Source organism: Ruthenibacterium lactatiformans (assembly GCF_000949455.1).
In the GTDB taxonomy this organism is placed as follows: Bacteria; Bacillota; Clostridia; order Oscillospirales; family Ruminococcaceae; genus Ruthenibacterium; species Ruthenibacterium lactatiformans.
This window is the reverse complement of sequence record NZ_JXXK01000026.1, coordinates 1-54,362: the sequence shown is the minus strand read 5'-3', so window position 1 is coordinate 54,362 and position 54,362 is coordinate 1. Positions and strand designations below refer to the sequence as shown.

Genomic DNA, 54,362 nt, shown 5'->3' with positions numbered 1-54,362 from the left:
GCGTGTGTGGAAAGCTTGGCAAATACAGAGGTGCAGGTTGCCAAAACTGATGGCAACGCCATAGATATAGCGGATTGTCAAGACGCTGCGCTCCATCAAGCGAGTTCTAAAAAGACACCCACGCTGAATATGATGGTCTCTCTGGCGGATCAGACCGAAGCAGCTGCGGCACAGCAGGACACACGGACGCTGATGGAACTTCCCCCTGTGTTCAAGTACGGTTCGTGCGAAGAAGATATCTTCGATGGGGACATGACCTTTGAGCAGCTGCGCGCGGAAAAGGAGCCTGACTTTCTAGAGCTTGAAGACAGCAAACGCGTGTCCTGGACTGTGCAATACGGCCGGGTGACAAAGCCTATTTCGTCTCCGGCAAAGCAGAAAATTGCGCAGGTCAAAGAGGAAATCGAGCTGTCCAAAGAGTTTCTGGAAGGGCTTAAAAAGGCAAAGGACAAGCGTCCGCGCTGTTTTGTCAAACCCACAGTAGCGGGAAAGTCAAAAGGTATCGCTGCCTACAAGGCGATTCTCTTATCCCCGGAAGATGCGGCGCAATCACCGAAACCCATCTGTCTGTTTCCCGCCCGCGACGGCCAAATGTATGAGATGCGAAAAAACAAGCTTGGGGTTTTCGTAACCCCCACGAATCACATTCACGAACTGAGCGAGGTAAGGGCCGGCTTTCAGCCGGCCCTGCCGCGCATCCCCCATGAGCTTTTCAAGCGGATCCTTGCTTTTTTCCGATACTACACGGAACAGGAGCATCCGCTGGAAGTTATGGTACAGATCTATTGGGATTCACTCAAAAAGCGTTTTTTAGTCGTTGTCCCCTATCAGCACGTTTCCGGTGTAGAAATCCGCGTGCCCGAAGAACAGCCGGGACAATTAGACGAGGAACGCTTCTATTACTACGCGGACGTTCACTCCCACAACATCATGCCGGCGTTTTTCAGTGAGCAGGATAACCGCGATGAATTGGCGACCAGGCTCTACATCGTAGTCGGCCGTTTGCAAAGACCATCCCCGGAGATCCGCGCGCGGATTTCTAACGGCGGAAAATTTATGGAAATCCCACTGAAAGATGTGGTCGAGGTGAGTCTGGCAGAGTTTCCAGAATACTGGACAGCTTCGGTCGCTCCTTCATTCACCGCCAACAGGAAAGGAAATGCATTATGAACTTCAGTTTGTGCCGTCCGGTCAAAATCCTTCTCCTCGGAGCAGGAGGAACCGGAGGCTATGTGGCGCCGCATCTTTACCGTCTGATGCATACGTTGAACAGACCGGTAAGAATCAATATTGTAGACGGTGATCTTGTAGAGGCCAAAAATCTCGTGCGCCAGAATTTCTGCGCTGCCGATCTTGGCGAAAACAAAGCTAAAGTCCTGCGACACGCTACTCCGAGGCGTTTGGGATGGAGACTCTCTACCACCCCGCATTCCTCGAAAAAGATGAAGATCTGTATCGGATGGTCCAACCCGGCGACATTTGGCTGGATGGAAAACGGGTGCCGGAATTGAGCATTCTGATCGGGTGCGTGGACAACAACAAATCCAGGCAGATGTGCCACAGGGTATTCGAAAGGTCTTCACATCTGGTCTACATCGACAGTGGGAACGATGAATTTTCCGGGCAGGTCGTATGCGGTATCCGCTGCAACAGACGCACGATTTACAAGCCAGTCTGCAAGCTGTACCCGGATATGCTTGAGGAAACCGACAAATTTCCCAGCGAACTGTCTTGCGCGGAGGCTGCGGTTTCCGCGCCTCAGAGTATTACCGCAAACATCATGGCGGCGACCGTGGTGACAGACTTTGTATACAACATCGTTGCACGGGGCAAATTAACGACCCGCTACGCCGTATTTTCAGCCGCCAGCATCAATGTGCGGGCGGAGAGCAATAAAAAAAGACAAAGGAGAACTGCATAACATGGAAAAAGGGATCTGCCTGATCGAGCGGTTGTATGTGCCTTATGGCCAGACCGTACGCTTTGAAACACTGCGCGTCGACAAACTCATTGTGGACGGAAACCTCATTGTCGAGGGAAAGATATCTGCCGTAATCTGCCGCGGCAAAGGCAGCGTGCAGGTCGGCGACATGGAAGTGGACAAGCTCCGCCTGTCGTCCGTTACATGCGAAGGGCGTTTAAAAGCACGAGAAGTGATTTCACGCCGCGTCTATGCAGAAAGCGTTCATATTTCCAAACGCATTTGGTGCCTTATTTCGCTTGTTGCAAAGTATCTGGTCGCGCCTTGTGTGGCCACACCACTGCTGGGATGCGAAAATGGGGACCTTCAGGACTGCGTGATCGTTCCTCAGCGGGATTACTCGCTGCGCAGGTTTCGCAGGACGGTCTGTTGGCATCGTTTCCTGTCTCACATCCGCGCCAGAGGAAAGCGTCTGGAAAAACAGAGGCATACCAAGAAAGCGGCCATCCAGGAGACGGATGCCCGGGCCATTGAAAAACAGACAGAACAGACAGACGAAGTGCTGGATCAGTTGATCCACAAAATGGAGCATCACTTGGACCAACTGGATACAATGATTCGGGAACGGGAGGCGCATGGAGTATATGTACCCTGTGCGGACGGCTCTGAAATGCCGGCAGTGAAATGTGTTTCCAGTTCGGTCTTACCGGGCAGCGAAGAAAAATCCCAGCCGAAAGCGGCGTGAGGTGCCGCCAATGGAGTTGGAAACCCATTATTCCCTGCGCTGTTTGCTCAATGCACAATCAGGGCTGCGATCCACGGCTGCCGAGCTTGCAAAGCTTCGCCGCAGACTGGATAAAATGCTTCGGGAAAAAGGGATGGAAACAGCCCGCCCCGTTCATGATTCCATCGTGCGCGGAAAAGAAAAGCTCTGCAGCCTTTTGAATGGCAGCAGACTTTCTCTTCTGGAAATCGGCCAGGAAGAGTTGGCGTCAGCATCGCAAAAACTGGTCTGCTCCGTCCGCCATTTTCCAATTATGGCGCCGGATTATACGCCAATGCTGACCAGCGTTTTAAAGTTTGCCGACCTGCTTCCAATCAAAGATGACAGCCTTTCCGCCGCGTTGGGCCATCTGGCGAATCTTGCCAAGATTGGGTATTATCCCACAGATCCGGCACATGTGGCATATTTATCGCAAGCACTGGTATTTCCCGAGAATTCTAAGATAAATCTGCTTGATCCCTGCTGCGGTGAAGGCCTTGCGCTGGAACGGATTGCCCAAGGGCGGAACTGCCATACGTTTGGCGTGGAATTGGATGATTCCAGAGCACGCCAAGCCTGTGAGCATCTGGAACGCGTGGCGATGGGCAGCTATTTTTATTCCCGTATCAGTCATAATGCGTTCCAACTGCTTTACCTGAATCCGCCATATCTTTCAACGATAGGCGCCAATGGTACGCGGACCCGGGAGGAACGCCGTTTTCTCATTGAGACGATACCGCATTTAGCGGAACATGGAGTTTTGATTTACATCATTCCATATTACCGCCTGACTCCGGATATCGCTCGTGTACTGTGTGATAACTTCGAAAAACTGTCCGTGTACCGCTTTTGTGGCAAAGAGTTCACAAAGTTTCATCAGATTGCCGTGCTGGGATGCCGGATTCCCAGGAAAGCTGGTTCCAGGCTGGCTCCTGCCTTTTTGAGCCGTGTGGAAATATTGGAGCAAATCCCTACACTTGATGAACTCCCCCCTGAAAGCTATGCACTGCCTCCGGCCACGGCGAAAGTCCAGATATTTTATGGTTCTGTTTTCAACGAAGTGGAATTGGCCAGACAGCTGGAGTCCTCTGCGCTGTGCAAAAAACTGTACCGGGAAGAGAATGTGTTAGACCGGATGGACAAGCAGCCTCTTCTGCCGCTCAAGGTAGGGCAGGTCGGTCTGATCGCCGGTTCCGGCATGGTCAATGGCTATGCCGGAGGCGAGGCGCCGCATGTGATCAAGGGTTATATGCAGCCGGAGGAAACGATCACAGTAACTTCAGCGCCGCAGCAGGATCCGAATGCTTCACAAATGATGTATCAGCACAACAAAAAAAGCAATCATCTTAGAATCAACATCTTAACACCGCACGGGATTAAAAGCCTGTCTTGAATGCCGTGTCTTTTGGAGCGTGATTGTATGAAGTCAGAACTTGATTATTCTATCTTACAAAAAAACGTCAATGCGCTTGCATCCTGCGAGGCAGAAGACTTTTTTACCGAGATCAGCCCGCATCTGCGTGACCATTTTATCATTCCGCTTTTACGGGGAAAGTCCGTTTCCATCGGCGATCTGGATTTCTCTCAATTTGATGAAAGCGATATTGACGATCTTCAAGACGGTGCGGAGCAGCTGGCTGATATGCTTCAGCGGATACAACGTACCGCTGAGAAAGCCATATCGGTTCCCAGCGCTGCGAAAACTCTTGTGCCGTTTTTGTGAACAGGGGGAAACAATGTTTGAAATTGAAGAAAATACGTTAGATGAGTTGCCGTACAGCATCACGTGCCTGCAGTTTGCATGCCTGGCATATGAAGTCGCCCCGGAAAATGTGAACTCTATGCGCCATCTGGAGTGCAGCATGGACGATTCCTATGAAGCAGCCGAAAGCGCACTGGCGTGTTACTGTGATCTTATAAGTCCACATGACTATAGCGACAACAGTGAATGCTTTATCTATGGCTGCTATTATTCCAGCAAGCACATGATGGAGTTTTACAGGCTTTGCCGTGTTCATGCAAAGCTGCTTCGTGTGAAATTGCACGAAGAACCATTTTTCGCGCGGGCAAAGCGGTTTGTCTATTCGCAACTGTACAATTCTTATACATTTGATTATACGCTGCAGACGAAAGTAAACCGCGAATATGCCAGCGGTATCGCCGCCCGCTTTACGGAAGATTTTTACGAATTCGAAAATTTTAATATGGCAATGATCAACGTCATGCGTTTCTATCGGGACGAGGCGGCCCGGTTGAAAAACGTCCTTGCCATGACGCGGCGAACGGATTCGGATGTGACAATACGGGAGGAAGCTGCATGAGTGGCAATCGAGTTACCTTTACGCTGTCCCCAAAAAGTCCTTATGTGGATTGCTCGTGGATGGATGGGCCGCAGGTTGGAAGAAAGACAATAGAGTTTTCCGCTTTTGTCAAGGCGATTCAGGAATCCGCTCCGGCGCCGACAGCATGCTCCGGTCTGCTGCCGCCGGGGACGCTCAGCTATTTCGAAAGCTCAAATCACCAAATCACGATGACCGTGGAATCCTCAGATGAATATGCCGATATTACTTATTTCAATACGCGTTATGAACATTTCCCACTGCCCCATCTGATTTTCCAGTTTTCATTTTTTGAGGGACAGCGGGTGCAGTCGGTACGGATCGGCGTCATCGAACGCGGAAGGCTTCGCCCGGAGTCACGGATGTTTTATTATCCGTTCTCAAATGTTTGCGCTGCGAATGGGCAGCTTTGCGTTGGCAGCAACATACTGCCCAAGGTTTCATCTCTGCACGGTCTGAACAACCTGCCGCGCTTCCTGCTGGAGCTGCCCAACAACGACGATTGGTTTGATTCCACACATAACAAGCCAGGCTGTTCCATGCGTCAGCTTCTGGAGCACCTGAAAGACAAAATACCGGGCTATTATGAATCCGATATCCTGATTCCAGACGGCAGGACGCTTGCCGACTTTATAACTCCCCAACACAGGTAAGGAGGCGAATGTTTTATGAAAAAATCCTGGGAACAAATTCACCAGGAGCTTTCGGCGCCTTTCTCTCACGAAGATGTAGAGTGGAAGATCCAGACAGTGAGCAAAGACAAGTCCCGCGGCCTTGCGGTCGCATACGTTACCGCCCGTGCGATTCAAAACCGGCTGGATGCCGTTGTTGGAGCACAGAACTGGAAACCCGTCTTCCGTCAGTGGCATACCGTCACGGACCGCGATGGCAACCCGCTCCCCTCCCAACTTTGCACCATCCAAATTTTTGATGACGACCGGCACGAGTGGCTGGAAAAAACGGACGGTGCAGAAAATACGGATTATGAACCGGTCAAGGGCGGCCTTTCGGACGCCATGAAGCGGGCCGCTTCACAGTGGGGCATCGGCCGCTATCTATACAAGCTGGGAACACCGTGGGTCGATGTGGAGTTCTTTGGAAAAACAGCCGTCATTGCCAAAAAGGAGATGCCGGGGCTGAATCAGTTCCACGACGATTTCGTTGCAAAACTTAAAGAGCCTATGCCGGGAAGTCGTTCCAAGCCTTCGCAGCAGGAGCGGCAAAGGTCCGAGACCTCTTCACAATGCAATGCCGCATCCGGTAATGGGACGACGGCCAACGGTTCCGCAAAGCCCAAAATCAGCATTGCCGATACGCCGCGCTACACGATTCGAAAAGCTGTCCCGCACCGCTTTAAGAGCGGCGTCATGACAATCATGGACATCGAGTGTGAAAACGGAGACGTATTTACGGTCTTCTGTGACAAACCGGATGAGGCACTGCGCGCCGGCACCGTACTGACCAATCTCAGAGTCATCCAGCGTCCGGGCAAAGATGATCCAAACCGGCGGTTCAACACACTGGAAAGCTACCGCGTGGCATCCGCTGCGTAAACTGATACAAGGGAGGCAGCCAAGTGGATAAGGTCGCTTATTTCAAGATCACACGCTTAAAAATTTCGCGCTTCAAATCACATGTGGAAGAAACCGAGTATCACTTTGGCGATCTGACGATGATCAGCGGCGGGAACCATACCGGCAAAACGACCATCGCGGACGCGATCGCCTGGGTCATGATTGGGCAGGGCTTTTTCGGCGGACATCTGCTCGACCGCTTTTACAACGATAAGGAGCGGAAAAAGCGCGTTGCTGTAGAACTCGAATATGTGGATGCCTCGGGAATCCGTCATGTCCTTTCCCGGCAGCGCATCAATGACAAAGTGGATGCGGCGCTGGATGGCAGCGCCATACGTCAAAAGGACCTCAATGCTATGTTTGGCGATGCGGATGAATTTCTTTCGCTCGTCAATCCGCTTTATTTTGTTGAGATTTTAGCGGAAAAAGGCCGGGGACTCCTGGAGCGAAACCTTCCTCCTGTTTCACAGGAGGAAGTCCTTCAAAGGCTGAACGGGGGCTCACAGAAAGCGCTGGAGGGCTACTCTTTCCTGTCTCCAGAGACGGCTCTGTCCAATCTGCGCGCAGAACAGCGTGAAATTGCGGACGCCATGCTGGCGCTGGATGGCCAATCTGACCTGCTGGCACAGCAAAATCAGGAGTGTCAAGACCGTATCCAGGCGCTTCAGATGGAAATCAAAGCTCTTTCAGAGCAGATTGCCGGGCTGGAAGCCAAACAGAAAACCGGTATTGACGAAGGCGCACTGCGCCTGGAACTCGCTTCCTTGACCATGCGGTACGATGAGATGCTCAATGAAAAGCCTTTGGCATTTGATCCAGCCGCCTATCGAATCCGGGAAATGGAGCTTCGCACAAGGCTATCGGAAGCCGAGAGAAGAACTTTCGAGAGCAAATTCGCACAAGAGATTGCAGTACAAGAGAAAGCGCTGGCCTCTATGAGGAGCCGATATCACCAGATGGCGGTTTTTCTGACCGCGCTCAAGCCCGGCATCATCTGCCCGCAGTGCCGTAGACCGGTGAAAGAGGACGAAATTCTCGATTGTGAAGTAGGCTTGAAAAGCGCTCTCGCAGAGTGCAAGGAACAGGGCGGCGGAATAAAACTCAAGCAGCAGGAGCTTCTTGCGCTGGAAACACAAAGCCGCAGGACCTTTGAGGATTGGAAAAACAGCGATATGGCCGAGATTCAAAAAGAGGTTGAGCAGCTTTACAGAGAAGAAGAAAAAGCAGCACAGAAGGTCGCACAGGAGCAGGCGGACTATACGGCGGAGCTGGAAAAGATCAGTTCACGCCGCCAGACGATTGACGTATTGCTCTCCTGCGGAAATCTGACGTCGGCAGAAGAAGAAAGGCTTTCCGAGCTGAGAAAGGAGGTCACAGCCAAAGCCGCCGTACAGGAGCAGCTCTCCCAAGAAAGCAATACGCCCAATCAAAATGTCGCTTCACAGCGCGACATCCTCCAAAGCCAGCTCAACGATGTGAATGCGCGGATTTCCGCTGTAGTGGATTATGCGTCTGTACGAAATGGACTGCTTTTCAAAGCGCTTCACACGCCGAACGTGGAATTCCAGCTCTATGATGTGGTGAAAAAAACAGGTGAGCTTGTGCCGGCTTGGAAATTCCGTTACCGGGGAACGAGCTATCAGTGTCTTTCCCGCTCGGAAAAGATTCTGGCAGGTTTGGAAGTTGTGGAGCTGCTGAAGCGTCTGACAGGGCGCTGCTATCCGGTATTCATTGATGACTCGGAGAGTGTCGACCATATTCCACGTCCCTCCGGTCAGGCACTGATTTCCAAAAAAGTGGCGGATCAGCCGCTCAAAGTGCAAGTGAAAAATACACCAATGAACCTGCCCAAGGCCGGGTGAGCGGATGACTCCGGAATACAAAACCGTCCCGATTCTTGATGCTGCGCGCCGTGCGGGGGTCCGCATCGCCGGTGGACAGGCAGGACGGTATGAAGTCAAGGCGTTCTGCCCTTTCTGCCTGGGACGGACGAAGAACCCGCACCTTTATCTGAACACCGAAAAAAACAGGTTTTTCTGCCAGCGGTGCGGAGAACACGGAAACAGCGTATCGCTGTATGCCAAAATTCGCGGGATTTCCAATAAAGAAGCATTTGAAGAACTGGAAAAGAGCAATCTCCAGATGTTCCCGCAGGCAGCGCCCAAGGAGCCAAGGCAGGAATATATGGCCCCTCTGGAACAGCGGCACGATGTCTACTACGACCTGCTGGCGCTGCTGTCATTGTCAGAGCATGACTTTCTGGACTTGCTCGGCCGCGGCCTTACGCTGGACGCCATCGAGCAGAATATGTACCGCTCCATGCCGGCCAGGGTGGAAACCCGCAGCGAACTTGCACAGACGCTGTCGCGCACCCATGATCTCCATGGTGTTCCCGGATTCTACCGCAGTGAAAACGGTGATTGGCGCCTGTCCGGAAACAGCGGACTGCTTATCCCGTATTGTACTGCCAAAGGGTATATCCAAGGACTGCAGCGCCGTGCGGAGATTGGTGGAAAACGCTGCTATGTATGGGTGTCCAGTAACCCGGACAAATGCCGGAAAGACGGCAGTCCGCTCTATCCATGTGGAACGAGAGCGCATGGGTGGATCCATATCAAGGGCAATGTCCACAGCACAACCGCTTCCATCACAGAGGGGGCGCTCAAGGGCGATACCGCGAGCTGTCTGTCCAATGGAGCGCTTTACTTATGCGCACCTGGGGTCAATGCAATCAAGTACCTTCCCTCGGCCATCCGTTCACTGTCTGTGGAACGTCTTTTAGGAGAATATGACATGGATCAGATCCGGCAGGAACAGTATTCCGCAGCACTGCGGCGGATGCAGGATACGCTCAAACCTCTGGGCATCCCCTATATCCAGCAAATGTGGAACCCCGCTTATAACGGGATCGACGATTACAAACTGCACAGTCGCCGGCTTTCGCTTGCGGCTTAACAAAGAAGGAGAATTTTATGAGTATTGCGAACAACACGGTCAATCTCAGCGAAATCATGACCACTGCCAGCGATGGCGAAGGTGTTCTTGGAAAAATCGTTTTTTACGGTCTCGGCGGTATCATGATCGACCGGGAAGAATTTGAGCGGCTGCGGGCGGCCTGCCAGTTTTCTGCGCCGACCAATTTCCGCAGTACCCCTGCCGATGCATTCCGAAGCGCAACTGGCGATCTTCACGACAGGCTAGTGCGCGGCACGCAAATCTATAAGGTGTACTGCCGTGACAACCGGCAGCGCCGTCATACCATCAGCCGTGAACTGGTGCTGGAGGAAGTGGACTCCACCACCAATATGTACACCAAACTCGCCAACATTGTTTTGGATAAGGAAAGCGAAATCATCACTCTGGAGGACGTAGCTTACAATCCGATTGTGGATTCCCAGCCGTACTTTGACCAGGTTCAGGAAAGCTTTCAGTTGTACCGCCGCTGCGTCAACCGCAGGCAGATGGATACCGTGCTCGGCAAAATGCTGGACGACATGGAGGCCGTCAAGATACAGTCACGCGGCGGTATGTATTTTGTCCCGCGGCAGCATATGGCGAGAATCGATGTTTTTGAGGACTTTCTGGAAACGATGAACGAACATGCTTTGAGCGAAAATCAGGTGGATGTGAACAGTATGTATGTCGTGGACAATGAGCACCAACGTGAAAAAATGTCGCACGAATTTTATGTTGCGCTCAAAAAGGAGATCGAGACATATCAGGAACGGGCCAGCCATCTGATCAATACCGGATGCGAAAGTCCGGCTATCATGTCACGCTGGGTATCCAAAATTCGTGAGCTTGGTGAAAAACGCAGACGCTATGAAGACCTTTTCCAGCGTCAAATTTCCGAAGTGGATGGAGAATTCAATACATTGCAGGGATTTGCACGTGAGCTGCAGGTGCGTATTGATCACGCACATTTGAAGCCTTTGCGTCCCTGTGCCTGAAAGGGTGGCTGCGATTGAAGAAATCATTTCCGCTGAACTTAAACGGAATGTACATCCCCCAATGCTGCTTTAAAACAGGATATTACAAAAACAGCGGCGCACTGGCAATCACAATCTGCCGGCGAACGACCCTCGGAGTCCTGCCGATTATCCCTCTTACCATAAATCTTGGGCCGATGAAAAACCACTGCGCCGCAGTCAGGGATATTACAGGCCCCGACTATAAACTGACAAAACAGATGCAGCGCATCGGACTCGTCAAGAAAAAGCTCACCACCATTACATTGGGATACACGTCATACCCAATTTGCGAGATTGATGAACAAACATTGACAAAATATGCCGCATAACAGCGGCGCAAGGAGGAAATAATATGGAACGGAACATCAATCATATGAATCATACAAACAGCATAACCGGTACAAAGGCAGATCAGGTAGTGCTTTCCTTTGAGAAACTCAAAGCTCTGCGTGAACGGAAACTCACAACGGAGGAAGCCGATTTTTCAGAGGAACATCTCTCAATTGTCTGGTGGTTCCTCAACGAGAAAAAATTACCGGCCGACGACTGGTTTGATGTTGTTGTCTTACGCTATCTTTTGACGGTCAAGCGTTGGTTCACTCTTCCGGAACTGCAGCGATACAGTTTTACCACATTGGCTGTGTCCGCCATGAAATCTGCCGTCAACACCGAGAGACGCAAGCAGAACCGACGTCCACAAACAATAAGCTTGGATGCGCCGTACAAAGGTACATATGGCGATCCGCTGGTTGAGTGCCTGGCAGGCTGATTTATTGAAACATTGCAGATATTACACTTTGGGAGGGCCCTTGCGGCCCTCCCTCTTTTTTTGAAAAACCACCGGCCGGGGGATATTTATTGAAATGAAGAAATCATTCTGGCTGGTGGCAAGGCGTTTTCGCTGCCTACGATGATTCACGGCTTTTCAATGTTCGCGCTGTGACGAAATGCAAGCAATCGAATTCTAAACTTCCTCCAGTGGAACTAACCTTACCCACCTGCGTCATAAGTCTATTCGCTCGCTTAGATTCACAAAGACTATACTCTCTGAAATCCAAAGTTGTAGTGGGGCTGTCGTACAGCATATTTCACTTTGTATCCGTATGGTGGCCCCGTCAAGCTTTTTCCTTCGTGCGGGACTCCCTTTTCGCCCGGGACAAAGAAAAAAGCCCCACGCTGGCCGCTGCCGTGCAGCGCCAGTTGAACAGGGCTTTGAAGCATGTGTATCCGCTTCCTCTGTTTTCTCTTTTGAATATTGACAGGGATACATACGGGACGATGCTGGAGGAGCTGTGCCGGAATTCGCCGAAAGAGTTCCAGAAAGCTGTAACACCGGGACGCTGGAAAGATAGAACCCGGCAGGATCGGTGCTCGCTGTAGCGCGCCCGCTTTATGAAAAATACAGCCGCACACTTGTCCGAATTTGGCCAGACACCGAGCCATAATATCGGAAACCGCTGGAGAAGTTGTAGGCATCGTACCCGCTACCCGGCAGAATGCGGCACGCGATACAGCTGCGCAGACCGGCTCGGCACATCACATAGACAAGTTTGTCCGTCTCGGTTTCCCTCAGCCGCTCGAGCAGTTCATCGACGGGGAGATTCCGAAGACCCTCGGTGCGGCCTCGAGCAAATCCTCCCCGGAGTGCGCGTGCTCACCGCTTGATTCACGATTTTTCCGTTTTTCATTACAGTGAGCATGGGAATGCTCATCATGCCGAAACACCCGGCCAGCTCGGCCCCCTCGTCGATGTTGATTTTGCTAACCTTGAGGTCGGGCCGCTCAGCGACGATTTCCTCTAGAACTGGCCTCGCCATCCGGCACGTTCCATACCAAGGTGCTCAGAAATCCAGCAGTACGGTTTGCTCGGAGCGCGCGGCTTCCTGTTCAAAATCATTTTGATCGATCTGTTTCACAAATGTTTCGCAGTCCTCTCTTTGTTCCAGCGGCCGGAAGAATGCTCGTTTGCTCCCATTCCCGTTGCCCCGGTTTGCAGGCGCCGGAACCGGAAGCCCACCGCGCCTTGTCTATGTGAACACGGGCCCCACTGGCTCTCCGCTTCCTGATTCCGCCGCGCCGATTTTATTCGGTGATGTTATTCTCCCCCATAATCACACGTTCTTCCGTGATAAAATCACCAAATGGGAAGCGCGATTACACGGACGCCTGGTAAGCGGAAAGCGCCGCGCCGATTAGCCCAATTTTCTGCGGGTCCAACTGGGAAACCGTGATGTTGTCCAGCAACGCGAGGTTGTTCGGCGGCAACCAGCCGGTCAGTCCGTCGATGATGCCTTGGAGCAGCCATGAATCGCGGAAGACACCGCCGCCGCAGATGATCGCCTGCGGGTCCATGAAATTGATGATGTCCTGCACCATAGACAGTTGCGCCTTCATCATCAGGTCTGCAACGCGGATAGCCAGCACGTCGCCCTCGTGTGCCGCCTGAACGATTGTCGAGGAAACCATGCGGCCTTCCCGATCCAACCGCGCCAGAACGGAATCGGGGTACTGTTCCATCAGCGCGCGTGCGTGGCGGATCATCCCGCCGCCGGAAGCATAGGTTTCGATGCAGCCCGTGCGCCCGCATTTGCACGGCACGTCAATGTTGGCGACGATATGCCCGACTTCCCCGGCGTTGTTTTGATGCCCGCGGATCAGCCGCCCGTCACTGACAAGCCCGGCGGCAATGCCAGTACCGACGTTCAAATAAACGAAATCCCGGAACCTGCGCCCCGCGCCGAACTGGATTTCCGCCAGAGTGGCGCAGTGTACGTCATTGTCCGCGATTACGGGGATTTGGTACTGCTGCATAAGTTCCTGCCCCAGCGGACACGGTTCCAGAATCGGCGTGGCGATGGAAAAAAGCCAAACTGCGCGGCGGTGATCCACCTGCCCCACCAGCCCAAGGCCAATCGCGTCCGGTTTGGGAACGACTTTGGTTTCCACCATTTCCGCCCAGTAAGCCGCGACAGCCCTCTTTACGGCGGCAATCGCGGCATCCTGCGCACCGCGCTGGGACGGATACCGGCGCTCATGAGTGATCGTCCCGTCCGGCCGGACGATGCCGATCAATATTTTCGTTCCCCCGACATCCACGCCCATTACGGTATTCATAAAGACGATCCCTCCATTTTTTGAATAATTATAGTTATAACGCAGAAAAAGTATAGCGCAGAAAAAGGAATGCGGGCAAGCGCTTCTAATAATAATTGCGAAAGATACAACGAAATGCAAAACGCGCCGCGCGCTGCGGGGCATCATCCAAAAATGGTTGTGGATGGGCGCGGCGGGGATATGCTATACTGAACGTAAAATCAAACCCACAGAGAAAGGATGGAGAGAAATGGCGGCAAAAGAACGCGCAATTCACTTGGATTATTTCGACCCGGCCGTGGGCAAGGTGCCCAACCCCGGGATGGGCGTACAGGGCTATGTTTATAGCGACCATATGCGGTTTGGATACACATGGGCGGAGATCCAGCCCAGCGTGCCGCATGAGATGACGCCGCTGGACCGGAAGAGCTTGGAGCGCATGGCAGCTTCCCCTCACTGCGACAACCTCTACTATCGCTGCGAATGGCGCGATATCCAGCAGGGAAAAGGCAAGCTTTCTCTGCCCAAGGAATTTGAGTGGATGCTGGAAGCGTGCGAAAAGTACAATAAAACATGGTCGTTCCGGATTATGTCCAGTTCGGTGACGTCTGTTTACAAAGACAGCGTCCCGGAATTCATCAAAGACCATGTGAAAATGATTCCCTACTGGCGCACGATTGGCGTGCAGGAGTGGTACCCGAAATATTTCCCGGAATACTCCTCGGAATTTCTCCAATACTGGAACGAACTGAATTGCCTGCTGGGCGAACGGTTTGACAAGGATCCGCGCCTTGAATTCGCGGACGTGTCCGGCTACGGCTTTTGGGGGGAAGCGCATCATTACAGCCTGCAGCGCCCCGATCAAAAGGAAGAAATCAACTGGGAACCGGACAACGTTGAAGAGGTTACTGAGTTTTTGATGGAGAGCCATCTGAAAGCTTTCCCCACCACACCCGCGTGCATGAACCTGCACTATACTGAGTACGGCTTTGCCGACCGAGTTCTGGAACAGAACGGCGTCTGGTTGCGGCGCGACAGTTTCCAAGCCCATATGAATACCGAGGAGTACCGGTGGATTCACCGGGGCGCGAAAAAGGGCGCAATGATCTGGGAGCCGATCCGCGCGCACATCCCGCGCACCGCGCCTTTGTTGTTTACGTCGTCCCAAATGGTACAGCATTGTCTGGATTACGGCGCAAATTACTTCGGGGTGGCATTCACGCCGTGGGATTTTGTCATGAGCACACACAATTATCAGGATCTGATGGATCAGATGGATGCGCAGGTTGGCTATCGTCTGCGCCCGGCAATGGCGTGGCGCCGGGAAAACGCGGATCGGACGCAGGACCTTGTGCTGCAGCTTTTGAACGATGGCTGCGGCGCGATTCCCGGCGCGCTGCGGCTGAAAGCATACTTCCCGGACGGCTCTACTGCGGAAAAAGAGCTCCCTGTGGGCGCGCCCTTCAAGGGAGACGAAAATCTCTTCGCTCTTCCGATCCCCGAACGTTTCTGGGGTGCGTCGGAGCGTGAGGTGATTCGCGTTTCGGCGAGCCTGAAGATGCGCGGAAAAGAAAAGCTTGTTCGCTGGGCCGTCCGTCAGGAGCTGGAGAATCCCTTTGAAATCGTCCTTCCGCTGCGGGCGTTTGTGGATTGATCCACCGAAAAACGTAAGCACAATAAAGCTGCCGTGCAGGTTTTTCCTGCGCGGCGGCTTTTTTATGATTTGGTTTCAAACTGTTTTCCGATGATGCAAAAGCGGAGCAGCTTCCAAAAGTGTGCACCCGGGGAGAGGTGCATGCTTTTGTGAATCGCGGCGGAGTCGTTGCCGGGCTTCTGACGAAAAGGCTTTCCGGCAGTTCGTTGTTTGAGGTGCGCCGCGCTGTGCCCGCGGGGAGCGCATTAGGCCCGCCCGGCGCAGCCGCAGACACGGATGCGATGGAGCACTCGTTCTTTTACCGCATCGCGTCCTGCACGGCCATAAATTTTCGGATCGATTATGTCCGGGTTTTCTGCCAACATCCGGCGCACCGCAAGGGTGTACGCGGCGCGGAGCTCGGTGGCAAAATTCACCTTGCAGATCCCCTGACGGACGCATTCCCGGATGACTTTCTCCTCCAGACCGGATGCTCCATGCAGCACCAACGGGATGCGCAACCGCTGCCGGATGCGATCGATCAGCTCAATGTTGAGCACCGGCGGGACGGCATAAACGCCATGTGCCGTGCCTACGCCCACGGCAAGGCTGGAAACCCCCGTTTCCACCTCAAAACGCTCGGCCTCATCCGGGTCGGTGTAGCCAGTTTCCGAGCACTCGAGGTCGTCCTCCTTGCCACCGACACGGCCCAGCTCACCCTCCACGGGAACGCCGTTCGCGGCGCACATCCGCACCACCTCGCGCGTCAATGCGATATTCTGCACCAGAGGCAGCGTACTTCCGTCGATCATCACGCTGGTATACCCCGCGCGCAGCGCCTGTGCGCATAATTCAAAGCTGTTCCCATGATCCAGATGCAGCGCCACCGGCACACTGGCGCGCTGCGCAAGCGCCTGAACATTACTCCAATATAGCTGTGGGTCTGCGTACCGGAGCGTCGAGGGCGTTGTCTGCAGGATTACCGGCGCGCGCGCCTCCTGAGCAGCCAGCACGATGGCCTGTGCCATCTCCATGTTTTCCGCATTGAACGCGCCGACGGCATAGCCGCCCGCCTGTGCGGCGTGGAGCATTTGAGTGGTGTCGGCAAAAGGCATGGGGGTTCCTCCTTCGATCCTTCTATTTTCAGCTTGTTTTGCGCGTCCCGCGTCTCAGGCGTGGTCCACGACGTTTTGGATCCAGCGGCCCTTTTTGATGAGCAGTATGCCCAAAAAGGTTTTCAGGATTTCCGTGGCCTGACAGAACCCATAAATCCACAGAATACCCAGCCCCGTGAAATGGACGAGACAACTAGCGGGTGCAACGCATGCCAGCCAGATGAACACGGTGTCGAAAATCAAATTCAGATTGGCGTTGCCGCCTGTATGGAGCACGCCAGAAACGACCGTCAGGTAAGAGGTGAACGGCAGGATCAGTGCACTGATGAGGATAAAGGAAGAAGCCAGTTGCCGCACTTCGTCGGTCGTGTTGTAGATTAGAGGGAAATATCGTCCCGCCAGCGCATAAAGCAGTGCGACCGCAAAGCTCGACACAAAGCCAAGACCGATGAATTTCTGGTAAACGGAACGGATTTTGTCCGGCGCTTCCGACCGGCCCATCATATGTCCGATGACGATTCGTGCCGTGTTGCCGACGGCGTTCGCCACAACAATAATCAGGCTGGAAAGCGCGCTTACAATGTTGTTTGCGCTGACAACATACAGCCCGCGGACAGAGTAGCACTGCGTCTGCGCGGCAACGCCCATGGACCAGAGTAGCTGGTTGAGCGCGAACGGCGCGCTTTTTTTCGCAATTCGCAGGGCGAGCCAGCCGGGGATATGCAGTGAGCGATACGCGCCCTGTATGAAGGGGAGCCTGTGTGCGTTGAGATGCGTCCAGCCCGCCACGCCGGCCAGCTCGATGAATCGCGCGACCAGCGTCGCGGCGGCGGCCCCGTAACAGCCCATGGCAGGGATCCCCACAAAGCCGAAGATCAGCACATAATTCAGGACAAGGCTCACCACCATGGAAAAGACACAGAAAAACATGGGCATCTTTGTCTGCCCAAGCTCCCGCAATGTGGAGGAATAGACGTTGATGAGCGCATACGGCGGCACGCCGACTAACATAATCCACAGATACCCCATACCATAGGCGAGCGACGCTTCGGCGTCTGCCGCAAGACCCTCGCCGCTCAGGTAGCTTTGGATCAGCGGCTTGCCCCAGATGCCCAGCAGTAGGATGGTCGCCGCACTCAGCAGGAAACTTGTCACTAGCTTGAAACGGAAAGTATAGCGGATACCCTCCTCGTCGCCTTTTCCGCTGAACTGAGCAGTAAACACGCCGATCCCGCCAAAAATCCCCGAAATGCAGGAATAGAACACAAACATCAGCTGGTTGACAACCGCTACGCCGTTCATCTGGACGGTACTGACGCGACCGACCATAATGTTGTTCAGCAGCCCGATTAGGTTATAAATGCTGCCCTGCATCATGATCGGCAGCGCGATTCGGGCCGCTTTCGCGTAAAATGCCTTTTCTCCGATGTATTCCCGCACCCTGATCATAAACACTCCTGCCTTCTCCAATCGGCAGCCTGAGGGTCAGCGCCGATCCTTTTTCTGCTTCTTACGGTATTCGCTGGGACTCGTTTCCGTCAGCTGGCGGAACGCGCGGTTGAAATTGGCTGCGTTGTTAAAGCCGGAACGCAGCGCCACTTCCAAAATGGAAAGGTTTTCATCTTTCAAAAGCTCAATGGCCAGCCGGATGCGCTTGCGTGTGATGTACTGAACCGGGGATTCGGACATCTGCTTTTTGAAGAACGTGGAAAAATAATAGCGGTTCATCGCCGCAACCTGAGAAAGCTGGTCGATCGTGATGTCCTGCGTCAGGTTTTCCTCAATGTAATCCAGCACCTTGGTGAATGAATCCTGCAGGACGGGAACGTCCCGCCGCGACGGGTTCAGGCTGGGGACGTCTTTTTGATAGTGACACGCAATTTCGGAAAGCATCAGGAAAAGATAGGCTTTCACCGCGAGCGGGTAGCCGTCTTTTTTTTCATACAGAGCCGTCTGGATTTTCCCGAACAGCGTTCCCACCTCTTTGGCGCAGGGCTCCGGATACGGAATCCGGCAAGAGCGGTTTGTGAAATAAAAGGGCTCGAGATACCGCAGGTTGAAATCTTCCATTTCCAGAGATGAAATAAACGAAGGGACAAAATTGAGCGATAAATATTTCAAGCTGGCCGACGCGTTTTCGGAAAAAATATTGTGCGGCTCCATGCTGTTGAAGATGAAGCAGTCGCCCTTTCCAAAGGGATGCCCCGCGCCGCTGCTTTTGAAAAATCCCTCTCCGTCCACGATCACTGTAATTTCCATGGTGGAGTGGAAATGGGCCTGTGTTTCCGCGTAATCGCCCGAAGCGGCAAACTCCATAAATTCCAAACACGTGTCGTGTCCATGCTTGATGAGCTCGACCTGATAAAACAGCATACGGCTTTCCCTCCGGTCAAATTAGTTTGATTATATCGTGCTCTGTTTTCAAAAATCAAGGAAATGCAACAATCGTTGTAGGAATAACAACAATTCATGAAAGCGCAAAAAAAGAGGGGGAAAAGATGAAAATTTTCCTTGTAGAAAAATCTCGCACGGACAAGGTATACTGAAAATAAACGGAATGGGGCATCCCATTTCCGAAACGTGCGTCTGTTCTGCACACGTCCAGACGAGCGCTTTTTGTAAAACAGGGAGGGACGGCCATGGGCGGCACTGCGGGATGCGGGGTACAGGCGGCGATGGCGATTGATATCCGTGAAGATCGGGTTAAAATGGGAATCGTTTCCCGGGAAGGAAACGTGCTGTTCAGCCGACGCTATCCATGGGAAACCTCCTCCGTCGCTGGTTTCCTTGACGCGCTGGTGCTCGACATTGCGGATTTTCAGAGACAGGCAGAAGGCCGTTGGGAGTATGACCGCGTGGGCGTGAGCATGGGCGGCTGGATTGACCGCGAGGCGGGCATGTGGCTCTACACTGCGAAGGTGCACGGCTTTGCTGACCCCGTTCCGCTGCGGTACCTAATCGAGCGCGCCACGGGCCACCCGACTTTCATCGACAATGACATCCACGTCAGCACGCTTGCGGAAAACCGTTTCGGGATTGGCCAGATCTATCCGAACTTTACATATTACCACATCGGAAGGGGCATCGCGGTCGGCGTTGTGAGCGAGGGGAACCTGATCCGTGGCGCGGCGAATTACGCGGGAGAATACGGGGGATATTTGTACGATTTAGGCGGACAGGACGGTGTCTGCCGGCTGGAGGAATTCGCCTCTGGCCGCGGGATGGTACGTTGGGCGCGTAGCCTGTTTGAGCAGTACCCGCATTCCGTACTGCGGCAGGCCGACCGGGTGGGTGCACTTTCCCCAACGAAAATTTTTGAATGCGCCGCGGAAAACGATTCGCTAGCTACATATATCGTCCACCATGTGCAACGCGGAATCGGCCTGTCGGTGGTAAATCTGCTGAGCTTTACAAACAGCGAGGCAATCGCGTTTGGCGGGGAGCTAGCCGGGCTGCACGGGCTACTGCCCGTGCTGACGGATTTCATTGAGGAACACTGCGCGGCCCCAACCCGGCGCTCTTTGAACTACATCGGCAGCGGGCGGCTGGATGTCCACGAGGAGGGCATGATCGGCGCAGCCTGGCTGACTTGGGAGGGGGGAGGCGTCCCGCCGTGCCCCGGGCGGACGCTGTGAAGGGAGCCGCGCAAAACGAGAGACTTTGGGAAATATCCGTCAAAAGGAGAACATCATGGAAGAAAAAGATCGTCTGCTGCAGCGGATTCTGTCGTTGACCACAAGCGCCCCTTGGACGGAAAACCTCCGCCTGAATCGGGAGAGCATCCGGACACTCTGCGAAGAGGGGATGCTGGGCAGGATCCGGCGGATGTATCTGACCGGCGGCGGCACCTCGCTATACGCCGCGGAGGTGGGCAGAAGCTATATGGAGCGGATCGCCGGGATTCCCGCCCAAGCAGTTCCCTGCTATAGTTTCAGCCATTATATCCCGGAGAACCTGCTCGGGCCGGATGTCTGCCTGCTCGCCATTTCACAGACAGGGACGGCCCGCTCCGTGGAAAACTGTGTCCGGACGGCGCAGCGAGCGGGGGCACTTGACATCGTCGTCTCCGGCTCCATCGACGCGCGGGTGCCCGCAGCGGCGCGCCGCCTGATCCTGACAGACGCAAAGACGGAGGGCCCTTCTGCTAAGAGCACGTCGTATATTCAGGCGATCACCGCAGTTTACCTGCTGGCGATTGCCATTGGGCTGGCGAACGGGCACCTGACCGCGCGGCAAGCCGCATGGTGGGACACGCAGCTGGAGAAAACCGTTCAAAAATCGGCGCAGCTGGGCGGAATCACAGAGCAGATGTACCAGTTGGCCGCGCAATATAAAAACGCGCCGATCCACCACTGCCTGGCCGCAGGGCCCAATGTTGGGACAGTGGAGGAGGGCGCGCTGAAAATCATTGAAATGGCGTGGGTTCCCGCAGAAGGACGTGAGATGGAGGATTTTCTGCACGGAAGATACCGCGAAGTGGACGAAACAACCCCCCTTCTGCTGGTCGCCCCGCTGGGGCCGTCCAAGGAGAAGCTGATGGATACGCTCGGTTCGGCTAAACGGATCTACGCGCCGACGATTGTCCTGACGGATGACCCGGACCCTGCCATCGCACGGCTGGCTGCCCATGTGGTGAAAATGCCGGGCGGCGTGGATGAATTCCTCACGCCGTTGCTATACATCACGCCGCTCTGGCTCTATGCGCACCGAATGGGGCTCCTGCGCGGCGGGGACCCCGCAGGTAACCGGCACGGCTTTATCCCCACAGGATATGATTACCGCGCGCATTATGATGAAACCGGGATGCCTCTCGAGCAGCCTGTCCCGTAAGCTCGCTTCGGCTCAGACGGACGCGCGCACGACCTTTGTGATCGGCAGATAAAGCTTTCGCGGCGGCAGGGCGCAGCCGCGCAGCCGCTCATCCAGAAAATCTGCCGCTACTTGGCCGATTGCTTCCGTCGGCACGGCGTACGTTGTCAGGGGCGGGCTGGAAAACTGGGAGAGTTGGATGTTGCTCAGGCCGATTACCGCCACCTGCTCCGGTACGCGGATACCGATGGAATACAGCGCGCTGAGCGCGGCCATCGCCATCAGGTCGCTGGCTGCGCAGATTGCGGTGGGGGGGGCTGGCTGCGCCATCAGCTTTTTAACCAGATCAATGCAGAGAATTTCGTCCCACTGGCAGTCCAGCACCCACTCCGGGCGAACGGGCAGACTGGCGATGTGCATGGCCGCAGCAAATCCGAGGTAGCGGCGGCTCACCGCCCCCTTCGGCCCGAAGATGCTGCCGCCCAAAAAGGCGATTTTTTGATGGCCTTTTTTGATAAGATGGTTGGCAAGGTGCATGCCCGCGTCAAAATGATCGTAGCCGACAATATCAATATCGGGGGTCCGCGTGTCGATCCCCACGCAAGCGGGAATGCGCGCACGCAGGCTGCGGTAAAGAGAGGGGGAAAGCTGTTCCATCAAAATGATTCCGGCGGGCGGCGCTTCCAAAATCGCGCGGAGAGTTTCCGGCTCCTGCACTTCATAATAAGTCTTTAAAAATGCGATGGAATACCCTTTTTCCATCAGGCGCGCTTCCACCCCGGCATAGATGCTCATGAAATAAGGGTCGCGGTATTTATCTTTCGTCACGCTCAGGATGCAGCCAATGCGCTTGTCCAACGGCGCGGCGGCTGCCTTGTTTGAGTGGGGAGCGGCTTTCTGCTTATATCCGGTGCGCGCGGTGGCGTCCCACACCTTGCTGCGTGTTTCTTCCCGTATTTTATAGGTGGTGTCGTTGTTGAGCACACGCGAAACGGTAGCGGCAGATACTCCTGCCAAAGCGGCAACGTCCCGGATAGATGCCATAGAAATCCCTCCAGTGTCTTTTTATGGTAATTTTAACGTAACATATCACGAAACAAATGTAAACAGTTTTTTTCAAAAAAATTCAATTTTCCTTTGTTGCGTATAGGTTTTCGCGAAACAACCGAAAAAAGCATCGGAAACGCTTTAACGAATCTTCTAAATATCGAGAAAAAACTTGTGCAAATTCCTGATTGTATTCTGTCTGCGTTATCTTTTATAATGAATTTGAGCTTAAATGCAACGCAAAATTTGCGTAATGTTTACGAAACAAAACATGGGCCCCAATCACAAGTGAGGAGGAATGTGCTGTGAAAATCGTTTTGATCGGCGCAGGACAGCGCGGACGGGTGTACGCGGATTATATGATGGAAAAGGGTTGCGCGCAGATCGTGGCCATCGTAGAGCCGAATGACGTGCGCCGCAAAGAAGCTGCGGCCCAGCTGGGCGTGGCTGCGGATTGGTGCTTCACTGCGGCGGAAGAGTTGTGGGCGCAGGGAAAAATCGCCGACGCGGCGATCGTTGCCTCGATGGATCGGGATCATTACACGCAGGTGATGAAAGCACTGGAACTGGGCTACCACGTCCTGCTGGAAAAGCCCATTTCCCCGAATCCCGCCGAGTGCATGGACATCCTGCACCGCGCCGAAGAGAAGAAACTGCATGTGGTGGTCTGCCATGTCCTGCGCTACACGCCGTTCTTCTCCCGGATCAAGGAAATCATTGATTCCGGACGCATCGGACGCCTTGTGTCGATTCGACTGGACGAAAACATCGGAAACTTTCATTTCGCACACAGCTTTGTGCGCGGCAACTGGCGCAGGGCAGATATTGCCAGCCCCAGCATCATGCAGAAATCCTGCCATGACATGGACCTGCTGAACTGGCTGATGGGTGCACAGGCAAAGCGCATCTCCTCCTGCGGTTCGCTGCATTATTTCAAGGAGAGCAATGCGCCGGCCGGCAGCACAGCCCGCTGCGCGGACTGCCCGGTTGAGGGCAGGTGCCGCTTCAGTGCCTATAAAAGCTACTTGCCCGCGGCGGGGGATTGGCCCGCGGCGGTGATTACATCCTCGTCGGACCCCAACGTCCTGCGCAAAGAGCTGGATCACAGCCCCTATGGACGCTGTGTATACCGTTGCGACAATGACGTGTGCGACCAACAGGTTGTCGCTGTGGAATACGAAGGCGGGCAGACGGCAAGCTTTAATATGTCCGCCTTCACCAACCGGATGACCCGCACCATCCACGTCATGTGCGAGGACGGGGAAATCTTCGGCGATGATGGACTGCATGAGATCGAAGTGCTCTCCTTCTCCTCCAACCAAGTGGAGGGCTATCAGTCGGAGATGATTCATGTGTCCGAGCCGCGCAGCGGCCATGGTGGCGGCGATTCCGGCATTGTGGATGATTTCATCAGCCTTTTGCAGAACGGCGGACGCCCCGCCCGCTCCGAAATCGGCATGTCTGTGGACAGCCATGTGATGGCCGGCGCGGCGGAGATGAGCCGGTTGACGGGACAGACAATTGACTTGGATTCTTACCGCCGTCAGTTGGGGAAAGAAAAATGAAGCAGCTTGCCTGTGCGGCCTGTGGGGCCCCAATGACAAATGACGAAATTGCCTTTTGCCTACACCTGCACGGGGGGACGGCGGCCCGTTTCCTCTGCGTGGGCTGCATGGCGACGGACTTTGAGTGTCCGCCGGAACATCTGAAGAAAAAAATCGGGCTTTTGAAAAACAGTGGATGCAGATATTTCGATGAAACATATGTTTGATGGCACCGCATGGGTTGCGGCGCAGCAGGATTCCTTATTGGAGGAGGAACGACATGCAGACGGTAATCCCAAAAATTATTTCGGATCTTTTGAGCAACCCCGGCATTGGCTTTATTGCGGCACCTCACCTGATGGGAGATCCCGCCGAGCTGCGGGATAACAGGGGCACCCCTGTGGAAAAATACCGCTTCCCGCAAAGCACAAAAACATGGAACCACCCGGATTCCGGCCTGTATTACTGCGGAGGGCGGTGGAAGGAACTGGAGCCCGAACCGGGTGAATACCGTTGGGACATCCTGGATAACGGCCTCGAAAAAGCCCGTCAGATGGGTTGTACTTCCATTGTGCGCATCGCGCCCTATGCGCTACGCCCGGAAGAGGATGTGCCCTTATGGATGCGGGAAAGATGGCCCGAAGAACCGGATTATCCATTCTGGCGCGTGGACCCCAACACGACGGATTACGCGGAACGCTGGTCTGAATTTATTCGCGCGTTCGCGGCACGTTTTGACGGGGATGAACGTATTTCCTCTGTGGACCTCGCCATTACAGGCGCGTGGGGCGAGGGCGGCGGCTCGGAGTTTGTGGTCCCGGAAAAGCTAGAGCAGGTTGTCAGCGCGTACCTCGATGGATTTACCAAAACGCCGATTCAAGCGTTGCTGCATGATCCGGTTAGCGTAGCGTGCATTCGCCGGCATCGGGCCAAAGTGGGCTTCCGTGTAGACTGTCTCGGCGATATGGGTGGTTTCCATCCCGGGCAGTGGAGCCATATGGAGGATTATTATCCGCAGAATGTCGTCAATTTCCATATGCAGGACGCGTGGAAGGAAGCCCCGGTCGTTTTTGAAGCGTGCTGGCACACCAACGATTGGTATCTGCAGGGCTGGGACATTGATTACATCATCGACGAAAGCCTGAAATGGCATATTTCCTCCTACAACGCAAAGGGTACGACCATTCCTCAGGCGTGGGAAAAAAGTATCGAGCGCTGGGTGCGGAAGATGGGTTACCGGTACGAGATCCACTCCTGCACGCTTCCCGAACAGACTCAGGCAGGCGGGACGATCGACTTTGAAATGCTCGTCAGCAATACCGGCGTCGCCCCGTGCTATCACAATTATTCCCCCATGCTCCGCTTTGCCGGAGAAAACGCCTCGTTCGATCTGCCGATTCAGGCAGATATCCGCCAATGGATGCCGGACGCAGATGTGCGTGTTGCGCAGCGGATGGCGGTTCCGGAGAATGCACCAAAGGGAACGTATCAGGTGAAGCTAGGTTTCCCGGTGCCCGGATATCTTGACAAGACGCTTCGCCTGGCCATTGGGGGACGCGACGCGGATGGCTTCTACCCGCTGTGCGCTGTGCGGGTTGTGTAAAGGAAGGAGAGATGCAGAATGACGGAGTTCGCGCGCCTTACGGCACAATTTGAGCTCTCCGGTTTCCCGGAGGGGTTGGATGCCCTGTATGACCAGTATGCGGTCGACTATCAGCCGCACGCGCTGATGCGCCGTGGGCTGATCGGCGAGCTGTGCGCCCGCTTTGACGCGGGCACGCAGAACGAGCGACGGCTGTTCGAAGCGTTGGACGAGATCGAGGGCAATCCAGAACTGCTGAAGCTGTCGAACTTTCTGGTGAACGATATGTGCGCGGCCAGGCACCGGCTGGACCTTGACGATTATCAGGCGATGGAGCCCAAAAAGGGCGTGGCGCACGCGGACCTCTTCTCCTGCCTGTTGCTGTTCGCCTGTATCGAGCCATCCATGCAACGCATGGAAAAGCTGGGGATGCCGTTGGAATGTTATGAGAAAACGCCGTTTTCCCCCGCGAGGCGCCAGCTAGAAAAAATGCGGGAGACCGGAGACGGGCGTGTGGCCGATTTCCCGTGGGATATGAATTTTTACACCTGCAGCCTGTTCCCGATGGGGCGCTTCAATTTCATCCCGTTCCGTTTGGATGACCCGATCCAGGTGTTCCGCAAGGGAAAAGAAACCGTGGCGTTCTTCACCGAACCGCGCAGAATCCGCCGCGACGGGATGCTGGACGGCGTAAATGGCCAGTATGACCCAGAAGCGTTTGATATCCGGTATGAGGAAAAGGACGGCGTCGTGACCGGCTGGCCAATCTGCCCGGCGGGAACTGTGGAGCCGCAGCCGCGCAGCATTGCTTTATCGGAATGGGAAATGGTGCTTCAGAAAGGCGATATTCTGATGGGCTTTCATATCCCGGGCGGAGCCGGATACGACCCGCAGCATCTGCGTGATGACTGTCTGGCGTGCTATGAATTCTTCCGGAAATGGTTCCCGGAGATTGAGATCAAAGGCTTTGGCAGCGAAAGCTGGTTGTATGATCCCCACCTCGCAATGCTTCTGGAAGGACGCGGCAACATTGCGATGATGCAGAGGCAGATGTACATTTACCCGATTGAAAGCGGCGATGGACAGGTGTGGCGCGAGCTATACCACGGCAAGCGCTCCCCGGATGAGATTGAGTTGAAAAGCCGTTTGCAGAAAGCGGCGGCGGCGTATATGGAAACAGGCGGGCGCTTCACACCATGTAGCATGTTTGTGCTGGCGCAGGACCTATCCCGCATAGAGCAGGAACCGCTTTACGCAGAAGAAAACGTTTATAAGGCCGTTTGGGAGCAGATGCGTCAGCCTCTATGTGTGCAGGAAGGAAATAAAACATGAATATCTATTCTTTAGAATATTTTGAACAGACGCTTCCTGTGGAAAAAATCCGCCCGCCTTATCGCAAGCCGTCCGCGGACGGTCCACGGCTGTCGGTGTGTGATGTGGAACAGTCAGCGTGGGACGGTGCTTCCGTTTCCGCGTCGGATGGAATGGTGCTGCTATCGCCGCGCCCCACGCGTAGCGAGGGATTGCGCGGCACGGAGATTTTCCTGCAACGGCTCGGGATGCAGACACAGGGCGGATGCCGCTGCGCGGGCGTTTTGCTGGACACGGATGCGGTGGATCCCGCTGAATTCTCCGTTTGGCGGCGCGCGTTTGACGGAGCGGTGCTGATCGCCCGAGCTGACCAGACGGAACAGATTGCAGCGTTGCGCATCGCGGGCCTGCCGTTTGGCCTGCTTCTGGATGCTCGCGCAGGCATCCTGCCTGTCCGCCGCCAGCTTGCGGAACAGGGATTGCAGTTTGTGTGGCAGTCCGCTCCGGTTTTCCTTTTGGCAAAAGGATGCCCCGACGGGGGCGCGGCGCTGAAACAGGCAATGGATGGCTGGCATGTGCTGGCCGCGGACGTTCCCGGCGCGGTTCCAGGCACACTTTTGGTGCGCAGGGTCACCTACCCGAAAGCGCTGTCCTCCGGCGGGGCGCTCCCTCTGCGCCTTTGGCTGCAGAATGTGGGCAATACGCCCGTTTACACGGCTTCGCAAATGCAGCTGCGCCTAAAAACACCGGAGGGATGTCTCCCGATATTGGTGCGGCTTGCGCCGCGCGTCTGGCCGGTGGGCGATACGGTGCACAACGAAATCACGCAGCTTCCGGGCGTTGCCCCGGGCTGCTATGAGTTGCAGTGCCGTGTGTGGAAGGAAAACGGCTGCGGCATTATTCCGCTCGGCAGTGAGAACGACGGAGACGGCTGGCTTTCCCTCGGTACGGCTGTGCTGGATGACACACCACGGCCAGAATTATATATCGTTTGGGATACTTATTATCCGGATGGATACTATCCGCTGGAGGATCCGAAGCTCCCGGGATGATGCGGAAGGCACGTTCTTTGCACTGAGACAGGAAAGGAGAGAATAGAACGATGGCAAAAGCAAGACAAAAACGGGCCAAATCAGGAAGAAAAGAGGGAGTGTTGCGCGAGCTGAATACAAACAAAACGTTGTATTTGATGTGCCTGCCGGCGCTGTTGCTACTCTTCCTTCTGTGCTATTTGCCGTTTGGCGGAATTTGGATGGCTTTTACCGATTTTAACGCGCTGGACGGCGTATTCGGTAGTCCCTTCGTCGGCCTGCGGAACTTCAGCATCTTCTTCAAACAGCTCACCGCGTGGAACGTGGTAAAAAATACGCTCATCATCAATTTCTTCGGGATCATCCTCGGCCTGATCGTTCCGATTTCGCTCGCCATCTTCCTCAATGAAATGCGGCTTGGCATTTACAAGCGCGTGGTGCAGAGCGTCATGTTTTTTCCGTACTTCCTTTCGTGGGTTGTTGTGGGCGCGATTGTCTACGGTCTGCTCGCTACGGATGTCGGCGTGGTAAACAACGTGCTGAAATCAATGGACATGGAGCCGGTCCGCTGGTTTGCCGAGCCGAAATACTGGAAGACGATCCTCATCGCCGCAAACGTGTGGAAATGGAGCGGCTACAACAGCATTGTCTACCTTGCGGCGATTACGAATTTCGACCCAAACCTGTTTGAAGCGGCGCAGGTCGACGGGGCTTCCCGCTTCCAACAAATCCTGCACCTCACCATCCCCATGCTGAAGCCCACAGCAGTGGTGCTTACTCTTCTGAGCGTGGGCCGCATCTTCTACGGCGACTTCGGTATGGTATACGGCATTGTAGGGGAAAACCCGATCCTCGTGGACGCGGTAAACGTCATTGATACCTATGTGTACCGAAGCATGCGCAGCCTGGGCTTCTCCTATGGTACTGCGGTGGGCCTGATGCAGTCGGTTCTGGGCCTGATCCTTGTGACTCTGGCCAACCATGCGGCCAAAAAGATCAACGACGGAGAGGGGCTGTTCTGATGCGTATTAAGAAACGTACCGGGGACCGTATTTTCAAAATTGTAGCGGTTTTGTTCGTCACACTGTTTGCGCTTATCTGCCTGTATCCCCTTATGATGGTAGTTTCGGTTTCCTTCTCCAATGAAACCGAAGTACTTCTCAACGGATATTCCGTGTTCCCACAGGCGCCCACGCTGGACACCTACCGGTATATTTTTGTAAACAGCGGCGCGAAGATTGCCCGCAGCTACGCGGTGACGATTTTCATCACGGCGGTCGGCACAATCGGCTCGTTGCTTGTCACCAGTATGTGCGCGTTTGCGCTCTCTATCAAAAAGCTGCGCTACCGGAATGTCATTGCCTATCTGTGCAATTTCACGATCGTATTTTCCGCCGGGCTTGTCCCGTGGTACTTCATCTGCACCAATGTCCTGCACCTGAAAAACAGCGTGTGGTCGCTGATTATACCCAGCCTGTTCAGTGTTTGGAATATGTTCCTGATGCGGACCTATCTTTCCCAGGTTCCATATGCACTATATGAATCAGCGCTGATTGAGGGCGCGGGCTGGATGCGCATTTTCTGGCGCATCGCGGTGCCACTCTCCAAAACAGCGTTCCTGACCGTGGGCCTGATGTACGCGCTCACCTATTGGAACGACTGGTGGAACGCGCTGATGTTCATCGAAAAGAAAGAACTGTTTCCGCTACAGTATTTCCTATATGGCATTCTTTCCAATGTCAACGCCATCAGCTCCGGACGCGTTCCGGCTGGTGTCACAGGCACGCTCCAGCTTCCCGCGGAGACGGTGAAAATGGCTGTCACCATCATCACCATCGGCCCGATTATCTTCCTGTATCCCTTCATCCAGAAATATTTTGTAAGCGGCGTGATGAGCGGCGCGGTGAAGGAATGACCGCATGCGTCTGCCCCGTGCGGGGTGCATGACTTCGGTTGGGGGATCTTTTGGGGCAGAGCCCCCAAAGGTCTGTAAACATATACTAAAGAAAATGGAGGATGAACATGAAAAGAACAATCAGTCTGCTGCTTTGCTTCGTGATGGCATTGCTCCTTCTGGCTTCCTGCGGCCAGGACGGCGGCGCGGGAAGCAGTGCTCCGGCGACATCGGGCAACGGTGGAAACACGAGTTCCGGCAAGCCAGAGGAAATTACCATCTTGTACCCCGGCGAGGAGTCCGACCGCATGACGAGTTTCCTGAACGGCGAATTTGCCGAGCGGATGCTCGAGGATCTAAACATGAAAGTGAACGTCATTTTCGTGCCGTGGGATCAATACTGGGATAAGAAGGGCATTATGCTGGGTTCGCAGGAACCAATCGACCTGTACTGGGACGGCCTTGTGGATTTGGGCGAATTTGTGAATAAGAAAGAAGCCCAGCCGCTGGATGATCTGATTGAGCAGTATGGACAGGACATGCTAAAAGTCCTGCCCATGGAGCACATTCAGGGTGGCGCGATCGACGGCACAATCTACGGCATCCCCTCCGCGTACGCTTCCAGCTCCGCAATGTTCCAGCAGGTCTGCCTGCGGCAGGATCTGCTGACGGCTGTCGGCATGACGGAAATCTCCACGCCGGAAGATCTAAAAGAATTTGCGACACGCGCGATGGAGCAATTTCCCAACATTAAGGGCGCAGGTGACCCGATTCTGATGCCGCTCACCCGTTACTTCTCCGACCAGCCGGCGCATAACATCGCCAAGGGTTTCCTCGCGTTCTTCAATGAAGAGACCAAGGAAGTGTTCAGCTATTACGAAAGCGAAGCGTTCCAGAAAGTGGCGAAATTCAACCGTGAGATGACGCTGGCCGGGTTGTATCCGGACGAGATGACCACTAACTACAACGAGCGTGATTCCCGTGTTCAAAGCGGCAACTACCTGTGGGTAGAAGGCAGCTTAGGCAAGGAAACCGAGATTATTGACGCCGTGCGCGCCAATGCGCCCGACGCGGTGATGAAGAACTACCTCCTCGCCCCTGAAAAGCCGAAGTATATCACCGCAGCTGGCGGCGAGGTCATCTGCATCCCCTATTCCGCGCCCAACCCCTCCGGCGCAATGAAATGGCTGAACTGGTTGTATTCCAGCCAGGAGAACTATCTGTTCGCGCTCTATGGCGTGGAAGGCAAGGACTACGAGATTGTGAACGGCCGCATCAACCGCCTTATCACGGATGAGCTGTTCTACGAGTGGATGTTCCGCAACAAGAATTATCAGATGTTCCCCGTTGAAACAGATGAAGCCTATATCGAAGCCACCAAGACGTGGGATGACGATGCAATCCGCAGCCCGATTTTCGGCTTTGTTTATAGCGACGAAAACCTGAAAGAGATCGAACTCAACCTTGTGGAAGTGGAAAAGCAGTTTGAAGCGATCCGTTCCGGCTTTGTGGATTTCGACACCGAATATCCTAAAGCGGTGGAAGCACTGAAAAATGCGGGAATTGACGAGTATATCGCCGACCTGCAGAGACAGGTAGATGAATTCCTTGCGGCATAATTGCCGCGGCAGCCGAGCTGCTAAAAGCTGATTCCGATTGGGGGATCGCCGTTTGAGTATTTGGCGGCGATCCCCCCGTTTGTTCAAACAGGAAGAAAAGCACGCCAAATGTCAGGGCGGCGGCCAAATCATGTGAGAGGAATGCGGAAAATGCGGTTGTATGAAAAGTTTTTCCCCCATACGCCTCCGGTAGAACAGCAGCTGGCGCAGAGCCGCCGCATCATTCTGGCGGAAGAGGCAATTGCCGGCACAATTTTTTCTCTTGGCATTGGGAACTTTTTGGTGGGGTATCTCACGTGGATGGGCGCAAGCCCGGCCTTCAGCGCACTTGTGGGTGCGCTTCCTATGCTGGGGTGCATCCTGCAGGCGGTTTCTCCGTTCTTGTTTGAACGGCTGCGCTACCGTAAGCTGTGCATCGTGCTGGTATGTTTGGGGTTCCGATTCAGCATGGGCCTTGCCGCTTTCGTCCCGCTGCTTTTTTCCCATTCGGCGTCGCGGCAGACGGCGGTATTCTTGCTTTATTTTTTCGCCTGCATGTGCGCGGGCTTTGTTACGCCGGGACTGAATCAATGGATCCTTTCCATCGCACCGCAGGAGAGTCGGGGCAATTTCTTCGCGAAAAAGAATATCCTGAACTCCATCGTCAACGCGTCGGTAATGTTTTTGATGGGGCGCCAGCTGGACTATTTCATCGGTCAGGGACAGCCGCAGACGGGCTACTTTATTGTATATGGGACAATCCTGCTGCTCACATTTCTGGACATCGCACTGCTTTCCCATGTGTGGGAAACCCCGTCGCAGAAAGTCTTGAACATCAGGCCCCAGGATTTCCTGCGTCCGTTTCGTGACCGCAAATTTCGTTCAGTCATCTTGTTCGATACGCTGTGGTTTATCGCGGGGAATTTTTCCTCGGTGTTCCTACCGGTGTATCTCCTGCGCGGGCTGGGGCTTTCCCACAGCTACATCAGCGTCATGACGATTCTTGCCTCCGTGACGGGGATCTTCTGCAACTGGGTTTGGGGGCGCATGGCGGATCGCAGGGGCTGGCGCTCTGTACTCACCGCGGCCAGCGCGCTTTCCTGCTGTGGTTACATGGGCTGGTTTCTCATCACACCGACAGCGGCGCTGTTCGCCGCGCCGGTTTTGCAGTGCATCGCCACCGCAGGTTCGTCGGCTTCCAGCCTTGCCACGCTGAACATGGAATATGCGTCCTGCCCAGAAGAGGGGAAAACCGTATACCTCGGCGCGGTGGCTGTCGTTTCCAATTTGATGGGCTATATGGCCACGCTGGCTGCTTCGGGAATCCAGTCTACGTTAGAGCATAGCCTTGGCACAGAGCGCAGCATTTCCGTGCTGTTTGCCATCAGCGCCGCCGGGATGCTGGCGTGCCTGTGGCACGCACGGAAAAATCTGCCCAAAATCTAAGTCTAACCCGACCCAATGCTTCACTGCGTTTGAGCAATGGGTTTGACAAAACAGGAAAGGAAATCGCTATGCAGAAAACCATCGTACCCTGTGCGGCGTTTGATCGCGCGGCCGCACAGAAAGTGCTGCGGCAGGTGCTGCAAAAACCAGACAGCACGCTCTGCCTTGCCACGGGCGACACGACCGCCGGTATTTTTACCCGGATGGTTGAATTAAAACAGGCGCTGGATTTGGACTGCGCCCGCGTAAAATGTATTAACATGGATGAATATGTCGGTGTGCGCAGAGAAGAACCAGCCAGCTGTTATTTCCGCATTGTGCGGGATCTGTATGCCCCGCTGGGCCTGCGGGAAGATCAGTTTTATGTTCCGGTCGCCCCGACGTCGCAGGCGCAACAGGAACGGGAACGCTTCGCGCGGAAGCTGCGAGGTTTCGGCGGAATTGATTTCATGTTGCTCAGCGTCGGCGGAAACGGGCATATCGCGTTCAACGAGCCGGGCGCGGATTTCGGCGCGCACATTCATGTGGCGAATCTTACGCAGAGCACGCTGCAGGCCAAGGCCGAATTGTTTGGCGGTGCAGACAAGGTTCCGGCGCAGGGTCTTACGCTGGGTATTGCTGATGTGATGGCGGCGCGCCATATCCTTCTGGTGGCAAACGGCGTGCATAAAGCGGAGATCATCCGCCGCGCGCTGGAAGGGCCGATTACGCCGGAGGTTCCGGCTTCCGTACTTCAGCTGCATCCGAATCTGGACATCCTGCTGGATGAAGCGGCGGCGCAGTAAAGGGGGCTACGGAATGAAAGATGAAAAACACCTGCAGATTGGGCCGCGCGAAGCATGGTACGGCCTGTGCGTGGAGGACGGCGTGGATCTGCCGATCACCCGAGAAAGCAGATATAGCCGGTCCCTCACGCCGAACGAAACTGTAAACGGCGCGGCGGCGATTTTGGTTTCCAGCGACGGACGCTACTTGTACTGTGAGCGCGGTGCCCGTGTCTCCGCTGAAAACGGGGTTTTGAATATGTACTCTCCCGACGCTGAAATCCAATTCCGTGATGGCTGCAAAACCCTGCGCGGCGCATGGAACGCGCTGGTTCGGGATCACCTACCGGTGGGAGGCGTGATGCCCCCGGAGCTTTTCTTCACCGCTCCGCAATACAATACATGGATCGAGCTGCTATACGGCCAAAGCCAACAGGGCATCCTCACGTATGCCAGCGCGCTGCTGGCGAACGGGTATTCCCCCGGCGTGCTGATGATTGACGACGGATGGATGTGCGATTACGGCATGTGGGACTTTCTCCCCAATCGCTTCCCCGATCCGCGCGGGATGGTGGAGCGGCTACACACTATGGGATTCCGCGTCATGCTGTGGGTCTCGCCCTTCATCTCCCCAGACAGCCCGGTCTTTCGGGCGCTGCGCCAGACGAATGCCCTCGTGCGGGACGTACAGGGAGAGCCGGCCGTGCGCCTGTGGTGGAACGGATGGTCCGCGGTGCTGGATATGTCAGGCGAAGATGGCATGCGCTGGCTGAATGCGCAGTTGGACGGCCTTGTAAAAAAATACGGCGTGGACGGCTTCAAGATGGATGGCGGAGACGCGAAATTCTATCGGGACGACGACTGTACGGTAGGGCATGTGAGTGCAAATGAACAGAGCACGCTTTGGGCAAAAGCGGGCCTGCGCTATCCATACAATGAATTCCGCGCCTGCTACGCAATGGCAAACGCTCCGCTGGTACAGCGCCTTGCGGATAAAAACCACAGCTGGGGCCGGGACGGCGTCGGCTCCCTCATTCCGAATACGCTGACACAGGGGATGCTCGGCTATGCATTTAGCTGCCCGGACATGATTGGCGGCGGGGAATACGCCAATTTCACGGCGAACAGCGATAAACTGGACGATGAACTTTTCGTGCGTTATGCACAGTGCGCCGCCCTGATGCCGATGATGCAGTTTTCGGCGGCCCCCTGGCGTGTGCTGCCGCCGAAAGCGGCGGAGCTATGTGTTCAGGCGGCAAAACTGCATGAACAGTATACCGAGGACATTCTCGCGTTGGCAAAACACGCCGCGCAGACTGGCGAGCCGATTGTCCGATACATGGAATATTGTTTCCCACATCAGGGTATGGAAACGGTTCAGGATCAATTTATGCTGGGGGATTCCTTGCTGGTTGCGCCGGTTTTGACAAAGGGTGACCGCACGCGGAACGTCGTGCTACCTACGGGACGATGGAAATATGTGGATGGAACGGTTTATGACGGCGGACGTACCGTCACCGTACCAGCCGATTTGGATACTCTGCCGCGTTTTGTCCTGCAGCCATAGACCTGCAACCGTAGAATAGCGTGAGTGCCGAATGCCAGACATTCCGCCGCACACAAAGGAGGTTTAGAGATGGAAATTGTAAATTTTCTGCGCCAGCCGGCTCAGATAGAGTCTGTCCATGGCGGCGAAGGGCTGTGCCGGAACTGCCGTGTTCTTGGCCCGGAAAGCTTTGATACGCCGGTGCGGTTCCTTTACTATACCGTTTTGCCGTCCGGCGCGTCTTTTGGCGAACACACGCATGGAGATGACAATGAAGTCTATTTGGTCTTGGAGGGCAGCGGCCTGTATAGCATGAATGGGGAAGCAGCGTCGGTCGAGGCCGGGGATGTCCTAATCAATAAGCCGTTCGCGTTCCACTTCTTAAAAAACACCGGAGACAGCGAGATGCGTGTTTTGGTGTTTGAGGTGTACAACCGTTAAAGTGTTCCCCGAAAATGCGCGCCTGCCCATATTCTATAGGCGGGCGCCTGCTATTTTACAGGAAGAAATTTTTGGCGCGGGCTGCAAAGCGTTTTTGAAACACTACGTTCGGTGAGTGTATTGATTCCTGTTCCACGCCCTGTTTCTGCGCCGAAATTTTCTGTTCCAGCAATCCCCCATCAATAAAGATTTCCGCGGATGCAGAATGAAGGCGGTGAGAAAAGCCGTGCCCAAGAGAAGGAAGGGACACAAATCTTCGACAGGTTTTCTAATTTTATCAACAAATGCTTTCAGAAAGGCGGTGATTTGTTGTGACTGCAAAGGAATACGTTGTCTGCCAACTGGAGGGTTATACACAGTTTCGCAATGATATTACTACTCTTGAATTCGAGTTGAAAGATTTGGCACCCTTCGATGAACTTCAGACAAGATGACTTGATTAAAACCCTAACCTTTTCTCATCCCACTGAATCGCCTGTGCAAGAGAGTCGCATCTCTGATAAGACTGCAGCAATTGCCTTGTCTTATCACACGATCGGACTCGAGCAGACCAGAGACACCAGACTTCGCATTGCCTCACAACTAGAAGTCTATTAAATGCTGGCAAATCGGCTAGATACTTATCTTTGCGCACTGTATCCCGAGGATGCTGCTGTTTTGAAGAAACATTATTTTGACGGTCTTTCCTGGCAAAGGTATTGCGGATGCGGAGCATCATTGTATCCGAACGGTCATCAAGCGTCGAAATCGAGGCATGAAGCGATTGACCAAACTGTATGACCGCCTTGCTCGACTTGGAGCTTTGCCCGGCGTTGAACCATCTGTGTAAGATGTCCAAATTTGGACACCTTATAAAAAAGGAAGTAATTTTCGATGTCGATGACATCTGAAAATACTCCCTTTTTGTCGTCCTGTTACAAAAAAGATATTTATTAAATCTCATATGTCCTACGCGCGATGCCCAGTTCTTCATTCGTTGGAATAACGCGAACACAGACAGCGGAATTTGCGGTGGAAATAACACCTTCTCCGTGGCAATCTTCATTCTTTTTCTCATCCATTCTGACGCCGATGGGCATCAGTTTTTCACACACCATGCGGCGGATGCGAGCCGAATGTTCGCCAATTCCCGCTGTAAATACCAAATCGTCCAATCTACCTAAATCCAGATAAAACGCGCCGATGTAATGGACGATTCCTGTCACGAACACTTCCATGGCAAGTCTGGCCCGAATATTGCCGTTGTCAGCTGCTTCGATAACATAGCGCATGTCGTTGCTGACGCCGGAAATGCCCAGAAGTCCACCTTTTTTTTGGAAGCCTTCTTGAATTTCCTGTTCGCTTAGTCCCTGTCCTCGCAGAAAAGCGGCCATCCCACAGTCGATATCTCCGGTACGGTTTGCGTGAATCAAGCCGGATTCCAACGACATCCCAAAACTGGTATCCACACTTTTCCCATTCAGGATGGCACACACTGAACTGCTACCGCCCAAATGGCAGGAGATTGCGGCATACTCCGTTTTTTCTTTATTTAAAACATCCGCAATATATCCGTGGGAAGCGCTATGGTATCCCAGCCTCTGGACGCCGTATTTTTCGTACCATTCATATGGTACGCCAAAAATTTTTCGTTCCATAGGGATTTCTCGATGGAACGCCGTTTCAAAGGCTCCCACGAAACGCGCTTCTGGCAAAACTTCCCGCATCACTTCAATTGCTTTGATATACGCGGCATTGTGCAGCGGCGCCATGGGTAGCCACTCTTTCATTCCGTCTAGAACCGCTTCGTCGATTTCGTGAACACCGAAATGACCCTTGGAAAGCGTCGCCTTAAATCCCACGCGTTCGATTTCTTCCACGCTGGAAAGCGCGGCTCGTGGACCTTCGGTCAACTCCTGAAGAAACCACTCGATACCAGTCTGGTAATCCGGAATATCCTGCCCGTCGAGGTCAACCCGCGCACCGGTGTGGTTATTATTGTAAGAGACGATAGCGTCCCGGCCCGAACCTACGCGTTCCACCGCACCTTGCGCAAAAACCTCACAAGCGGGCATCTCATACAACTTAAACTTCAGTGAAGTACTGCCGACATTGCAAACCAGAATTTTCATTTCAATCCAGCCCTCCAAGCAACTCCAAAATTTCCTGCATTTCTTTGTCGCCGGCGGCGGCGGGCCGCCAATCCACTTGCACTGTGCGATATCCTTGCTGTTCCAACGCCGTAGCAAACAGCCTGGGGCCTACATTGACGGTCACCAGCTCCGAATGGAATAGTTCCATGATCTTTTCACATTCCATGTTCGTCCATCTCCTTCTTTTGACGAATAATCTCCCCAGCCAGCGCCGATGCTCGCTCATTGGTCCTACACAGCAACACACCAGACTCCCGCAGCTTTTGGCACTGCTCGTCCAGATTTTGCAGATCGGCGTTTGTGCCCAGCACGGAAGCAACAAAAATCAGATGTCGGCCTCGGGCCTGCGCCTGTTCCTGTGCGACACGGATATCCGCCAGAGCGTAACCCGCCGGATCCATATGGCCCGGCGGCGTCAGAATAAAATCAAGCAAAATCACTGCGGTTTCCGGGTCAGCCGCTTCCCGTAGGATGGCCGGCTGGCGAACACCCGGATCAATGGCCGGATGTGGTCTGCCCAGTGTAAACTCCTCTTCTCCGTAGTCGATGCAGGTATTCTCCACGCTTACATGAGAATCGAGCAATCTCCAATCCTCTTTCAGTGGACTATTGGAATAAATTGGGCCAACTTTCTCAGCAAGCGTCTGCATCGCTTCATCCATATACGTCCCGCCGCTAAACGCGCCGCGCACGTATTTCTGCTCTTTGCCCAGCATCTTTACAGCCTCTGCTGCACGGTCTGACAGTTCCTCATCGCTTTCCAGCGGGTATTCCTTGCTAATCAGATTCAGGCATTTCTGCGCGCAGTCATCCAGGTTTTCCGCCCAAACAGCACCTGCGCTTTCAATCAGTTCTCGTTCACACCCCATGAAGAACACGACTACCGGCTTGCGACACTCTGAAATGCGGTTTAGAACTTTGGGTAATACCTCATCTCCTGGACGGCGGGAAATCAGCGCGATGTATTTGGTATCCATATCCGCCTCCAGCGCGTCAATACCCATCAGCATCATGATCCCACCCACGGGGTTTTTCAAATCGTTGCCCCCTGTGCCGATGGTCTGGCTCACGCCTGTCCCGGCCGCATGCAAAATCGCAGCAACATGCTGGATACCCGTACCGGAAGCACCGCAGATTCCAAATGGACCTCGGGCATTGATACTTGCCAGAACCAGCGCTGCGCCATTGATATTGGCCACACCGCAGTCCGGCCCCATGCACAAAAGCCCCTTTTCCCGCGCAAGTTCTTTCATCTCGCGTTCGTCCTCCAATGGCACGTTATTGGAAAACACCACACAGTGCAGCCCCACGTTCAGAGCCTTTTTCACCTCGGAAAGCGCATATTCTCCCGGTACCGCTATGGAACACATGTTGGCCTCCGGATGGGCCTGTACAGCCGTGCGCACACTGGAGAAACTCTCTCCGTTCGATTGCTCCGCACCACCCTGTTGAGCCGCCGCATCCTCCGTAACCGCAGCCGCAGCCTGACGGAACGCCTCTTCAGATTCTGCCCTTGCAACAATCACATAGTCGTTGTCGCCGCATCCGTCGATTTCCTCTGTCATCAAGCCGATCTCTGCCAGAATATCCTTGAACGAAGCCGTGGCCATGCCGACGTATCCGACGTCGACACCGGGCTGCTCATTTAATACGGATGAACTGAACAGTGTTTCCAGAGAATCAATATATTTTCCTTTTTTAATCTGTGCATATACCTTCATGCTCCCTGCTCCTTTCACTGCTGCTTGCGCAGCGCTTCGTCCCGGATGCCGCGCAGTGCTTCCCGAAAGCACTCCAGCGGTAGCTCGGCCGCCCCCGCGCCAGCTTGCCCGCCTGTCTTCAGCGCGGAACCGCCGTGACTGATGGGCAAAATATTGTATCCTACAACCTTGCGCGCGTCGATCCCCACAGGGAATCCGCGGTATTCATCCCAAGGAATGGGAGCGAATGTGTGCTCACCCAGTGAAACCGCACGAGCCTTTTCCGTACGCTCTTTTGCCTCGGCAAAGGTTGCTCCAGTAAAGCGCGCATAAGCCGGACCCGCGATGGAGGACATCCCGCCCAGACCATATACCTCCGTTACACAACTGTCGCCCAGATATCCCAAAAGATCTTCTTCCGTATAGGATGGTTTCAGCAGCATCCCATGAATGACAGGGGCAGGCGCAGTGTACCATCGGTTTCCCGTTCCAGAGAGTTGAATACCGAATTCCACGCCGTTTCCACCCATACCTGCCATCACAGTGGAAAGGGGAATCTCTTTCGCTTTCACAGTAAGCGCCTCCACACCTGCCATCATCACATGCAAAAAGAAACGGTCATTACCCGCCAGAAAGCGAACCATATCGTTTTTTTTCGGATGCTCCACGTCCATAAAATGTGGGATGATTTGCAGTGCCAGATACATGGAAGCTGCTGGCTGCCGGTTGTGATTCTCGTCTCCCATTCCCGCGGTTTTGGCCAACACAGTCACTAGGTCGATACCTCCGGATGCCCGCACAGCCTGTCCCAACGCTGGTCCAAACTCGTCCCGCATCCAACACAAATCCTGTTCTACTTCGCCATCATACAACCCCCAACGCAACACCTTTGGGTTGGCGCCTGGATGAATGGGTGCATAGCCTTTTCCGCCATACACCGGGTCTTCGGCCACGATTACAGGCATAGTGGCCGACACCACCATACAGGCGGCACATCCGCAGGCGTAGTCCTGCGCGGGCTTGATTTTGATGCGTCCATCCAGTACCATTTGCCATGCCTCATCCAGAGAGACCGCCAGCTTTTCATGTACGGCAGCGCCGCAGATGGACGTGCGGATGGGCTGCGTGATTTTTTCAGCAGGCAGAGGAGGTCCGGCAACCAAAATGCTTTCCCGCGTCATACCCGGAATCGCCTCCAGCGCCGGGCGCACATCCTTCCATACCGGACGGCCGTTCAAAAGAATATCCATTACCTTTTGATTTGCTTCGTTTACACGCTGTTCAATTGTCATTCAATTCAACCTTTCTTTTGAATATAGATAGTTAGATAGAGCGGTAGCTTTTCTCACGGCCGGGGTTGCCGGCTGGAGCTTTCCAGCATAGTTTTCATGGCGCAAAGCCGTCGCTGGATGACCCGGCTGACAAAAGCGTTATCCGACTCCGCATCAAAGCCGTGGTACGACCCGGATACTTCATTCAATTGTACCGTTATGCCCGCAGCGGTCAGTGCCTCGGCATAGGTTACAGCTTCATCGTGTAAAATGTCGATTTCCTGCGGTTCGATGTAAGCGGGCGGAAGGCCCGCCAACGCGCTGTAATCCGTGCGCAAAGGCACGAGCGGCGCAGCGGGTGAAGTAATGTCGCGCAGGTATTCCCGCCACATCTGTTCGTTGGAGCTACGAGGCCATGCGACATCTACAGACTGCTCCATCGAGGCATATCGGCCGCAGCGGTCATCCAGCACCGGATAAATCAGAAGTTGGCCGACGGGCCGCACGTCGCATTCGGCTAGGAGTTGCTGCGCCATTCCTGCTGCCAGCGCGCCGCCGGCGCTCTCGCCGTACAAAAGAATTTTGGTGGCATCAAGTCCCAACGCCTCTGCCCGCACCATCATCTGCCGCCACACAGCCAAGCAATCGTCAAATGCCGCAGGTGCAGGATGCTCCGGCAGCAGGCGGTATTCAGGCAAAAATATCCGCATGTGCAGTGCAGCGGCGTACTTCGCAGCCAGCCGTAGCGCCGGCACCTGTAGTGGTAGGAAAAAGCCGCCGCCGTGGCAATACAGCATTCCTGGCAAACTCCGCGTTTCCTCGCCTTCCGGTTCCATGACAAAGCACCAAATTTGTCTGCCGTTTCCATTATCTACCGACAAACTGCGGAGTCTTAATCCCTCAGGGGGGTGATATGCGCGCGTATCTTTTTTCATATTGTCTGCCATCATCCGAAGCATCGGTTTCAGCGCAGGATTACCAAAATCGATGCGACCCAGTGGTCCAGGTCCTTTTAATCCCGGTGCATATGCTTGTTTCGTAAAACTCTTCCTCTCCTTCGCGTGTTCATCCAATCGACCGCAGGTATTCATCCATAGCCCGAGCCACTTCTTTGGAATATTTTACTGCTTCCACGACTGTGCGTGCCCCCAATACTACATCACCGCTTGCGAAAACACCAGGGCGGCTTGTGTTTCCATGTGTGTCTGTGGCCAAAAGCCCACGGTCTGTTATATTCAAGCCCGTGGTCGTGCTGACGATTTTATCTTTTGGCCCTTGGCTCACGGCAATTACTACGCTGTCCGCAGGGAAATATTTCGGTTCACTCAGCTTTGCTACCGCCCCATCTCCGTCAAAAGAAGCCTGTTGATAAATTATGCCGTTATCGATGATTTCCAACGGGCGTGCACCGTAAAGAAATTCCACGCCGTCCGCCGTTGCATAGTCGACCTCGCGGCTGCTGGCAGCTGCTTCCCGACGGCGGCAGAAAACCGATACGCTCTTAACGCCTTTGCGCAGGGCCGTGCGCGCCACGTCCATAGCAGAGTTCCCCGCGCCAATTACTGCAAGCCTATCCCCCAGCTCATACACATCTGGGTTTACCAAATAGTCAATGGCAAAATGTACATGTCCCAAACTCTCGCCCGGGATTCCCAGTTTTTTGGGACGCCATACGCCGGTTCCAATAAAAATCGCCTTGTACCCGTCCTGCTGCAAATCGTCAATTGTCAACGCACCGCCGATGGCCGTATTCGGACGTATTTTAACGCCCAAATTTGCAAGTCGTATTTTATAACGATCCAGAATGGTTTTCGGCAAACGAAATTCCGGGATGCCATACCGTAACACACCGCCGATTTTATCGCGGCTTTCAAAAAGCGTCACATCGTATCCTTTTTCGGCCAACAGTACCGAGATCGTGATTCCTGCTGGGCCACTCCCAATGATTGCGACCCGCTTGTTCTTATTTTTGTCACGCTGTAGGCAAAGTCTGTCCAAGCAGGAATCTGAGATATAATTCTCGATACTGGAGATATGCACCGGTTCGCCCTTGCGTCCAAGGACACAATGCCCCTCGCATTGCTTTTCGTGGTCACAAACCAATGAGCAGACTACACTCAACGGATTATTTTCAAACAGCATTTGTCCTGCATGTTCAAGCTGATTGTCCAAAAACAAGCGAATCATATCCGGGATTGGCGTTTGAATCGGGCAGCCCTTTCGGCACTGAGGAATCTTGCAGTTCAGGCAACGGCGCGCTTCATTTACAACATGGACAGCCATTATGAAGCCTCCCCTTCGTATTTTTTGTTTCGGAATCCGAACCATGAAGTAAATACACAAAAAACACCCCCTGCACAAATCCATAATGCTCTGCATGGATATTGTACAGGGGGATTTCCTGTTGGAATAGTTTTATTTTCGCGAAAATGTTCACAAATTCATGTCAATTCCAAAAAAAATGAAATTCAATTACTAAAAAGCGAATTTGAAAGTATCCAAGGTTGAAAAAATGTGATACATTGCGATTGCAGACATAACACTCGCTCAAGTATTGAGCGTTTCACGGCGGTATTCCGCCGGGGTTTTGCCCACACATTGTTTGAACGTATTTGCAAAAAAGTTTCGCGAATTGAAGCCCAAGCGCTCTGCGATTTCAGCAATAGGCGTATCCGATGTGGAAAGCAGTGTTTTTGCGTGTTCGATTCGGGCAAATTTGATGTAATCATTGACAGAACATCCAGTTTCGCGTTTAAAACATGCGGACAGATAATATTTGGAGTATCCAAGCCTTGTGGCCAAAATGTCGATGCTTAGCGGTTCACGCAGATGCAACTCAATATAATCACAGCTTCCTTGCACCATTTTGGAATATTTAGGATTGCTGCGGCAAGCACGCACATGGCGGATAAAATCCATATACATCTGGTTTTTGATATCAGCCACCTCTGAAAGGGATTTCGCGGCAAAAAAACTTTTGATGTAAGCGTCGCCCAAACAATAACTCATGGTTGTTGAGAGACCGCCTTCAATAGCGGCGCGGGTGCAGACTGCGGCAAACGTTGTGCAGGCGATTTGCGCGTTTCGCAGCGGATTATCTGTATATTGCCGCACACGCGCCACATCTGCGGCATTGGCCATAGCAGCCGCTCCGTCCAAATCCCCATCGCGCACGGCGTTCAAAAGCGCCCGCTCCGCCCGGTAAATCTGAATTCGATCTTTTGGCGGTTTTCGTGTGGAAATGCGGGGAAAAGCGGAATCTGGCGTAAGTTCTCCCAACTGATACTGCACAGCGCTGACATCTATTTTTTCTCCCGTTACAAGGTAATGAAGCATCACTGCATATTGCGTAAAAAACGGCATTGAGAGAAACGGCAGTGTATGGAGTGTTTCCTCCAATGCGTGCTTCCATTGTGGGGAAGCCTGCGCCTCTTCGGCGGAAAGCAATTCATCAAGGCAATCCGGGTGCGGCTCATTCCCGAAAAAAGGCCCCAATACATGGATTTCTACGACGGAATTTCCGCTCATCTCCCGCGCAGCGATCCACATCAGCCGCGCATCACCATTTAGTATCAACGGAGCTTGCTTGGGTGCTGTATAGGCGTATTCAAGGCCTCCCGTATGGCGCAGAACAGCATCCAACATTTTTTCAGAAGAACAGGTACTGTGCAGCAGAGCGCCCTGTCCGTCGTATCGCCAATAGAATAAGGGTTTCGCGCAAGACAGAAGTTCTAAAAAAACTTCGATTCGAGCCTGAAATTCCATTTTCCCCTCCTGCAAAAATGCATTTCTGTATATTTTCACATTCACAAAGTTTGACGCGCGTGCAGCTTCAACCGCAAAAACTTCGAGATTATTGTATCATACACGCTACACCTTTTCAAAAATTTATATATAGATATATTCAAGGAGGAATCAATTTTGCCTGAAATCAAAAAAGCGTTGGTAACAGCTTACCTGAAACCGGAAAATCAGGAACGACTGAAAGCGGCGTTAGAACCTGCCGAGGTAACCTTCTGCATTCCTTACGGACCAGATGCAAAAGAAAAAATCGCACAGGCAGCCCAGGAAGCAGATGTGTGTATACTGAACGGAGATTTAAATGACAGCATTTTAGCGGGGAACAATATCAAGTGGATACATTGCTGCCACGCCGGACTGGATCGTTCTGCCCGCCCGGAGGTATTTGAGCGGGGAATCATTCTGACAAGCTCTTCCGGACGCAGTGCACCAGCTCTGGCGGAACATGTTTTAATGTTCCTTCTAAGCCTTACATATGATTTGCCCATGCTTTTACAAGCACAAACGCAACATAAATGGGCTTCCACACGTGAGTATGCTACAAAAACCGGGTTGCATGGCAAAACCATCGGCGTGATTGGCCTTGGAAAAACCGGACGTGAAGTGGCGCGTATGGCAAAAACGTTTGATATGACGGTATTGGGTTGGAGGCGCAGCAACAGCCCCGTGGAATATGTAGATGAAATATACGCCTCAGAAGAGGACGGTGATTTGAATGCGCTTCTTGCCCGTTGCGATTATGTGGTGCTTTGCATCGAGCTGAATGATCAGACCTTCCATATGATAGGCGCAGAACAGTTCCGTGCCATGAAAAGCTCGGCCTTTTTTGTCAATATGGGCCGAGGCAAGCTGGTAGACGAGCCAGCGCTCATAACTGCATTGCAAAAAAAAGAGATAGCCGGCGCAGGCCTGGACACCTTTGAAACAGAACCGCTGCCACCCGACAGCGCGCTTTGGGATATGCCCAATGTAATTGTTACGCCACATTGTACACCTGCCCTGCCAGACCGCGAAGAGCGTATGCTGAGCTATGTATATCAAAACATAAAGGCATATCGTGAAAATGGAGAATTTGTAAATCGGCTCAGCGAAAAAAACATATACTCCGGCGCACGCAGCGCCGAGCGAATTTGAGGAGGGGATATGGCACACTGGTGGGAAACAACGCCTTGGCGTATGGTTCAGACAAATCTGCCCGAACCCGATATGGCGGATATAGATGCCGCTGCTTTTGCGAAAAGCCTGAAAGATTTTGGCGCCACAGTGGTGAACCTGAATGCAGCCGGAATCATTGCCAGCTATGAGACCCAGCTGGATTTTCAACCGCGAAGCGCTTACCTGACTGGCGATAATCTCCGCCGCATCATAGAAGAATGCCATCAGCAGGGGCTTCGCGTTATCGCACGCACAGATTTTTCCCGCATTCGTCAAGATGTATATGAACAACATCCGGAGTGGGCCGCACGCCTTGCAGACGGGAGCGTTGTCAATTACAACGGCTATATAAGTGTCTGTCCGAACAGTGATTATCAAAATACCCGTGTGTTTGAAATTCTGCGTGAACTGTTTGACACCCACCCTTTCGACGGTTTGTTCTGTAACATGAGCGGTTATTTGTTAACAGATTACAGCGGGCGCTTTTACGGTTTGTGCCAATGCGAAACCTGTCGTAAAAAATATCAGTCGGAAACCGGCAAAGATGTGCCAGAAACAGGAGATTCACACAGTCCCGCTTTGAGAGAATATGCGGCATTTCATGCACGGTGTAATGCGCAAAAAAAAGAGAAGCTTGCTGATTTTGTGAAAGCACTTAACCCAGAGCTGGCTGTTAACGGTGTGGATTTTGTACGCAGTGAAGTAGGAACGGAATACGGACGTTCCAACTGGATTTATAAAGCCTCTTCAAATTCCCGTTTGGCCGCAGGGACTCTGCGCACACGTCCCAGCGATGATGCAAGCGTAGATTTTATAGGTTTCCGTCATCGGTTTATCTCCGTTTCGCCTGCGTTGATGGCCTTGCGTCAATGGCAGAATTTGGCAAATTCAGGGTGTGTCAGTTTGTATATTATGGGGCGTTTGGATAACCACCGGGACACCTCATGTTTTAAACCTACGCAGCGGGTATTCCAGTTCCACAAGGAACACGAAGCGCTTTTCGCCGGATTGCAAAGCGCGGCACAGGTTCTATTGGTGCATGCAGGAGATTGGCATCGCACGGACGCGGAAGCGCAGGGGTGGATTCGCATTTTGACAGAAAACCATGTGCCCTTTGACGAACTTCCTTTGTCCGATTTGAGAGAAAACAATCAGCTGTCCGAAAAACGGCTTGTGATATTGCCCGACATCAGTAATTTGTCGCAGCGCCAGGCAAGCCTGATTGATGCGTTTGCATATTCCGGCGGCACGGTTGTGGCGACAGGCAGTTCTGCTCTAGTGACCGGTAATGCTGCTTTGCACTGTTTGGGCGTTGCCAAGGTGCAGGAAATCCGTACAGGCTTGCGTGCGTCTATGCTGGAGATTCCCCAAGAAGAACAGGATGCATTTCCAAACTGTATGCAGACACCATATCTGGATATCGGTGAAGAACTGGTGTGTGTTACGCCTGAAAAAAATTCAAAGGGATATTTGCGGTTGATTCCTGAGCATCCGTTTGGGCCGCCGGAATGTTGCTGTTTTGAGAAAAATGAACCTGTTCATGGTTTAGTCGTATCATCATATGGGAAAGGACGTGGATTGTACCTGCCTTGGAAAGGGGCGGCGCTGTATCAAAGAGAGGGCTACACCAATCCCGCCTGTTTTTTACAGGACATTTTGTTCAGTTTTTGTGGTCTGCCGAAATTGGCACCGAAGTTGACTCCCATGACAGAGTTGACTATGTGCAGAAAAAAAGGCCTTCTTCTAATTCAGCTTGTCAACACAACTGGATGCTTTGCCAACAGCTGGTTTGAACCGGTTCCTGTATATAAAATTCATCTTCTGTTGCCGGGCATTTACGGTACAGCAAAAACATTGAACGGCGGTCACCTGACAACGCAACAAACCAATGATGGTCTGGAAATCACACTGGATATTCTAAAAGAATACGAAGCGATCGCGATTGAGGAATCAATACAATAAATTTAACAAAGGAGTTTTATCGTTATGAAAATCGGTTTAATTGGCCTTGGCATTATGGGAAAACCTATGGCAAAAAATCTTTTGAAAGCGGGCTACACGGATCTCATGGTGAACGACCGCAACATATCCAATGTAGATGAAGTGGTAGCCGCTGGAGCCCGCTATGCCTCTCAGCAGGAAATCGGTGAAATGTGCAATGTGGTACTGACGATGCTACCGAATTCACCGCAGGTCAAAGAAGTAATGCTGGCACAGGGCGGCGTTGCAGAATACATGAAGCCCGGCAGTGTATTCATCGACATGAGTTCCATTAATCCGGTTGCTTCGAAAGAGATTGCGGCGGTGTTGGAGGAAAAAGGCATCGAGATGCTCGACGCCCCCGTTTCCGGTGGGGAGCCCAAGGCGGTGGACGGTACGCTCAGCTTTATGGTTGGTGGGAAAAGGGATGTTTTCGAAAAATACAAGGTTATTCTTTCCGCTATGGGATCCAGCGTAGTGCGCTGTGGCGAAGTGGGCGCTGGCAATACAACAAAACTGGCAAATCAGATTATTGTGGCCTGTAATATTCAAGCCTTGGCCGAAGCATTGACGCTGGCTCAAAAGGCAGGTGTAGACCCGCAACTGGTATTTGAAGCAATTCGCGGTGGACTGGCAGGCAGCACAGTCATGAATGCAAAAGCGCCGATGATGATTGCAGGGAATGATTCACCCGGGTTTAAAGTCGACTTGCACATCAAGGATTTGAATAACGCACTGGATTGTGCGCACACGGTTGGCGCATTGGTACCCATGACCGCCAGTGTGCAGGAAGTTTTGCAGTGGCTGCACAACCATGAAGGTGGCCAAAAAGATCACAGCGCTATCGCCCAGTATTATGAGCAGCTTACAGATATTAAAATTGGGCGCTGAAGTATTAAGAAATGGCGGAAAGGAGGATAACACGGCAATTGGTTCTGCTAAAGCATAAAAAGCGATAATCTAATAAAAACAGGAGGAATTTTTAATGTCTGCTTCTGCACTGACAAAAGACACTGCTGGTTGGCGTCTTGCGGGCTGGCCCTGTCACCAAACCGCAAGTTCCGTCATTGGCGCCGCAATGGGCTTTATGAGCTATCTGGCAGCGGATGGGTACGGAATCTTGGTGTTTACCGCTGGCCTTATCGCTACTTACACGCGCTTGTTCGATGCGCTGATCGACCCGTTCCTTGCGCTGATCACCGACCGCGTTAATACACGGTTTGGCCGTCTGCGTGTATTGACCATCGTGGGACGCGCGATTCAGGTGTTGTGTCTGTTCGCTTTGTTTTTCTGGTTTTTGGGGAGCGGCCCGGTTGTATTTACCGTAATTTGCTGCATTTACTATGTTGGTGCGAGTATTTGTGCGATTGCAACACATACCGGTAATGCTATTATCACCACAGACCCGAAGCGCCGGCCGATTTTGTACCGCTGGCTGATGATTTTTTCCACAGTGATTTCCACTCTGATCAGCGTTTATATGTCGAAAGTTCTTTTCCCGAAGTATCGCGGCTTGACCATAGGCGCTTTTCAGGAACTATGTCTTACTTCTCTACTGGTCGTATTGGTTTTGGAAATCATTGCATTGGTTGCAATTTCTCCTATGGACCGGCCAGAAATGTTCCCAAAGAAAAAGAGCGGTGGAAACGTAAATTTAAAAGACACCTTTAATGTGCTGGTAAAAAATCGCGCGCTGCAAATGTATCTGGTTGCGGCGGTTTCCGATAAAATTGCCTCTCGTGCTTCCACCGAAGCGGTCGTCACTACTTTACTATGGGGTATTTTGATCAACAATTATGAATGGAGCGGCAACCTGAGTATGATCCAACTGCCGTTCACCATTTTCATTCTGTTTGTCGGCTCTTACTTAGGCGGCAAATATGGCGCTAAAAAAACATGTATCCAATGGACAACCATTAATATGGTACTCACCGGGGCCATGCTTCTGTTGTTCGTAGTAACAGACCCGACCAATATTACCAAAGCGTTTTTGCCCACTGCAATTTTTGTTGTTTTATTTATTGCACGGATGTGCGCTAATACCGTTTTGTCCGCGACGACGCAATCCATGATTCCTGACATTGTAGACTACGAGCTGTCGCGTTCTGGAGCTTTTGTCCCTGGTGTCATCGGTACGTTGCAGTCTCTGATCGACGAATTGTTCTCCTCTGTTTCTTCTACAATTGTAGCTTTCTGCGTAACGATGATCGGATATGTTTCTACTCAACCCCAACCGGGTGATGCCAGTTCTCCGCAGCTTTTCTGGATGACAATGTTCGTATGGCTTGGCCTGCCCGTTATTGGTTGGATTTGCAACTACATTGCAATGGCCTTTTATCCGCTCAGCCGCGAAAAAATGGTTGAAGTTCAGGAGAAAAACGCCGCTTTCCGGGCTGAACAGAAAGTTCAAAGTGAGTCAGCCGCGAAGTAGCCGATTCAAAAAAGCTTTTCCCCGCAAGCCGCCGCTACTCAGAAATGAGTAGCGGCGGCTTGCACTCCTCCTTACTATTATTTTCATATCGTCTTATTATAAAAAAGCCGAGCGGTGAAACCGTCGGCTATCTGAAAGTCAATGGTCACGGCAGGAGAAAACAAAAACTTGCGCTGGCTCGTCGTACAGAGAAATTCCGAGCCATGCAATGCCACTGTTGGTTTAGATGTCACAGATGACTCTACAGATGGTACCGATATCTATGATAGAGCATCACCACTACCATAGGGATGCGCGTAAGCGAAATGGTTGACGACATCAGCGCTATCACAACGACATCTATTATTCTAACCGAAATTTTGGGCGGTACCTACGGAATTGCACCCTACCAATGGTTCGGCTTGAAAACGCTGTTACTTAAGTCGTGACTTTCGGTACCTTCAGTCATGTCATTGGCATTGCCAAAGCACCAGAGTGGTGAAAAGCAGCCGAGGCTATCCGTTATTGGTAGTTGCTGGAATCTTAACCACCTTGTTTTTTCTTAAATGATTATTATAACAAGCTAGATTCTATATAATGAAATACCTTGACCAACTGGAATTTTTTCTAATCCAGTACCACTTCCAGCGGTGTCAGTACGCCTTGACGGACGCACGTCGAAGAAGCCTTTTATATCAATGTCCACAACATAAACAGATGCGATAGCTGTATTAGCTGGCTACACCTGGACATGGTATGTTCTGTGGAGCGGTTGGTCCTGAACACATAGGAATAGTCACGAAATTCTGCTTCACAAATTGGCCTTAAAACTTACAGGACACATTGTTGCACGATGTGGTCAACGATGGTCGGAATTTCGAGGAGGCCGGATCTTTCCGTTTGGTTGGGGAATTTCCATCTTGCGGACAGAACAGAGATGATAGCTCTTGAACTACTTTTGAATCAGCGCTGCATATCTTTCCTCGCTCAATTTGGCAAGGTCTTGTACGGTGCGTTTATCTACTCCTACAGTACTGCTCTCCGTATTCCCTTTGGTTGTCCGATATATCATTCTGGTATTTTCCTTACTGGAGATGAGTTCCATAAGATGAGTAAACACTTCGCCTTTTGTACCATCGGCATACAGACTATCCAAGTGTTTTTTCACCATCTTTTCAGTCTTGCGCCTGACCTTTCCAGTCGGGAACGTGTCATACCGTCCTCCCAATGGATAGACGCTGAGTTGTCCGCAGAGGTATACTCCACCCGGTTGTGCGGAACGTCGGCCTCGAGTTACTTGATGCACTCATAGTATTCTGTATTCAGCGTCTGCTCCGCCTGCTTTAGCGTTATCCCTTTCCCGGTCGGTTCCGCTGAAAAGAAAATGCCGAACGCAAAACCCGCCACAAGGGCGATCAAACAAATGAGCAGAATGACGAACAGGGCAAACCCGACACCCGGGGCCTGCGCCGTCTTTACCGACTGGCGTAGGGTTTTTACAACGGGGGTATCGGCTTTGGGCATCCGTGCGCTGTTTCGCGTGCCCGTGCGTGGGGTCTGCCGGGCTTTTTCTCCTTGGTTGCACGACTCTCCCAGCCGCCTTCATCAATCGAGATTTGTTCTTATTCGCTGCTTCAGCTGGTGTGCACGCCTGCCCGTAGCCGTGCGGACAGATGCATAGCGAAGCATATTTCCGGCGCCCGCGGCGGCGGACTCTGCGAATTCTTCCACCTTTCTCAGCACCTGATTTCCTAGAGTCTGTTTTAAAACCTTGCGATTGAGTGAAAAACGACGATGTAATAAAATGAGAGCATGAAGATGCATGAAATAAGCGAAAAACAATGGAAGAGGATCAAGTACAAGTTCCCACCTGAGAGGAAACCGCAAGGAGGGCGTCCAGGGAAAAGCAACCGGGAAATGCTTGACGCGATTCTATACTGGCTGAACACGGGAATTCCATGGCGGGATCTGCCGGAGCGGTTCGGCGCATGGCAAAGCATATACAGTCGGTTTCGGGTCTGGACAAAAGCCGGAGTATGGGAAAATATCCTCAGAACCCTGACTGAGCAGGATTTGGTGGACGAAACAACGCTGAGGCTGGACAGCACTACGATCAAGATTCACCAACACGCCAGTGGGCTAAAAAGGGGGATATCACGAGGAAACCGTGCGGAGCAGGGGAGGCTTGATCACGAAAGTCCATGCGGTAACGGATGGACTTGGGGATCCACTGCACTTTTTGCTCTTCAGTGGGAACCGTAATGATATCTGCGTGGCGCAGGCACTGTTGGAACCTTTTGATTTAAACGGCAAACTCATTCCGGCGGATAAAGGATATGACAGCGATATTTGTACGCTGGTTGGAAGAACAGGGCGGAATCGTGGTGTTTCCCAGCCATATCACTGCCAAACACCCCAAGAAAACAGACTGGCACACGTACAAAGAGCGTCATCTGGTGGAAAACCTTTTCCTCAAGCTGAAAAACAACCGCCGTTTTGCCACCAGGCATGAGAAGAAAGCACTCTATTTTCACGCTGTTGTCTGTCTTACCTGTTGTAGCCTTGTTTGGTTGCTTTGATGGTTTTAAAACAGACTCTAGCGCGGTGAGCAGTTTTTCTCTGGCGTTGGCAGGAGTTTTGACTGCAATTTTGTTTCCCGATTCTATTCCTCTGCTATATAAAACCAATATATTCTTGCAGAATTTGAATATTTCCCTTAGTAAATCTATAAAGGCTGACAGACAAGCTGATTGAAGCTGTCGACCCAAATTTCAGCGCACTGGGTTCGATAGGTCAGTAGATTTTGGTCCGTTTGGAGATACAGAAAAAGTGCTGTACTCTTCGTCGTCAGTTCCTGTGTTACAAAAGACTCCATTAGTTTTTTGTTGTCCCCAATACAGTACTAGGGCGGAGGGAATACAGAGGCATTATACATTTCCCAGATGTGCTGTCCAATCCTTTCTACAACTTGCTATTTACATTTGAGCCTTTGCAGATATTCACCATATTCTGCAAGGGCATTTTATTTTGTCCCCAATTTTCCTTCTAAATAGCGTATCTGCCGAGAGGCAGTACAAAAAGGCCGAATTTCATTGCAAAGCCGACTATAAGGAGGAAACGAAATGTTAAAATCGAACGCTTTTACCAAAACACAGCAGCGAATGGTCAGTGCAATGTCAGTGCCATACACATTGTATGCCCCACTGCATCACCGGGTTGTACACACGGACAAGGCATTCGGCCATACCAGGAAAACAGGCAGAAAGTATGTACTTGTAGATGCAGTTTTTACTGTGATATTCTTTAAACGTAGTACAAGGAAGGGACACAAAATCCGTGACGGGCGTTTTAATCTTATCAACAGATGCTTTCAGAAAGGTGGTGATCTGTTGTGACTGCAAAGGAATACGTTGTCTGCCAACTGGAGGGTTATACACAGCTTCGCAATGATATTACTACTCTTGAATTCGAGTTGAAATCTCTGGCACCCTTCGATGAACTTCAGACAGATGACTTGATTGAAACCCTAACCTTTTCTCATCCTACTGAATCGCCTGTGCAGGAGAGTCGTATCTCTGATAAGACTGCAGCAATTGCCTTGTCTTATCACACGATTGGACTCGAGCAGACCAGAGATACCAGACTTCGCATCGCCTCACAACTAGAAGTCTATCAAATGCTGGCAAATCGGCTAGATACTTATCTTTGCGCACTGTATCCCGAGGATGCTGCTGTTTTGAAGAAACATTATTTTGACGGTCTTTCCTGGCAAGGTATTGCGGATGCGGAGCATCATTGTATCCGAACGGTCATCAAGCGTCGAAATCGAGGTATGAAGCGATTGACCGAACTGTATGACCGCCTTGCTCGACTTGGAGCTTTGCCCGGCGTTGAACCATCTATGTAAGATGTCCAAATTTGGACACCTTATAAAAAAGGGAGTAATTTTCGATGTCGGTGACATCTGAAAATTACTCCCTTTTTGGTGGAGCCTCTGGGGCTCGAACCCAGGCCCGGTCGGTTATGAGCTATCGCGTCTTTCGCACGCATAATTGACCAGGTTTTCCTATCATGAATCGCGATTCCTCTTAAATATAATTCTACTTGTCTCACATTACGGCACAATTGTGTCATGATGATTTTACTATTATATCTACATAAATATATTATATTTTTATACTTTAAGACAAGGTCACATCAGTAAACTTTGCTGCGTATGGCTTTTTATTTTGCAACAGATTACATGCGCAAGAGAAACTATTTTATGGAGGGATTATCAGTGAGCCACCCAATAAACCCCGTTCCAATTCACCTCAAGGTCGCACTGACACTCAAAGAAGCCGCCGAGTACAGCAATATTGGAATCAATAAAATTGACTATATGCTACGGCAACCCAATTGCCCGTTTGTTCTTTATGTAGGGACTAAAAAACTCGTCAAACGTAAGGAATTTGAAGCCTTTATCAGCAAAAAATTGATTCTTTAAATAGT

At 52.7% G+C, this 54,362-nt stretch carries 50 protein-coding genes and 1 pseudogene; 37 read left to right on the top strand and 14 right to left on the bottom strand.

What is annotated here, in order from left to right; genetic code table 11:
* The 14 genes from TQ39_RS14960 to TQ39_RS14900 form a co-directional block, all read left to right on the top strand.
* Nucleotides 1-1,170 (top strand): Mov34/MPN/PAD-1 family protein (locus TQ39_RS14960; protein WP_207641405.1); only part of this gene is annotated, 1,170 nt, incomplete at its 5' end.
* On the top strand, nt 1,167-1,511 hold the full coding sequence (locus TQ39_RS21715) for a ThiF family adenylyltransferase (RefSeq protein ID WP_242853513.1): 345 nt from the start codon (nt 1,167-1,169) through the stop codon (nt 1,509-1,511). The genes TQ39_RS14960 and TQ39_RS21715, both read left to right, overlap by 4 nt.
* A complete protein-coding gene (locus TQ39_RS14955) occupies nt 1,406-1,921 on the top strand; it encodes a ubiquitin-activating E1 family protein (protein ID WP_242853514.1) in 516 nt (171 codons plus the stop codon). Before TQ39_RS21715 ends, TQ39_RS14955 begins: the two co-directional genes overlap by 106 nt.
* Nucleotide 1,922: 1 nt before the next feature.
* The gene (locus TQ39_RS14950; protein WP_050006116.1) at nt 1,923-2,666 is read left to right on the top strand and encodes a hypothetical protein; all 744 of its coding nucleotides are present in this window, start codon (nt 1,923-1,925) and stop codon (nt 2,664-2,666) included.
* Nucleotides 2,667-2,676: 10 nt separating this feature from the next.
* Nucleotides 2,677-4,077: a DUF6094 domain-containing protein gene (locus tag TQ39_RS14945; RefSeq protein WP_050006115.1), complete on the top strand. Its 1,401-nt coding sequence runs from the start codon at nt 2,677-2,679 to the stop codon at nt 4,075-4,077.
* Between the two features lie 27 nt (nt 4,078-4,104).
* Entirely contained in the window at nt 4,105-4,407 is a 303-nt protein-coding gene (locus TQ39_RS14940; protein ID WP_050006114.1) for a hypothetical protein, read from the top strand.
* 13 nt (nt 4,408-4,420) lie between these two features.
* Nucleotides 4,421-5,005, top strand: coding sequence for a hypothetical protein (locus TQ39_RS14935; protein WP_050006113.1), 585 nt, complete (start codon nt 4,421-4,423; stop codon nt 5,003-5,005).
* On the top strand, nt 5,002-5,676 hold the full coding sequence (locus TQ39_RS14930; RefSeq protein ID WP_139056092.1) for a hypothetical protein: 675 nt from the start codon (nt 5,002-5,004) through the stop codon (nt 5,674-5,676). The genes TQ39_RS14935 and TQ39_RS14930 overlap by 4 nt, the downstream gene beginning before the upstream one ends.
* Nucleotides 5,677-5,691: 15 nt before the next feature.
* Entirely contained in the window at nt 5,692-6,576 is an 885-nt protein-coding gene (locus tag TQ39_RS14925; RefSeq protein WP_009322955.1) for a Rad52/Rad22 family DNA repair protein, read from the top strand.
* Between the two features lie 23 nt (nt 6,577-6,599).
* Nucleotides 6,600-8,459 (top strand): AAA family ATPase, encoded by a 1,860-nt coding sequence (locus TQ39_RS14920; RefSeq protein ID WP_050006111.1) that lies wholly within the window; start codon nt 6,600-6,602, stop codon nt 8,457-8,459.
* Between the two features lie 4 nt (nt 8,460-8,463).
* Nucleotides 8,464-9,552, top strand: a complete 1,089-nt coding sequence (locus TQ39_RS14915; protein ID WP_050006110.1) for a CHC2 zinc finger domain-containing protein — start codon at nt 8,464-8,466, stop codon at nt 9,550-9,552.
* A 17-nt stretch (nt 9,553-9,569) separates the two neighbouring features.
* Nucleotides 9,570-10,547 (top strand): DUF6744 family protein, encoded by a 978-nt coding sequence (locus TQ39_RS14910; RefSeq protein WP_050006109.1) that lies wholly within the window; start codon nt 9,570-9,572, stop codon nt 10,545-10,547.
* A 14-nt stretch (nt 10,548-10,561) separates the two neighbouring features.
* Complete coding sequence (locus TQ39_RS14905) at nt 10,562-10,897, top strand: hypothetical protein (protein ID WP_050006108.1); 336 nt, start codon at nt 10,562-10,564, stop codon at nt 10,895-10,897.
* 23 nt (nt 10,898-10,920) lie between these two features.
* Nucleotides 10,921-11,337 (top strand): hypothetical protein, encoded by a 417-nt coding sequence (locus tag TQ39_RS14900; protein WP_050006107.1) that lies wholly within the window; start codon nt 10,921-10,923, stop codon nt 11,335-11,337.
* Nucleotides 11,338-12,154: 817 nt separating this feature from the next.
* Here TQ39_RS14900 and TQ39_RS14890 read toward each other — a convergent pair.
* Together TQ39_RS14890 and TQ39_RS14885 are read right to left on the bottom strand one after the other, a co-directional pair.
* Nucleotides 12,155-12,397, bottom strand: a pseudogene (locus TQ39_RS14890) (thioredoxin family protein); the annotation flags it as partial.
* A 325-nt stretch (nt 12,398-12,722) separates the two neighbouring features.
* Nucleotides 12,723-13,682: an ROK family protein gene (locus tag TQ39_RS14885; protein ID WP_050006105.1), complete on the bottom strand. Its 960-nt coding sequence runs from the start codon at nt 13,680-13,682 to the stop codon at nt 12,723-12,725.
* Between the two features lie 229 nt (nt 13,683-13,911).
* Between TQ39_RS14885 and TQ39_RS14880 the strand changes: the two genes are divergently transcribed.
* The gene (locus tag TQ39_RS14880; protein WP_050006104.1) at nt 13,912-15,315 is read left to right on the top strand and encodes a hypothetical protein; all 1,404 of its coding nucleotides are present in this window, start codon (nt 13,912-13,914) and stop codon (nt 15,313-15,315) included.
* Between the two features lie 245 nt (nt 15,316-15,560).
* Here the strand turns inward: TQ39_RS14880 and TQ39_RS14875 are convergent, their stop codons facing one another.
* The 3 genes from TQ39_RS14875 to TQ39_RS14865 are packed head-to-tail and all read right to left on the bottom strand — an operon-like array spanning nt 15,561 to nt 18,782.
* Nucleotides 15,561-16,409, bottom strand: a complete 849-nt coding sequence (locus TQ39_RS14875) for a class II fructose-bisphosphate aldolase (RefSeq protein WP_050006103.1) — start codon at nt 16,407-16,409, stop codon at nt 15,561-15,563.
* Between the two features lie 54 nt (nt 16,410-16,463).
* Nucleotides 16,464-17,858: an MATE family efflux transporter gene (locus TQ39_RS14870; RefSeq protein WP_050006102.1), complete on the bottom strand. Its 1,395-nt coding sequence runs from the start codon at nt 17,856-17,858 to the stop codon at nt 16,464-16,466.
* A 36-nt stretch (nt 17,859-17,894) separates the two neighbouring features.
* The gene (locus TQ39_RS14865) at nt 17,895-18,782 is read right to left on the bottom strand and encodes a helix-turn-helix domain-containing protein (RefSeq protein WP_050006101.1); all 888 of its coding nucleotides are present in this window, start codon (nt 18,780-18,782) and stop codon (nt 17,895-17,897) included.
* Nucleotides 18,783-19,048: 266 nt separating this feature from the next.
* Between TQ39_RS14865 and TQ39_RS14860 the strand changes: the two genes are divergently transcribed.
* Nucleotides 19,049-20,044 carry an ROK family protein gene (locus TQ39_RS14860; protein ID WP_050006100.1) on the top strand — a complete coding sequence of 332 codons (996 nt, stop codon included), beginning with the start codon at nt 19,049-19,051 and terminating at the stop codon, nt 20,042-20,044.
* A 55-nt stretch (nt 20,045-20,099) separates the two neighbouring features.
* Entirely contained in the window at nt 20,100-21,239 is a 1,140-nt protein-coding gene (locus tag TQ39_RS14855) for an SIS domain-containing protein (RefSeq protein WP_050006099.1), read from the top strand.
* Nucleotides 21,240-21,251: 12 nt separating this feature from the next.
* On the opposite strand, the gene TQ39_RS14850 is transcribed toward TQ39_RS14855, so the two are convergent.
* Nucleotides 21,252-22,262, bottom strand: a complete 1,011-nt coding sequence (locus TQ39_RS14850; RefSeq protein WP_050006098.1) for a LacI family DNA-binding transcriptional regulator — start codon at nt 22,260-22,262, stop codon at nt 21,252-21,254.
* Between the two features lie 308 nt (nt 22,263-22,570).
* On the opposite strand from TQ39_RS14850, the gene TQ39_RS14845 reads away from it, so the two are divergent.
* The 11 genes from TQ39_RS14845 (at nt 22,571) to TQ39_RS14790 (ending at nt 35,422) form a co-directional block, all read left to right on the top strand.
* Nucleotides 22,571-23,830: a Gfo/Idh/MocA family protein gene (locus tag TQ39_RS14845; RefSeq protein ID WP_050006097.1), complete on the top strand. Its 1,260-nt coding sequence runs from the start codon at nt 22,571-22,573 to the stop codon at nt 23,828-23,830.
* Nucleotides 23,831-24,089: 259 nt separating this feature from the next.
* Nucleotides 24,090-25,412 carry a DUF4832 domain-containing protein gene (locus tag TQ39_RS14835; protein ID WP_050006095.1) on the top strand — a complete coding sequence of 441 codons (1,323 nt, stop codon included), beginning with the start codon at nt 24,090-24,092 and terminating at the stop codon, nt 25,410-25,412.
* A gap of 18 nt (nt 25,413-25,430) precedes the next feature.
* Complete coding sequence (locus TQ39_RS14830; protein WP_050006094.1) at nt 25,431-26,723, top strand: acyltransferase domain-containing protein; 1,293 nt, start codon at nt 25,431-25,433, stop codon at nt 26,721-26,723.
* Entirely contained in the window at nt 26,720-27,754 is a 1,035-nt protein-coding gene (locus tag TQ39_RS14825; RefSeq protein WP_050006093.1) for a hypothetical protein, read from the top strand. Before TQ39_RS14830 ends, TQ39_RS14825 begins: the two co-directional genes overlap by 4 nt.
* 200 nt (nt 27,755-27,954) lie before the next feature.
* Nucleotides 27,955-28,755 (top strand): ABC transporter permease, encoded by an 801-nt coding sequence (locus TQ39_RS14820; RefSeq protein ID WP_242853512.1) that lies wholly within the window; start codon nt 27,955-27,957, stop codon nt 28,753-28,755.
* Nucleotides 28,755-29,648: a carbohydrate ABC transporter permease gene (locus tag TQ39_RS14815; RefSeq protein WP_050006091.1), complete on the top strand. Its 894-nt coding sequence runs from the start codon at nt 28,755-28,757 to the stop codon at nt 29,646-29,648. Before TQ39_RS14820 ends, TQ39_RS14815 begins: the two co-directional genes overlap by 1 nt.
* A 107-nt stretch (nt 29,649-29,755) precedes the next feature.
* Nucleotides 29,756-31,246 carry an ABC transporter substrate-binding protein gene (locus TQ39_RS14810; RefSeq protein ID WP_050006119.1) on the top strand — a complete coding sequence of 497 codons (1,491 nt, stop codon included), beginning with the start codon at nt 29,756-29,758 and terminating at the stop codon, nt 31,244-31,246.
* A gap of 150 nt (nt 31,247-31,396) precedes the next feature.
* A complete protein-coding gene (locus tag TQ39_RS14805; protein ID WP_050006090.1) occupies nt 31,397-32,671 on the top strand; it encodes an MFS transporter in 1,275 nt (424 codons plus the stop codon).
* Nucleotides 32,672-32,739: 68 nt separating this feature from the next.
* Nucleotides 32,740-33,456 (top strand): glucosamine-6-phosphate deaminase, encoded by a 717-nt coding sequence (locus tag TQ39_RS14800; RefSeq protein ID WP_050006089.1) that lies wholly within the window; start codon nt 32,740-32,742, stop codon nt 33,454-33,456.
* Between the two features lie 13 nt (nt 33,457-33,469).
* The gene (locus tag TQ39_RS14795) at nt 33,470-35,002 is read left to right on the top strand and encodes a glycoside hydrolase family 31 protein (protein ID WP_050006088.1); all 1,533 of its coding nucleotides are present in this window, start codon (nt 33,470-33,472) and stop codon (nt 35,000-35,002) included.
* Nucleotides 35,003-35,071: 69 nt separating this feature from the next.
* Complete coding sequence (locus TQ39_RS14790; RefSeq protein ID WP_050006087.1) at nt 35,072-35,422, top strand: cupin domain-containing protein; 351 nt, start codon at nt 35,072-35,074, stop codon at nt 35,420-35,422.
* Nucleotides 35,423-36,354: 932 nt separating this feature from the next.
* Here the strand turns inward: TQ39_RS14790 and TQ39_RS14780 are convergent.
* The 7 genes from TQ39_RS14780 to TQ39_RS14750 all read right to left on the bottom strand — a co-directional run bounded on the left by TQ39_RS14780 (nt 36,355) and on the right by TQ39_RS14750 (nt 44,290).
* Nucleotides 36,355-37,533: an acetate/propionate family kinase gene (locus TQ39_RS14780; RefSeq protein ID WP_050006085.1), complete on the bottom strand. Its 1,179-nt coding sequence runs from the start codon at nt 37,531-37,533 to the stop codon at nt 36,355-36,357.
* A gap of 1 nt (nt 37,534) precedes the next feature.
* Nucleotides 37,535-37,720 (bottom strand): hypothetical protein, encoded by a 186-nt coding sequence (locus TQ39_RS14775; RefSeq protein ID WP_050006084.1) that lies wholly within the window; start codon nt 37,718-37,720, stop codon nt 37,535-37,537.
* Complete coding sequence (locus tag TQ39_RS14770; RefSeq protein ID WP_050006083.1) at nt 37,710-39,275, bottom strand: hypothetical protein; 1,566 nt, start codon at nt 39,273-39,275, stop codon at nt 37,710-37,712. The genes TQ39_RS14775 and TQ39_RS14770 overlap by 11 nt, the downstream gene beginning before the upstream one ends.
* Nucleotides 39,276-39,289: 14 nt before the next feature.
* A complete protein-coding gene (locus TQ39_RS14765; RefSeq protein ID WP_050006082.1) occupies nt 39,290-40,546 on the bottom strand; it encodes a YlbE family protein in 1,257 nt (418 codons plus the stop codon).
* A gap of 53 nt (nt 40,547-40,599) precedes the next feature.
* Nucleotides 40,600-41,616, bottom strand: a complete 1,017-nt coding sequence (locus tag TQ39_RS14760) for an alpha/beta hydrolase fold domain-containing protein (protein WP_082052288.1) — start codon at nt 41,614-41,616, stop codon at nt 40,600-40,602.
* Nucleotides 41,591-42,808 carry an NAD(P)-dependent oxidoreductase gene (locus tag TQ39_RS14755; RefSeq protein ID WP_050006080.1) on the bottom strand — a complete coding sequence of 406 codons (1,218 nt, stop codon included), beginning with the start codon at nt 42,806-42,808 and terminating at the stop codon, nt 41,591-41,593. The genes TQ39_RS14760 and TQ39_RS14755 overlap by 26 nt, the downstream gene beginning before the upstream one ends.
* A 264-nt stretch (nt 42,809-43,072) precedes the next feature.
* Nucleotides 43,073-44,290 (bottom strand): AraC family transcriptional regulator, encoded by a 1,218-nt coding sequence (locus TQ39_RS14750; RefSeq protein WP_050006079.1) that lies wholly within the window; start codon nt 44,288-44,290, stop codon nt 43,073-43,075.
* Between the two features lie 156 nt (nt 44,291-44,446).
* Here TQ39_RS14750 and TQ39_RS14745 point away from each other — a divergent pair, with 156 nt between their 5' ends.
* The 5 genes from TQ39_RS14745 to TQ39_RS22000 all read left to right on the top strand — a co-directional run bounded on the left by TQ39_RS14745 (nt 44,447) and on the right by TQ39_RS22000 (nt 50,320).
* Nucleotides 44,447-45,460 carry a D-2-hydroxyacid dehydrogenase gene (locus TQ39_RS14745; protein ID WP_050006078.1) on the top strand — a complete coding sequence of 338 codons (1,014 nt, stop codon included), beginning with the start codon at nt 44,447-44,449 and terminating at the stop codon, nt 45,458-45,460.
* Nucleotides 45,461-45,469: 9 nt separating this feature from the next.
* Complete coding sequence (locus TQ39_RS14740) at nt 45,470-47,443, top strand: alpha-amylase family protein (RefSeq protein WP_050006077.1); 1,974 nt, start codon at nt 45,470-45,472, stop codon at nt 47,441-47,443.
* A gap of 24 nt (nt 47,444-47,467) precedes the next feature.
* The gene (gene garR, locus TQ39_RS14735; RefSeq protein WP_082052286.1) at nt 47,468-48,352 is read left to right on the top strand and encodes a 2-hydroxy-3-oxopropionate reductase; all 885 of its coding nucleotides are present in this window, start codon (nt 47,468-47,470) and stop codon (nt 48,350-48,352) included.
* 94 nt (nt 48,353-48,446) lie between these two features.
* Nucleotides 48,447-49,892: an MFS transporter gene (locus TQ39_RS14730; RefSeq protein WP_050006075.1), complete on the top strand. Its 1,446-nt coding sequence runs from the start codon at nt 48,447-48,449 to the stop codon at nt 49,890-49,892.
* Nucleotides 49,893-50,164: 272 nt separating this feature from the next.
* Entirely contained in the window at nt 50,165-50,320 is a 156-nt protein-coding gene (locus TQ39_RS22000) for a hypothetical protein (RefSeq protein ID WP_416339342.1), read from the top strand.
* Nucleotides 50,321-51,164: 844 nt separating this feature from the next.
* On the opposite strand, the gene TQ39_RS14720 is transcribed toward TQ39_RS22000, so the two are convergent.
* Nucleotides 51,165-51,395, bottom strand: coding sequence for a hypothetical protein (locus TQ39_RS14720; RefSeq protein WP_050006073.1), 231 nt, complete (start codon nt 51,393-51,395; stop codon nt 51,165-51,167).
* Nucleotides 51,396-51,683: 288 nt separating this feature from the next.
* Between TQ39_RS14720 and TQ39_RS21995 the strand changes: the two genes are divergently transcribed.
* From TQ39_RS21995 to TQ39_RS14695, 4 genes are all read left to right on the top strand, one after another.
* Nucleotides 51,684-52,133, top strand: coding sequence for an IS5 family transposase (locus tag TQ39_RS21995; RefSeq protein ID WP_082052285.1), 450 nt, complete (start codon nt 51,684-51,686; stop codon nt 52,131-52,133).
* Nucleotides 52,057-52,383, top strand: coding sequence for a transposase (locus tag TQ39_RS20950; protein ID WP_158557730.1), 327 nt, complete (start codon nt 52,057-52,059; stop codon nt 52,381-52,383). Before TQ39_RS21995 ends, TQ39_RS20950 begins: the two co-directional genes overlap by 77 nt.
* 879 nt (nt 52,384-53,262) lie before the next feature.
* Nucleotides 53,263-53,778: a hypothetical protein gene (locus tag TQ39_RS14700; protein ID WP_050006069.1), complete on the top strand. Its 516-nt coding sequence runs from the start codon at nt 53,263-53,265 to the stop codon at nt 53,776-53,778.
* A gap of 357 nt (nt 53,779-54,135) precedes the next feature.
* A complete protein-coding gene (locus TQ39_RS14695; protein WP_154523485.1) occupies nt 54,136-54,357 on the top strand; it encodes an excisionase in 222 nt (73 codons plus the stop codon).
* Nucleotides 54,358-54,362: the final 5 nt, after the last annotated feature.

Bases quoted from the DNA above. Each gene is read 5' to 3' on its own strand.
- TQ39_RS21715 (WP_242853513.1), top strand. From the start codon at position 1,167: ATGAACTTCAGTTTGTGCCGTCCGGTCAAAATCCTTCTCCTCGGAGCA.
- TQ39_RS14955 (WP_242853514.1), top strand. From the start codon at position 1,406: ATGGAGACTCTCTACCACCCCGCATTCCTCGAAAAAGATGAAGATCTG.
- TQ39_RS14950 (WP_050006116.1), top strand. From the start codon at position 1,923: ATGGAAAAAGGGATCTGCCTGATCGAGCGGTTGTATGTGCCTTATGGC.
- TQ39_RS14945 (WP_050006115.1), top strand. From the start codon at position 2,677: ATGGAGTTGGAAACCCATTATTCCCTGCGCTGTTTGCTCAATGCACAA.
- TQ39_RS14940 (WP_050006114.1), top strand. From the start codon at position 4,105: ATGAAGTCAGAACTTGATTATTCTATCTTACAAAAAAACGTCAATGCG.
- TQ39_RS14935 (WP_050006113.1), top strand. From the start codon at position 4,421: ATGTTTGAAATTGAAGAAAATACGTTAGATGAGTTGCCGTACAGCATC.
- TQ39_RS14930 (WP_139056092.1), top strand. From the start codon at position 5,002: ATGAGTGGCAATCGAGTTACCTTTACGCTGTCCCCAAAAAGTCCTTAT.
- TQ39_RS14925 (WP_009322955.1), top strand. From the start codon at position 5,692: ATGAAAAAATCCTGGGAACAAATTCACCAGGAGCTTTCGGCGCCTTTC.
- TQ39_RS14915 (WP_050006110.1), top strand. From the start codon at position 8,464: ATGACTCCGGAATACAAAACCGTCCCGATTCTTGATGCTGCGCGCCGT.
- TQ39_RS14910 (WP_050006109.1), top strand. From the start codon at position 9,570: ATGAGTATTGCGAACAACACGGTCAATCTCAGCGAAATCATGACCACT.
- TQ39_RS14900 (WP_050006107.1), top strand. From the start codon at position 10,921: ATGGAACGGAACATCAATCATATGAATCATACAAACAGCATAACCGGT.
- TQ39_RS14885 (WP_050006105.1), bottom strand. From the start codon at position 13,682: ATGAATACCGTAATGGGCGTGGATGTCGGGGGAACGAAAATATTGATC.
- TQ39_RS14880 (WP_050006104.1), top strand. From the start codon at position 13,912: ATGGCGGCAAAAGAACGCGCAATTCACTTGGATTATTTCGACCCGGCC.
- TQ39_RS14875 (WP_050006103.1), bottom strand. From the start codon at position 16,409: ATGCCTTTTGCCGACACCACTCAAATGCTCCACGCCGCACAGGCGGGC.
- TQ39_RS14870 (WP_050006102.1), bottom strand. From the start codon at position 17,858: ATGATCAGGGTGCGGGAATACATCGGAGAAAAGGCATTTTACGCGAAA.
- TQ39_RS14865 (WP_050006101.1), bottom strand. From the start codon at position 18,782: ATGCTGTTTTATCAGGTCGAGCTCATCAAGCATGGACACGACACGTGT.
- TQ39_RS14860 (WP_050006100.1), top strand. From the start codon at position 19,049: ATGGGCGGCACTGCGGGATGCGGGGTACAGGCGGCGATGGCGATTGAT.
- TQ39_RS14855 (WP_050006099.1), top strand. From the start codon at position 20,100: ATGGAAGAAAAAGATCGTCTGCTGCAGCGGATTCTGTCGTTGACCACA.
- TQ39_RS14850 (WP_050006098.1), bottom strand. From the start codon at position 22,262: ATGGCATCTATCCGGGACGTTGCCGCTTTGGCAGGAGTATCTGCCGCT.
- TQ39_RS14835 (WP_050006095.1), top strand. From the start codon at position 24,090: ATGCAGACGGTAATCCCAAAAATTATTTCGGATCTTTTGAGCAACCCC.
- TQ39_RS14830 (WP_050006094.1), top strand. From the start codon at position 25,431: ATGACGGAGTTCGCGCGCCTTACGGCACAATTTGAGCTCTCCGGTTTC.
- TQ39_RS14825 (WP_050006093.1), top strand. From the start codon at position 26,720: ATGAATATCTATTCTTTAGAATATTTTGAACAGACGCTTCCTGTGGAA.
- TQ39_RS14820 (WP_242853512.1), top strand. From the start codon at position 27,955: ATGGCTTTTACCGATTTTAACGCGCTGGACGGCGTATTCGGTAGTCCC.
- TQ39_RS14815 (WP_050006091.1), top strand. From the start codon at position 28,755: ATGCGTATTAAGAAACGTACCGGGGACCGTATTTTCAAAATTGTAGCG.
- TQ39_RS14810 (WP_050006119.1), top strand. From the start codon at position 29,756: ATGAAAAGAACAATCAGTCTGCTGCTTTGCTTCGTGATGGCATTGCTC.
- TQ39_RS14805 (WP_050006090.1), top strand. From the start codon at position 31,397: ATGCGGTTGTATGAAAAGTTTTTCCCCCATACGCCTCCGGTAGAACAG.
- TQ39_RS14800 (WP_050006089.1), top strand. From the start codon at position 32,740: ATGCAGAAAACCATCGTACCCTGTGCGGCGTTTGATCGCGCGGCCGCA.
- TQ39_RS14795 (WP_050006088.1), top strand. From the start codon at position 33,470: ATGAAAGATGAAAAACACCTGCAGATTGGGCCGCGCGAAGCATGGTAC.
- TQ39_RS14790 (WP_050006087.1), top strand. From the start codon at position 35,072: ATGGAAATTGTAAATTTTCTGCGCCAGCCGGCTCAGATAGAGTCTGTC.
- TQ39_RS14780 (WP_050006085.1), bottom strand. From the start codon at position 37,533: ATGAAAATTCTGGTTTGCAATGTCGGCAGTACTTCACTGAAGTTTAAG.
- TQ39_RS14775 (WP_050006084.1), bottom strand. From the start codon at position 37,720: ATGGAATGTGAAAAGATCATGGAACTATTCCATTCGGAGCTGGTGACC.
- TQ39_RS14770 (WP_050006083.1), bottom strand. From the start codon at position 39,275: ATGAAGGTATATGCACAGATTAAAAAAGGAAAATATATTGATTCTCTG.
- TQ39_RS14765 (WP_050006082.1), bottom strand. From the start codon at position 40,546: ATGACAATTGAACAGCGTGTAAACGAAGCAAATCAAAAGGTAATGGAT.
- TQ39_RS14760 (WP_082052288.1), bottom strand. From the start codon at position 41,616: ATGAATACCTGCGGTCGATTGGATGAACACGCGAAGGAGAGGAAGAGT.
- TQ39_RS14755 (WP_050006080.1), bottom strand. From the start codon at position 42,808: ATGGCTGTCCATGTTGTAAATGAAGCGCGCCGTTGCCTGAACTGCAAG.
- TQ39_RS14750 (WP_050006079.1), bottom strand. From the start codon at position 44,290: ATGGAATTTCAGGCTCGAATCGAAGTTTTTTTAGAACTTCTGTCTTGC.
- TQ39_RS14740 (WP_050006077.1), top strand. From the start codon at position 45,470: ATGGCACACTGGTGGGAAACAACGCCTTGGCGTATGGTTCAGACAAAT.
- garR (WP_082052286.1), top strand. From the start codon at position 47,468: ATGAAAATCGGTTTAATTGGCCTTGGCATTATGGGAAAACCTATGGCA.
- TQ39_RS14730 (WP_050006075.1), top strand. From the start codon at position 48,447: ATGTCTGCTTCTGCACTGACAAAAGACACTGCTGGTTGGCGTCTTGCG.
- TQ39_RS14720 (WP_050006073.1), bottom strand. From the start codon at position 51,395: ATGCCCAAAGCCGATACCCCCGTTGTAAAAACCCTACGCCAGTCGGTA.
- TQ39_RS21995 (WP_082052285.1), top strand. From the start codon at position 51,684: ATGAAGATGCATGAAATAAGCGAAAAACAATGGAAGAGGATCAAGTAC.
- TQ39_RS14695 (WP_154523485.1), top strand. From the start codon at position 54,136: ATGGAGGGATTATCAGTGAGCCACCCAATAAACCCCGTTCCAATTCAC.